Annotated in this window: 51 protein-coding genes, 4 tRNA genes and 1 pseudogene (2 of these 56 only partly in view); 30 read left to right on the top strand and 26 right to left on the bottom strand. The window is 62.8% G+C overall.

The window, feature by feature from the left end; all coding sequences use genetic code 11:
- Window positions 1-110 carry the 5' portion of a UDP-glucose dehydrogenase family protein gene (locus L1F06_RS11020; protein ID WP_129482631.1) on the bottom strand. Its footprint begins 1252 nt before the window's first position, so 110 of the gene's 1362 nt are visible here — the first part of the coding sequence; its start codon is at window positions 108-110; its stop codon lies off the left edge, out of view.
- 290 nt (window positions 111-400) lie between these two features.
- Here L1F06_RS11020 and L1F06_RS11015 point away from each other — a divergent pair, with 290 nt between their 5' ends.
- The gene (locus L1F06_RS11015; protein ID WP_129482630.1) at window positions 401-2197 is read left to right on the top strand and encodes a thiamine pyrophosphate-requiring protein; all 1797 of its coding nucleotides are present in this window, start codon (window positions 401-403) and stop codon (window positions 2195-2197) included.
- A 2-nt stretch (window positions 2198-2199) separates the two neighbouring features.
- Here L1F06_RS11015 and L1F06_RS11010 read toward each other — a convergent pair whose 3' ends face one another.
- Complete coding sequence (locus tag L1F06_RS11010; protein WP_003244934.1) at window positions 2200-3432, bottom strand: cation:proton antiporter domain-containing protein; 1233 nt, start codon at window positions 3430-3432, stop codon at window positions 2200-2202.
- Between the two features lie 266 nt (window positions 3433-3698).
- On the opposite strand from L1F06_RS11010, the gene L1F06_RS11005 reads away from it, so the two are divergent.
- Window positions 3699-4676, top strand: coding sequence for an SDR family oxidoreductase (locus L1F06_RS11005; RefSeq protein WP_012018690.1), 978 nt, complete (start codon window positions 3699-3701; stop codon window positions 4674-4676).
- 93 nt (window positions 4677-4769) lie between these two features.
- Here L1F06_RS11005 and L1F06_RS11000 read toward each other — a convergent pair whose 3' ends face one another.
- Window positions 4770-5099: a four-helix bundle copper-binding protein gene (locus tag L1F06_RS11000; RefSeq protein ID WP_129482629.1), complete on the bottom strand. Its 330-nt coding sequence runs from the start codon at window positions 5097-5099 to the stop codon at window positions 4770-4772.
- 293 nt (window positions 5100-5392) lie between these two features.
- Here L1F06_RS11000 and L1F06_RS10995 point away from each other — a divergent pair, with 293 nt between their 5' ends.
- From L1F06_RS10995 to L1F06_RS10960, 8 genes are all read left to right on the top strand, one after another.
- Entirely contained in the window at window positions 5393-5569 is a 177-nt protein-coding gene (locus L1F06_RS10995) for a con-10 family general stress protein (RefSeq protein ID WP_003244929.1), read from the top strand.
- A gap of 146 nt (window positions 5570-5715) precedes the next feature.
- Window positions 5716-6699, top strand: coding sequence for an SDR family oxidoreductase (locus L1F06_RS10990; protein WP_096826524.1), 984 nt, complete (start codon window positions 5716-5718; stop codon window positions 6697-6699).
- Between the two features lie 242 nt (window positions 6700-6941).
- On the top strand, window positions 6942-8180 hold the full coding sequence (locus L1F06_RS10985) for an SfnB family sulfur acquisition oxidoreductase (protein WP_129482628.1): 1239 nt from the start codon (window positions 6942-6944) through the stop codon (window positions 8178-8180).
- Window positions 8181-8183: 3 nt separating this feature from the next.
- Window positions 8184-9383, top strand: coding sequence for an SfnB family sulfur acquisition oxidoreductase (locus L1F06_RS10980; protein WP_129482627.1), 1200 nt, complete (start codon window positions 8184-8186; stop codon window positions 9381-9383).
- Entirely contained in the window at window positions 9383-10786 is a 1404-nt protein-coding gene (locus L1F06_RS10975) for an LLM class flavin-dependent oxidoreductase (protein WP_129482626.1), read from the top strand. Before L1F06_RS10980 ends, L1F06_RS10975 begins: the two co-directional genes overlap by 1 nt.
- 51 nt (window positions 10787-10837) lie before the next feature.
- A complete protein-coding gene (locus L1F06_RS10970; RefSeq protein ID WP_435301318.1) occupies window positions 10838-11635 on the top strand; it encodes a MetQ/NlpA family ABC transporter substrate-binding protein in 798 nt (265 codons plus the stop codon).
- Between the two features lies 1 nt (window position 11636).
- Entirely contained in the window at window positions 11637-12734 is a 1098-nt protein-coding gene (locus L1F06_RS10965; RefSeq protein ID WP_129482624.1) for a methionine ABC transporter ATP-binding protein, read from the top strand.
- The gene (locus L1F06_RS10960; RefSeq protein WP_003244916.1) at window positions 12718-13371 is read left to right on the top strand and encodes a methionine ABC transporter permease; all 654 of its coding nucleotides are present in this window, start codon (window positions 12718-12720) and stop codon (window positions 13369-13371) included. Before L1F06_RS10965 ends, L1F06_RS10960 begins: the two co-directional genes overlap by 17 nt.
- A 218-nt stretch (window positions 13372-13589) precedes the next feature.
- Here the strand turns inward: L1F06_RS10960 and L1F06_RS10955 are convergent, their stop codons facing one another.
- The 6 genes and pseudogenes from L1F06_RS10955 to L1F06_RS10930 form a co-directional block, all read right to left on the bottom strand.
- Complete coding sequence (locus L1F06_RS10955) at window positions 13590-14558, bottom strand: LLM class oxidoreductase (RefSeq protein ID WP_129482623.1); 969 nt, start codon at window positions 14556-14558, stop codon at window positions 13590-13592.
- Window positions 14559-14776: 218 nt separating this feature from the next.
- Window positions 14777-16558, bottom strand: a complete 1782-nt coding sequence (locus L1F06_RS10950; RefSeq protein ID WP_129482622.1) for a monovalent cation:proton antiporter-2 (CPA2) family protein — start codon at window positions 16556-16558, stop codon at window positions 14777-14779.
- Between the two features lie 323 nt (window positions 16559-16881).
- Entirely contained in the window at window positions 16882-17352 is a 471-nt protein-coding gene (locus L1F06_RS10945; RefSeq protein ID WP_125853478.1) for a phosphate-starvation-inducible PsiE family protein, read from the bottom strand.
- A 236-nt stretch (window positions 17353-17588) separates the two neighbouring features.
- Window positions 17589-20432 (bottom strand): heat shock survival AAA family ATPase ClpK, encoded by a 2844-nt coding sequence (gene clpK / locus L1F06_RS10940; protein ID WP_129482621.1) that lies wholly within the window; start codon window positions 20430-20432, stop codon window positions 17589-17591.
- Window positions 20433-20537: 105 nt separating this feature from the next.
- Window positions 20538-20871: pseudogene (locus tag L1F06_RS10935) on the bottom strand (Hsp20/alpha crystallin family protein); the annotation flags it as partial.
- A gap of 540 nt (window positions 20872-21411) precedes the next feature.
- A complete protein-coding gene (locus L1F06_RS10930; protein WP_129482620.1) occupies window positions 21412-23508 on the bottom strand; it encodes a hypothetical protein in 2097 nt (698 codons plus the stop codon).
- 941 nt (window positions 23509-24449) lie between these two features.
- Here L1F06_RS10930 and L1F06_RS10925 point away from each other — a divergent pair.
- Window positions 24450-25310 carry a hypothetical protein gene (locus L1F06_RS10925; protein WP_129482619.1) on the top strand — a complete coding sequence of 287 codons (861 nt, stop codon included), beginning with the start codon at window positions 24450-24452 and terminating at the stop codon, window positions 25308-25310.
- An 89-nt stretch (window positions 25311-25399) separates the two neighbouring features.
- Here the strand turns inward: L1F06_RS10925 and L1F06_RS10920 are convergent, their stop codons facing one another.
- The gene (locus L1F06_RS10920) at window positions 25400-25915 is read right to left on the bottom strand and encodes a site-specific integrase (protein ID WP_129482618.1); all 516 of its coding nucleotides are present in this window, start codon (window positions 25913-25915) and stop codon (window positions 25400-25402) included.
- A gap of 62 nt (window positions 25916-25977) precedes the next feature.
- On the opposite strand from L1F06_RS10920, the gene L1F06_RS10915 reads away from it, so the two are divergent.
- A complete protein-coding gene (locus L1F06_RS10915; RefSeq protein WP_129482617.1) occupies window positions 25978-26595 on the top strand; it encodes a site-specific integrase in 618 nt (205 codons plus the stop codon).
- A gap of 26 nt (window positions 26596-26621) precedes the next feature.
- Here L1F06_RS10915 and L1F06_RS10910 read toward each other — a convergent pair.
- The 7 genes from L1F06_RS10910 to L1F06_RS10880 all read right to left on the bottom strand — a co-directional run bounded on the left by L1F06_RS10910 (window position 26622) and on the right by L1F06_RS10880 (window position 30399).
- Window positions 26622-26708, bottom strand: a tRNA-Leu gene (locus L1F06_RS10910).
- A 120-nt stretch (window positions 26709-26828) separates the two neighbouring features.
- Window positions 26829-26902: transfer RNA gene (locus tag L1F06_RS10905), tRNA-Cys, on the bottom strand.
- 38 nt (window positions 26903-26940) lie between these two features.
- Window positions 26941-27016 (bottom strand) — tRNA-Gly (locus tag L1F06_RS10900).
- A 67-nt stretch (window positions 27017-27083) separates the two neighbouring features.
- Entirely contained in the window at window positions 27084-27644 is a 561-nt protein-coding gene (gene pgsA, locus L1F06_RS10895; protein WP_003240624.1) for a CDP-diacylglycerol--glycerol-3-phosphate 3-phosphatidyltransferase, read from the bottom strand.
- Between the two features lie 33 nt (window positions 27645-27677).
- Complete coding sequence (gene uvrC / locus L1F06_RS10890) at window positions 27678-29501, bottom strand: excinuclease ABC subunit UvrC (protein ID WP_129482616.1); 1824 nt, start codon at window positions 29499-29501, stop codon at window positions 27678-27680.
- A gap of 2 nt (window positions 29502-29503) precedes the next feature.
- Window positions 29504-30148, bottom strand: a complete 645-nt coding sequence (gene gacA / locus L1F06_RS10885) for a response regulator transcription factor GacA (RefSeq protein ID WP_003240627.1) — start codon at window positions 30146-30148, stop codon at window positions 29504-29506.
- A gap of 163 nt (window positions 30149-30311) precedes the next feature.
- Window positions 30312-30399, bottom strand: a tRNA-Ser gene (locus tag L1F06_RS10880).
- Between the two features lie 166 nt (window positions 30400-30565).
- Here L1F06_RS10880 and L1F06_RS10875 point away from each other — a divergent pair.
- From L1F06_RS10875 to L1F06_RS10845, 7 genes are all read left to right on the top strand, one after another.
- On the top strand, window positions 30566-31234 hold the full coding sequence (locus tag L1F06_RS10875) for a Bax inhibitor-1/YccA family protein (protein ID WP_003240629.1): 669 nt from the start codon (window positions 30566-30568) through the stop codon (window positions 31232-31234).
- 135 nt (window positions 31235-31369) lie between these two features.
- Window positions 31370-31762, top strand: a complete 393-nt coding sequence (gene tusD, locus L1F06_RS10870) for a sulfurtransferase complex subunit TusD (protein ID WP_003240631.1) — start codon at window positions 31370-31372, stop codon at window positions 31760-31762.
- Window positions 31763-32122 carry a sulfurtransferase complex subunit TusC gene (gene tusC / locus L1F06_RS10865; protein WP_129482615.1) on the top strand — a complete coding sequence of 120 codons (360 nt, stop codon included), beginning with the start codon at window positions 31763-31765 and terminating at the stop codon, window positions 32120-32122. It abuts the gene before it with no gap.
- Window positions 32122-32421 (top strand): sulfurtransferase complex subunit TusB, encoded by a 300-nt coding sequence (tusB, locus tag L1F06_RS10860; RefSeq protein ID WP_129482614.1) that lies wholly within the window; start codon window positions 32122-32124, stop codon window positions 32419-32421. Before tusC ends, tusB begins: the two co-directional genes overlap by 1 nt.
- Window positions 32418-32753, top strand: coding sequence for a TusE/DsrC/DsvC family sulfur relay protein (locus L1F06_RS10855; RefSeq protein ID WP_003240638.1), 336 nt, complete (start codon window positions 32418-32420; stop codon window positions 32751-32753). The genes tusB and L1F06_RS10855 overlap by 4 nt, the downstream gene beginning before the upstream one ends.
- Window positions 32750-33745: a glycosyl transferase family protein gene (locus L1F06_RS10850; protein WP_129482613.1), complete on the top strand. Its 996-nt coding sequence runs from the start codon at window positions 32750-32752 to the stop codon at window positions 33743-33745. The genes L1F06_RS10855 and L1F06_RS10850 overlap by 4 nt, the downstream gene beginning before the upstream one ends.
- Window positions 33746-33819: 74 nt before the next feature.
- Window positions 33820-34818 (top strand): glutathione S-transferase family protein, encoded by a 999-nt coding sequence (locus L1F06_RS10845; protein ID WP_129482612.1) that lies wholly within the window; start codon window positions 33820-33822, stop codon window positions 34816-34818.
- Window positions 34819-34861: 43 nt separating this feature from the next.
- Here the strand turns inward: L1F06_RS10845 and cysG are convergent, their stop codons facing one another.
- The 6 genes from cysG to ftsK all read right to left on the bottom strand — a co-directional run bounded on the left by cysG (window position 34862) and on the right by ftsK (window position 42634).
- Complete coding sequence (cysG, locus tag L1F06_RS10840; RefSeq protein WP_129482611.1) at window positions 34862-36250, bottom strand: siroheme synthase CysG; 1389 nt, start codon at window positions 36248-36250, stop codon at window positions 34862-34864.
- A gap of 159 nt (window positions 36251-36409) precedes the next feature.
- Window positions 36410-37690, bottom strand: coding sequence for a serine--tRNA ligase (gene serS, locus L1F06_RS10835; protein ID WP_129482610.1), 1281 nt, complete (start codon window positions 37688-37690; stop codon window positions 36410-36412).
- 78 nt (window positions 37691-37768) lie between these two features.
- Entirely contained in the window at window positions 37769-38149 is a 381-nt protein-coding gene (crcB, locus tag L1F06_RS10830; RefSeq protein ID WP_129482776.1) for a fluoride efflux transporter CrcB, read from the bottom strand.
- On the bottom strand, window positions 38149-39471 hold the full coding sequence (locus tag L1F06_RS10825) for a replication-associated recombination protein A (RefSeq protein ID WP_129482609.1): 1323 nt from the start codon (window positions 39469-39471) through the stop codon (window positions 38149-38151). Before L1F06_RS10825 ends, crcB begins: the two co-directional genes overlap by 1 nt.
- A gap of 3 nt (window positions 39472-39474) precedes the next feature.
- Window positions 39475-40101, bottom strand: coding sequence for an outer membrane lipoprotein periplasmic chaperone LolA (lolA, locus tag L1F06_RS10820; RefSeq protein WP_003240650.1), 627 nt, complete (start codon window positions 40099-40101; stop codon window positions 39475-39477).
- Between the two features lie 124 nt (window positions 40102-40225).
- Complete coding sequence (ftsK, locus tag L1F06_RS10815) at window positions 40226-42634, bottom strand: DNA translocase FtsK (protein ID WP_012018711.1); 2409 nt, start codon at window positions 42632-42634, stop codon at window positions 40226-40228.
- A gap of 193 nt (window positions 42635-42827) precedes the next feature.
- On the opposite strand from ftsK, the gene trxB reads away from it, so the two are divergent.
- The 4 genes from trxB to infA all read left to right on the top strand — a co-directional run bounded on the left by trxB (window position 42828) and on the right by infA (window position 45630).
- Window positions 42828-43778: a thioredoxin-disulfide reductase gene (trxB, locus tag L1F06_RS10810; RefSeq protein WP_003240652.1), complete on the top strand. Its 951-nt coding sequence runs from the start codon at window positions 42828-42830 to the stop codon at window positions 43776-43778.
- A gap of 55 nt (window positions 43779-43833) precedes the next feature.
- Window positions 43834-44514: a leucyl/phenylalanyl-tRNA--protein transferase gene (gene aat, locus L1F06_RS10805; RefSeq protein ID WP_129484223.1), complete on the top strand. Its 681-nt coding sequence runs from the start codon at window positions 43834-43836 to the stop codon at window positions 44512-44514.
- A 54-nt stretch (window positions 44515-44568) separates the two neighbouring features.
- On the top strand, window positions 44569-45276 hold the full coding sequence (locus tag L1F06_RS10800) for an arginyltransferase (RefSeq protein WP_012018713.1): 708 nt from the start codon (window positions 44569-44571) through the stop codon (window positions 45274-45276).
- A gap of 135 nt (window positions 45277-45411) precedes the next feature.
- Window positions 45412-45630, top strand: a complete 219-nt coding sequence (infA, locus tag L1F06_RS10795) for a translation initiation factor IF-1 (RefSeq protein WP_002553999.1) — start codon at window positions 45412-45414, stop codon at window positions 45628-45630.
- A 60-nt stretch (window positions 45631-45690) separates the two neighbouring features.
- Here infA and clpA read toward each other — a convergent pair whose 3' ends face one another.
- Window positions 45691-47961, bottom strand: a complete 2271-nt coding sequence (gene clpA, locus L1F06_RS10790; protein ID WP_012018714.1) for an ATP-dependent Clp protease ATP-binding subunit ClpA — start codon at window positions 47959-47961, stop codon at window positions 45691-45693.
- 29 nt (window positions 47962-47990) lie between these two features.
- The gene (gene clpS / locus L1F06_RS10785) at window positions 47991-48353 is read right to left on the bottom strand and encodes an ATP-dependent Clp protease adapter ClpS (RefSeq protein ID WP_003240656.1); all 363 of its coding nucleotides are present in this window, start codon (window positions 48351-48353) and stop codon (window positions 47991-47993) included.
- Between the two features lie 231 nt (window positions 48354-48584).
- Between clpS and cspD the strand changes: the two genes are divergently transcribed.
- On the top strand, window positions 48585-48854 hold the full coding sequence (gene cspD, locus L1F06_RS10780; protein WP_012018715.1) for a cold shock domain-containing protein CspD: 270 nt from the start codon (window positions 48585-48587) through the stop codon (window positions 48852-48854).
- Window positions 48855-48929: 75 nt separating this feature from the next.
- Here the strand turns inward: cspD and icd are convergent, their stop codons facing one another.
- The gene (icd, locus tag L1F06_RS10775) at window positions 48930-50186 is read right to left on the bottom strand and encodes an NADP-dependent isocitrate dehydrogenase (RefSeq protein WP_003240658.1); all 1257 of its coding nucleotides are present in this window, start codon (window positions 50184-50186) and stop codon (window positions 48930-48932) included.
- A 361-nt stretch (window positions 50187-50547) separates the two neighbouring features.
- Between icd and L1F06_RS10770 the strand changes: the two genes are divergently transcribed.
- The 6 genes from L1F06_RS10770 to purB all read left to right on the top strand — a co-directional run.
- Complete coding sequence (locus L1F06_RS10770) at window positions 50548-52776, top strand: NADP-dependent isocitrate dehydrogenase (protein WP_012018716.1); 2229 nt, start codon at window positions 50548-50550, stop codon at window positions 52774-52776.
- 112 nt (window positions 52777-52888) lie between these two features.
- Window positions 52889-53329, top strand: coding sequence for an NUDIX hydrolase (locus tag L1F06_RS10765; protein WP_129483589.1), 441 nt, complete (start codon window positions 52889-52891; stop codon window positions 53327-53329).
- Window positions 53330-53457: 128 nt separating this feature from the next.
- Window positions 53458-54570, top strand: coding sequence for a tRNA 2-thiouridine(34) synthase MnmA (mnmA, locus tag L1F06_RS10760; RefSeq protein WP_129483590.1), 1113 nt, complete (start codon window positions 53458-53460; stop codon window positions 54568-54570).
- Complete coding sequence (gene hflD, locus L1F06_RS10755; protein ID WP_024308143.1) at window positions 54567-55187, top strand: high frequency lysogenization protein HflD; 621 nt, start codon at window positions 54567-54569, stop codon at window positions 55185-55187. Before mnmA ends, hflD begins: the two co-directional genes overlap by 4 nt.
- A 2-nt stretch (window positions 55188-55189) precedes the next feature.
- A complete protein-coding gene (locus tag L1F06_RS10750) occupies window positions 55190-56053 on the top strand; it encodes a DMT family transporter (RefSeq protein WP_090429016.1) in 864 nt (287 codons plus the stop codon).
- A gap of 148 nt (window positions 56054-56201) precedes the next feature.
- Window positions 56202-56949 carry the 5' portion of an adenylosuccinate lyase gene (gene purB / locus L1F06_RS10745; RefSeq protein ID WP_129483591.1) on the top strand. The gene runs 623 nt beyond the window's last position, so only the first 748 of its 1371 coding nucleotides appear in the window; the start codon lies at window positions 56202-56204; the stop codon falls past the right edge of the window.

Genomic DNA, 56949 nt, shown 5'->3' with positions numbered 1-56949 from the left:
GCGACGCGCTGCGGGTCGCGCTCGACGCAAACCACCTGATTGCCCATTTCGGCAAAGCAGGTCGCCGTCACCAAACCCACGTATCCAGCCCCGATCACGCATATCTGCATCGCTGCATCCTCCTGGCGGTTGCAGCGATTGCAACGAAGCGCGGTGGCAGTCATGTGAAGGAGTTGCGAAGGAATGATGACAGCCGGCGTCGCGACCAGCCTGGCGCCGCATCGCTCGCCGCCTGCGCCTTCGCTGCATGACCACAGGTCAATCAGTAGAAACTTCCCAGCGCCTCCTCACGTCCACCCTATTCCAGCGGTCATGCAGGGCGGGCGGCGTAAATCGTCGCCTCCGACGCTCAGGCGTCCGCCCTGTCTGGCCCCCAGTCTGATCGTAACGGAGGGTTCCCATGGCCATGACAGTCGGAGATTTCATCGTCGAGCGGCTCTATCAGTGGGGCGTACGGCGCATCTACGGCTATCCCGGAGATGGCATCAACGGCGTGTTCGGCGCGCTCAACCGGGCGGACGGCAAGATCAGGTTCATCCAGGCGCGCCACGAGGAAATGGCCGCCTTCATGGCCGCGGCCGATGCCAAGTTCTCCGGCCAGCTGGGAGTCTGCATCGCCACCTCCGGGCCGGGAGCCACCCACCTGCTGACCGGCCTGTACGACGCGCGCATGGACCATATGCCGGTGCTCGCCATCACCGGCCAGCAGGCGCGCACCGCGCTCGGTGGGCATTACCAGCAGGAGCTGGATCTGGTGTCGGTGTTCAAGGACGTCGCCGGCGCCTTCGTCCAGCAGGCCAGCGCGCCGGCGCAGGTACGCCACCTGGTCGACCGGGCGATCCGCACCGCCATCGGCGAGCGACGGGTGACCGCGATCATCCTGCCCAACGACCTGCAGGAAGCCGAATACACGGAGCCGCCGCACAAGCACGGCACCGTGCATAGCGGCATCGGCTACAGCCGGCCAAGGGTGGTGCCCTATGAAGCGGATCTGCAACGCGCCGCCGAGGTGCTCAATAGCGGCAAGAAGGTCGCCATGCTGGTCGGCGCCGGGGCGCTGAATGCCGGCGATGAGGTGTTCGAGGTGGCGCAGAAGCTTGGCGCCGGGGTGGCCAAGGCGCTGCTGGGCAAGGCCGTGCTGCCCGACGACCTGCCCTGGGTCACCGGCTCCATCGGCCTGCTGGGCACGGTGCCGAGCTACAAGATGATGGAGGAATGCGACACCCTGCTGATGATCGGCTCGGGTTTCCCCTACTCCGAGTTTTTACCTCAGGAGGGCAAGGCCCGCGGCGTGCAGATCGACATCCAGCCGGACATGCTCAGCCTGCGCTATCCGATGGAGGTCAACCTGGTCGGCGATGCCGCCGAAACCCTGCGCGCCCTGCTGCCGCTGCTGGAGGACAAGCAGGAGCGCAGCTGGCGCGCCACCATCGAGGACTGGCGCAGCGACTGGGACCGAACCCTGGAAAAGCGCGCCATGGTCTCGGCCAAGCCGATCAATCCGCAGCGGGTGGTCTACGAGCTGTCACCGCGCCTGCCGGAGCGCGCCATCGTCACCTGCGACTCCGGCTCCTGCGCCAACTGGTATGCCCGCGATCTGAAGATCCGTCGCGGCATGAGCTGCTCGCTTTCCGGCGGCCTGGCCTCGATGGGCGCGGCGGTGCCCTATGCCATCGCCGCCAAGTTCGCCCATCCGGATCGCCCGGTGGTCGGCCTGGTGGGTGACGGCGCCATGCAGATGAGCAATCTGGCCGAGCTGATCACCGTGGCCAAGTACTGGCGCGAATGGGCAAACCCGCAGTGGGTGCTGGCGGTGTTCAACAATCAGGACCTCAACCAGGTCACCTGGGAGCAACGGGTAATGGAGGGCGACCCGAAGTTCGAGGCCTCTCAGGACATTCCCGATGTGCCCTACCACGCCTTCGCCAACTCCATCGGCCTGACCGGCGTATTGATCGAGCGCGAGGAGGATGTCGGTCCTGCCTGGGAGCAGGCGCTGGCCGCCGAGCGTCCGGTGCTGCTGGAATTTCGCACCGACCCGGACGTGCCGCCGTTGCCGCCGCACATCAGCCTGGAGCAGGCCAAGCAGTTCGCCTCCACCCTGCTGCAGGGCGACCCCGACCAGCGCGGCATCCTCGCGCAGACCGCCAAGCAGCTGTTCGGCGCGCTGCTGCCAGGCAAGCGCAAGGACAACTGACCCTACTCGCGGCTGGCGCGTCGGCAGTATCCATACAGGCGGGTAAAGGGCGTCGCGGTCAGGCCGTGAGCCACCACCGAGGCGCAGATCAGCAGGCTGCCGAGTTGCCAGACCAGCGGCTCGCCGCTGCGTTCGCTGGCCAGCGAGGCGTACAGCAGCGCGGCGATGCCGATGGGGCCGAACCAGCCGGCGAACAGCAGGTCGCGCCGCCGCTGCAGCGCCGGTAGCAGCGGCCGCAGCACCAACAGGGCCGGCAGCCGGCGCAGCAGCAATACGGCCAGCACCAGCGCCACGGCCGGCCAGCCCAGGGCCAGCCATTCGGCCCAGGGCAGCACGACGCCGAGCAGCATGAAGATCGGCAGGGTGAAGAACTGGTCCATCGCCGCCTGCACCCGCTCCTCCTCCGCGCGCTCCTTGCCGCCGACCATCTGGTCGAAGGCCAGTCCGGCGACGAACACCGCGAGAACCCCGTCGGTATGCAGCAACTCAGCTCCGGCCAGTGCCAGCAGCGACAACGCCACCGTGTAGCTCATGAACGAGGGCTGTTCGATGAAGCGCATGCGTTCGGCCAGGCGCAGCAGCCGGCCGGCGAGCAAACCGAGCAGCAGGCCGAACAGTACGGCACCGCCGATCTCCCACAGCACCACCGTCACCAGCCACTGCCGGCCAGCCTCGAGCGGCGAAAGGCCAAGCAACAGCAGCGGCAGCATCACCAGCGGCAAGGCCAGCCCGTCGTTCAGCCCCGACTCGGCAGAGATCAGATGACGAAGAGGTTCATCCAGATCGCGCTCGGCGATCTCGCCCGTCACCACCGAGGTGGCCACGATGGGGTCGGTGGGACAGACCACGGCGCCGATCAGCAGTGCCAGCAGCGGCGAAAGATCGAACAGCCAGTACAGCGGCAGCGCTGCGCTTAGGCACATCAACGGCAGAGCCAGGCCCACCAGCACCGCCAGCGAGCGCCAGTGCTGCGGTATGTAGCCGGCCGGCAGGCGCAGCGCCACGCTCATCAGACCTATCGCCAAACTCAATTGGGCCGCCTTCTCCAGCAGCAGCTGCGTGCGGCCCCAACCATCCGGTTGCAACAGGCCGAGCATTTGCGGACCAAGCAGTACCCCACCCAGCAGGGCAAGAAAGGGAGCTGCCAGGCCATAGCGCTTCAGCGGGCGCGACAGCAGCCCCAGCAGCAGAACGATGGCCGTCGCGGCCATGAGCCCCAGGTAGAGCTGTTGCATGGATGCCTCCCTTTTCGGCGCACGCGGCACGGCAGCGTGGCGCCGCCCTGCTCCGCGGATGTTTCGCAGCAAAGCCCGGGCGTACCTGGCCGGCTGGCCGAGTGCCCTGTCTCAGCCTTGGAGGCCCGCCTGGAGCGATGAGTTGCATCGTCGTTCGGCTCACGCAGTGGCCGCGCCTGGACATCGGGTCCACTGCCCGGGTACTTGGGGTTGAACCCCGGCTCGCCGAACGCCTCTACTTCTCGAGTATTTGCGAGGCTAAGCGAATGAACAAAGTCGACCATCGCGTCGTGGTGATCTGCGGCGCCAGCGCAGGCGTGGGGCGCGCCACTGCCCATGCTTTCGCCGCCGCCGGTTATGCCATCGGTCTGCTCGCCCGTAGCGACGAGGGCCTGGCGCTGACCGAAGAGGAGCTGCAGGCCTATGGCGTGCCCACCCTGGCGGTCAGTGTGGATGTGGCCGATGCGCAGGCGCTCACCCTGGCCGGGCAACGTTTCGAAGCCGAACTCGGCCCCGTCGATGTCTGGATCAATTCGGCGATGGTGACGGTGTTCGCTGCGGTGGAGCAGCTGATGCCGGACGAAATCAGGCGAGTCACGGAGGTGACCTATCTGGGCACGGTGCATGGCACGCTGGCGGCGCTCGCGCTGATGCGGCCACGCAATCGCGGCGTGATCATCCAGGTCGGCTCGGCGCTCGCCTACCGCGCGATTCCCCTGCAATCAGCCTACTGCGGGGCGAAGTTTGCGATACGGGGCTTTACCGACTCGCTGCGCTGCGAACTGATCCACCAGGGCAGCAGCATCAAGCTCTGCATGGTTCAGCTACCAGCGATCAACACGCCGCAATTCGACTGGGCCCGCAACAAGCTGGGCAAGCGGGTGCAGCCCGTGCCTCCGATACATGACCCTGAGGTCGCCGCACGGGCGATTCTCAGCGTCGCCAGCGCGCCGCCGAGAGAGCTCTGGGTCGGCACGCCCACCTTCAAGGCGATCATCGGCACCCTGCTGTTTCCGGGCCTGCTCGATCGGCTCATGGCACGTGCCGCGTGGTCCGGGCAGATGGTGGACGATACCCAGGCAGAGCCCGAAGCCGGAAACCTGTTCGAACCCGTGAACGGTCTGCACGAGGTACGTGGGCGCTTTACCCGCAACGCGCGAAAGCACGCCTGGACATTGAGCGCCAGCCGGGTGGTCGCGGTGCTGGGCATCTGCGCGGTCCTGCTGGCCTTGCTGCTGATCTGAGCGGCACCCTCGCCTGACGAGTCGCTGACCAGCGATCCCGGCGATTGCCACGGAGCGCGGCGACCGACGGCCGCAGCGCTCATGTGCGAGGCGTCAGGCGGCCATCTGGCTGCACTGTTCGGCGCAGTGCATGCAAGCCTTGGCACACTGCTGGCAATGCTCGGCCTCGTGCTTGCCACACTCCTCCCCACACTGCCTGCAGATGTACGCGCAGACCTTGCAGAGCGCGCCTGCCGAGTCACTGCCGCTGGACATCAGCGACGCGGCGAGCCGGCAGATTTCCGAGCATTCGCGGTCCAGGCGTATGCAGCGCGCCATCATCTGCACCTCTGATTCGCCCAGGCAGGCGCCGAAACAATGGTCGCAGGCCACCGCACAGTCCAGGCAGGCCTTGATGCAGGATTCGAAACGAGCGTTATGCATGATCGTTCTCCAGTGAAGAATTGACCGGTAGCTCTCGCGTAGCACGAGCGCTGACGCGAGGCGATGTCTGCAGTGGACTCGGCGTGATCGGCTCGGGTTCAGGCGCTTTTCCAGGCGTGCGCGAAGCCAGCCGGCGCGGTGAGCCCGGGCTCCGATACGCTTGCCAAGGGTCCGCCCAGCCGTTCGTCAGCCGCAGCAATCGGCGGCAGAGAAATAGTGTGAACGCCCAGCGCGGCTTGTTTCTCCATTGAGTAACAGGGGCAATCTCGCCTCTGCGCATCGGGAGATTCCAGATGACCAATAGCAACAGCAACAACCCAGGCAACTTTGCAAATGATCGTGAGAAGGCCTCCGAGGCCGGCAAGAAAGGCGGCAAGGCCAGCGGCGGCAACTTCGCCAATGACCGGGAAAAAGCCTCCGAGGCGGGACGCAAGGGTGGCCAAAACAGCCACGGTGGCGGCCGTCAATAGGCAGCCTCAGGGAGGCCCGCTCAGGGCCTCCTTTTTATTTTCGTCATACCTGAATATCAGCCGCCGGGCTACGCAACGCGAGCCGTGCCGATAGAGCGCAAGCCATGGCGGCAGGCAGCGCTTTACCAACGATTGCGGAGGGCCCGATGGCTACAGCTCAACTGAACGACTCGCTCGTGGTGATCACCGGTGCATCGAGCGGCATTGGCCGTTGCGCCGCCCATGAATTCGCCCGCCACGGGGCACGCCTGGTGCTCGCCGCTCGCGATGCCCAAGCGCTTGCCGCCGTGGTCAGGGAGTGCGAGCAGCTTGGCGCGCAGGCGCTGGCAGTGCCCACGGACGTCACTCGCAACCAGGCCATGGAGCACCTGGCCAAGCAGGCGGCAGACTTCGGCGCCGGGCGTATCGATGTCTGGGTGAACAACGCCGGCGTCGGCGCCGTTGGCCGCTTCGAGGACACGCCGCTGGCTGCTCACGAACAGGTCGTGCAGACCGACCTGCTCGGTTACCTGCGCGGCGCCTACGTCGTGCTGCCGTATTTCAAAGCGCAGAAATCGGGCGTATTGATCAACACCCTGTCGCTCGGCAGCTGGGTCGCCCAACCCTACGCCGCGGCCTATTCCGCGGCCAAGTACGGCCTGCGCGGATTGACGGAAGCGCTGCGTGGCGAACTCACGCCCTGGCCGAACATTCACGTCTGCGATCTCTACCCAGCCGTGATGGATACCCCCGGCTTTCGCGATGGCGGCAACTTCACCGGCCGGGCACTGACCCCGCCACCGCCGCGCTACGATCCGCGCCTGGTCGCCGAAGCCATGATCGAAGTCGTGCTCAAGCCCAGAGCCAGCAAAACGGTGGGCAGCACGGCCACCCTGCTGCGGCTCGCCCATTTCCTGGTGCCTGGCTTCACCCAGCTTTCCGGCCTGATCGTCGGACGAGCCCTGAAGCGGGGACAGCGCGCCCGACCTTCCAGCGGCAACCTCTTCCATCCGCCGTCTGGGGAAAGACGCATCGACGGCGGCTGGCGCGAACCGGCCGGCGACAGTCAGATGCCCAGGCTGATGACCGCAACGGCGGTGGTCCTGTTGCTCGGCTGGGGCCTGCTGCACTTGCGCAACGAGTCGCGGTAATCGTCGCAACAGGCGCAGGCCGGATTGCAAGCAGCGATAAGACCGGGACGGACCGGCTTGCAGCGTGCCTGGAAAGGGTCGATCCAACTTCCAGGCACATGCATATTCCTAAAGCATATTTAACAGATATTTTTAAATCTTCTAGGGTATAAAAACCGGACCACCGGAGCCTCGATTTTCCCGCCGCTCCGTTGCGCCCTCATCTCGGTGCCGCTGCGGCACATCCACAAGATGAGGTTTGCATGACCAGTCCGATTACCCTTGAGGACAGCGACCAGGACGTCGCCCCTTCGCTGTTCCCCGCCGCCATTCTCAGCACTGACGCCGAAGCCCTGCAGGCTGCACATGCCCTGGCAGAAGCGGCGCAGCTGGAAGTCATCCAGCGCGACCGCGAGCGCCGCCTGCCCTGGGAACTGGTGGAACGCTTCACCGCCAGCGGCCTCGGCAGCATCGCCGTGCCGCGCGCCTTCGGTGGCCCGCAGCTGTCCCATGTGACCATCGCCGAGGTGTTTCGCATCATCTCCGCGGTCGACCCGGCCCTGGGGCAGATACCGCAGAACCAGTTCGGCCTGCTCGGCGTCCTGCAGGCGGCCGCCAGCCAGGAACAACAGCAGCGCCTGTTCGCCAGCGTGCTGGCCGGCTGGCGCATCGGCAACGGCGGCCCCGAACGGGGCAGCAAGCACACCCTGGACATCCAGGCACGCCTGGTGCAGCGCGGCGGCCGCTGGCTGTTCAGCGGCGAGAAGTTCTATTCCACCGGTGCCCTCTTCGCCCACTGGATCGCCAGCAAGGCGCTGGACGATCAGGGCCGACCGTGGCTGGCCTTTATCCAGCGCGGGCGTGCCGGGCTGCGTATCGTCAACGACTGGTCCGGCTTCGGCCAGCGCACCACCGCCAGCGGCACCGTGTTGCTGAATGACGTGGAGGTGGACGAGAACAACCTGATCCCGCTCTGGCCGCTGGCCGACAAGCCGAGCATCCAGGGCGCCTTCTCCCAGTTGATCCAGGCCGCCATCGATCTGGGCATCGCCGACGGCGCACTGCGCGACACCCTGAATTTCGTGCGGCACAAGGCTCGCCCCTGGATCGATGCCAAGGTCGAGCGTGCCGGCGATGATCCCTACGTGATCGCCGATGTCGGCCGCCTGCAGATCGAACTGCACGCTGCCGAAGCGCTGCTACACAAGGCCGCTCGCGTGCTCGATGAGGTCGCAGCAAGCGCCATCGATGCCGATGCTGCCGCCCGCGCCTCCATCGCGGTGGCCGAAGCCAAGGCGCTGACCACCGAAATCTCCCTGACCGCCAGCGAGAAGCTGCTGGAACTGGCCGGCAGCCGCGCCACCCTGGCCGAGTTCGGCCTCGACCGCCACTGGCGCAACGCGCGCACCCACACCCTGCACGACCCGGTGCGCTGGAAGTACCACGCCGTCGGCGCCTGGCACCTCAACCAACGTCACCCCGCCCGCCATTCCTGGATCTGAGCCATGAACGCACCTTTGACTTCCACGGTGGCGCTGATTCGCAGCGACGCCGAAGCCCTCGATGTAGCCCAGTCCCTGGCCGAGGTGCTGGCCCCCGGCAGTGCCGAACGCGACCGCGAACGGCGCGTGCCGCACGCTGAACTGGAACTGTTCAGCCACTCCGGCCTCTGGGCCATCAGCGTGCCCAAGGCCTTTGGCGGCGCGGGCGTTTCCAGCGTCACCCTGGCCAAGGTCATCGCCCGCATTGCCCAGGCCGATGCCTCGCTCGGGCAGATTCCGCAGAACCACTTCTATGCCCTGGAAGTGCTGCGCATCAACGGCAGCGAAGCGCAGCAACGTCGCCTCTACGGCGAAGTTCTGGCCGGTAAGCGCTTCGGCAACGCCCTGGCCGAACTCGGCACCAAAACCGCGCTGGATCGCAACACCCGGCTGAGCCGCGATGGCGAGCACTACCGCGTCAACGGGCGCAAGTTCTACGCCACCGGCGCGCTGTATGCGCAGCGCATTCCCACCCTGGCGGTGGACGAGCACGGCAATGGCCAACTGGCCTTCATCCCGCGCCAGGCGCCCGGCCTGCAGGTGATCGACGACTGGAGCGGCTTCGGCCAGCGCACCACCGGCAGCGGCTCGGTGCTGCTGGACAACGTGCCGGTGGCCGCCGAGGACGTGGTGCCGTTCCAGAGCGCCTTCGACCGCCCGACCACCGTCGGCCCCTTCGCCCAGCTGCTGCATGCGACCATCGACACCGGCATCGCCCGCGCCGCCTACGAAGATCTGTTGCAGTTCGTCCGCCACAAGTCGCGCCCCTGGATCGACGCCGGCATCGACAAGGCCAGCGATGACCCGCTGACCCAGCAGGAAATCGGCCGTCTGGTGATCCGCCTGCATGCAGCCGAAGCCCTGTTGGAGCGCGCTGGCGAGTTCGTCGACCGTGCCCAGGCCGCGCCGGACGAACAGAGCGTGGCCGCCGCCTCGATCGCCGTGGCCGAAGCCCGCGCCATCAGCACCGAGGTCTCGCTGCTGATTGCCAGCAAGCTGCTGGAGCTGTCCGGCAGCCGCGCCACCCTGGCCGAATACGGCCTCGACCGGCACTGGCGCAACGCACGCACCCACACGCTGCACGACCCGGTGCGCTGGAAGTACCACGCCATCGGCGACTACGCGCTCAACGAGCGCCTGCCGCCACGCCGGGGGACCATCTGATGGCCAGGGAAATCCTCCTCAACGCCTTCAACATGAACTGCATCGGACATATCCATCACGGGCTGTGGACGCACCCGCGCGACCGCTCGACGGATTTCAACCAGTTGAGCTACTGGACGGAACTGGCGCAGTTGCTCGAGCGCGGGCTGTTCGACGGGCTGTTCATCGCCGATATCCTCGGCGTCTACGACGTCTACCAGAACGGCATCGACCTGCCGCTGCAGGAGGCCATCCAGTTGCCGGTCAACGACCCGTTGCTGCTGGTTTCGGCCATGGCCGGCGTGACCCGCCATCTGGGTTTCGGCGTGACCGCCAACCTCAGCTACGAGGCGCCCTACACCTTCGCCCGGCGCCTTTCGACCCTTGATCACCTCACTCAAGGGCGCGTGGGCTGGAATATCGTCACCGGCTATCTGGACAGCGCGGCCAAGGCCATGGGCCGCCCGCAGCAGGTCGAGCATGACCGCCGCTATGACCAGGCCGACGAGTACCTGCAGGTGCTCTACAAACTGCTCGAAGGCAGCTGGCAGGACGATGCCGTGCTGGCCGACCGCGAGCAGCGCGTCTACGCCCAGCCGGGCAAGGTGCACAAGGTGCGTCACCAGGGCGAGTTCTATCAGGTCGAGGGCTATCACCTCAGCCAGCCGTCGCCGCAGCGCACGCCGCTGTTGTTCCAGGCCGGCTCGTCGCCACGCGGCCTGCGTTTTGCCGGCGAGCATGCCGAGTGCGTGTTCATCGGTGGCAACGACCACGCGGCGGTGCGCACTCAGGTCGACAAGGTACGCGCCAGCGCCGTGGCGGCCGGCCGCACGGCCGAGGCGATCAAGGTGTTCATGGGCATCGCCGTGATCGTCGCGCCGAGCGAGGCCGAGGCCCGCGACAAGCACGCCGAGTATCTGCGCCATGCCAGCCCGGAAGCCGGTATCGCGCATTTCTCCAGCTCCACCGGCATCGACCTGGACGCCTTCGGCCTGGACGAGCCGATCCAGCCGCGCAAGACCAACGCCATCGAGTCGGTGGTCAAGACTTTCAGCGGCTGGACCAAGCGGCGTCTGCTCGAGCAGCACGCCCTTGGCGGTCGCTACCCGCTGGTGGTCGGCTCACCCGAGCAAGTGGCCGAACAACTGATCGCCTGGATCGACGCCACCGGCCTGGACGGCTTCAACCTGACGCGCATCGTCACCCCGGAAAGCTACACCGATTTCATCGACCTGGTCGTGCCCGAGCTGCAACGCCGCGGCCGCTACAAGACCGCCTACGCAGACGGCGCCCTGCGCCACAAGCTGTTCGGCCAGGGCCCGCGCCTGCCGGCCGATCACCCCGGTGCGGCGTTTCGCCAACACATCGAAACCTTTCACAGCCCCCGTAGGAGCCAGCTTGCTGGCGATCAATCACACCGCTGAAACCTGGGATCGCCGGCAAGCCGGCACCTACACCGACACCACAAGGACGCCATCATGCTCAAGACCCTGAAAACCCTGACCCTCGGCACTCTGCTTGCCGCCAGCAGCCTGGCGCTGGCCGAACCGGCCCTGAAACTCGGCACCACCGCCGCCTTCGCCCCGCCGCTGGAAGTGGCCGTGGCCGAGGCGAAGAAACAGGGCCTGGAGGTGGAGCTGGTCGAGTTCACCGACTGGATCGCGCCCAACGTCAGCCTGGCCAACGGCGATATCGATGTGAATTACTTCCAGCACATCCCCTTCCTTGATAACGCCAGGAAGGAAGGCGGCTATGACCTGGTGCCGGTGGCGCGCGGCGTGCTCAACAACGTCGGCCTGTACTCGAAGCAGTACAAAGACTTCGCCAGCCTGCCCGAGGGCGCCAAGGTGGCCATCGCCAACGACCCGATCAATGGCGGACGCGGCCTGCAACTGCTGCGCAAGGCCGGGCTGATCGAGCTGAAACCGGACGTCGGTTACAAGGCCACCCTCGAGGACATCACCGCCAACCCGAAGAACATCCGCATCATCGAACTGGAGGCCGTGCAACTGGTACGCGCCTATGAGGAAGTCGATGTGGTCCAGGGCTATCCAGCCTACATCCGCCTGGCCAACACCTTCGATCCGGCCTCCGCGCTGTTGTTCGACGGACTGGACAACCCCGAGTACATCATCCAGTTCGTCACTCAGCCGGCCAAGGCCAAGGACGCCCGCCTGCTCAAGTTCATCGACATCTACCAGCACTCGCCGGCCGTGCGCGCCGCCCTGGACAAGGCTCACGGCAAGCTCTACCAGCCGGGTTGGGAGAGCTGAGATGAGCGGCTTCGATCCTCATCTGCAGCAGGCTGCACAGGCCAGCCAGCACCTCGACGCGCACCTGCGCTTCGACACCCTGGGCAAGACCTACGAGGGCGCCCACGGTCCGGTGCAGGCGCTGCGCGACATCGACCTGGCAATCGCCCGTGGCGAAGTGTTCGGCATCATCGGCCGCAGCGGCGCAGGCAAGTCCTCGCTGCTGCGTACCATCAATCGCCTGGAGCAGCCCAGCAGCGGCCGGGTGCTGATCGACGGCATCGACATCGCCCTGTACGACGAGGAGCAGTTGGTCGCCCTGCGCCGGCGCATCGGCATGATCTTCCAGCACTTCAACCTGATGTCGGCCAAGAGCGTGTGGCAGAACGTCGAGTTGCCGCTGAAGGTGGCCGGCGTGCCGCGCGAGGCGCGCCAGCGCAAGGTGCGCGAACTGCTCGAACTGGTGGGTCTGGAAAACAAGCACGCGGCCTATCCGGCGCAGCTTTCCGGCGGGCAGAAACAGCGCGTGGGCATCGCCCGCGCCCTGGTGCACGATCCGCAGATATTGCTGTGCGACGAGGCCACCAGCGCGCTGGACCCGGAGACCACCCAGTCGATCCTCGGCCTGCTGCGCGAGATCAACCAGCGCCTGAACCTTACCGTGGTGCTGATCACCCACGAGATGGCGGTGATCCGCGAGATCTGCGACCGCGTGGTGGTGCTGGAGCATGGCGAAGTGGTCGAGCAGGGGCCGGTGTGGCGGGTATTCGGTTCCCCCCGCCACGAGGTGACGCGCACTCTCCTCGCGCCGCTGCAGCATGCCCTGCCGGCGCGTCTGCAAGAGCGTCTGCACAGCGAGCGCGAAAGTCCTGAGGACGATCTGATCCTGCGCCTGCACTTCATCGGCAGCGGCCTGGAGCCTGACCTGCCGGCCATCGGTGCGGCACTGGGCGGCCGCGTCACGCTGCTCGACGCCAGCCTGGAACAGATCCAGGGCCACGCAGTGGGGCATCTGATCCTCGCCGTCGGCCAGTCGCCGTTCGACCACCCCACCCTGCTCGACAACCTACGGCCACTGGCCGATCACCTGGAGGTACTGGGTTATGTCACTACTGCTTGATCGCCTCTGGCAAGGCCTGCTCGATACCCTGCTGATGGTCGGCGTGTCGTCGCTGCTGGCGCTGCTGGCCGGCATTCCGCTGGCGGTGTTCCTGGTCACCAGCAGCAAGGGCGGCATCTTCGAGGCGCCGCGGCTGAACCAGGTGCTGGGCGCCATCGTCAACCTGTTCCGCTCGATTCCCTTTCTGATCCTGATGGTGGCGCTGATTCCCTTCACCCGTTTGATCGTCGGCACCACCTACGGCGTCTGGGCGGCCGTGGTGCCGCTGACCATCGCCGCCACGCCGTTCTTCGCCCGTATCGCCGAGGTCAGCCTGCGCGAAGTCGATCATGGCCTGATCGAAGCGGCGCAGGCCATGGGCTGCCGGCGCTGGCACATCGTCTGGCACGTGCTGCTGCCCGAGGCCCTGCCGGGCATCGTCGGCGGCTTCACCATCACCCTGGTGACCATGATCAATTCCTCGGCCATGGCCGGCGCCATCGGTGCCGGCGGTCTTGGCGACCTGGCCTACCGCTACGGTTACCAGCGCTTCGACAGCCAGGTGATGCTCACGGTGATCGTCGCCCTGGTGGTTCTGGTCAGCCTGATCCAGTTCAGCGGCGATCGCCTGGCCAAGCGCCTCAATCACCGCACCTGATCTCGACCCACGCAATGCATGCATCGGAGAGACGATGGGCCTGCAAACTTCCTTCTGCGGCACGCGCAGCAGCGCGATGAGAGCCGGGGCTGCCTTGGGTGGTCGTCGAGCTTGCGCTGCTCGGCTCGTTCAAGCCCAGCGCCGGCGTGGCGGCTAGGTGGCCCGTCTCACGTACGAAGCAGTGAGCGTGGGTCGTAGCTGTCCAGCACCCTGCTGCCTCATGTCGACAGGACGAAGTTGGCTAGCACGAACTGACCGAGCTCCTCGATAACCTCGCCCGCGGGGCGCTGGCCGTATTTCAGATTGACGATCACGTGGTTAACCCCGATTTCCTGCAAGCTTTCCAGCAACGAGATCAGGTGATATCGCCCTAGTTGATAGCCCAGGTGGATCGGGCGAGGTGGTGTCTGCGGGCTATCCGTCAGGTCGATGTATAGCGACTGGGTGAAGGGTTTGAACAGCTCACCGCATTCGGCACGAACCGCAGCGCGCCAGTCCTCGACAATCAGCGCCTGCGTCTTCGGGGCGCGCGGATAACTGATCCAGCCATGACTGTAGCGGGCGATCCATTCCAGGGTCTGGCGGCTATGGCCGGTGACAAAGAACGGAATTTCCGCCGTGGTCGGCTTGGGAATCAGATCCGCGCCCTCAAGCGTCCCGCCGGACCAGGTCAAAGGCACGAAACTGCTGCGCTGAACCTCGCGAAATACTGCGAGGTATTCGCGGAACAGGCTGTCGCGTTGCTCCGGGTCGACACCGAATGCGGGAAACTCCACCGGCCGGTCACCGGAAGCCACACCGAGTAACAGGCGGCCACCGCTGAGCTGATCGACACTGGTTGCGGCCTTGGCGGTATGCAGGGGATTGCGGATTGGCAGAATGATCGAGGCGGTACCCAGGGCAATCGAGTGTGTATGTGCCGCCATAAAACCCAGGTAGACCCAAAGATCGAAGACCTGACCCGAATCGCCAAAACTGGGGTCACGTAACGGCACGTCGCGAAACCAGAGAGCAGAGAAACCCAGCTTGTCGGCACGTTGGGCCAGGCTCGCCTGGTCGAGCATGCTCGGCGTATCACCGGCAAAGGCTTCGAGAGGGAAGAAAAGACCCAGGGTCAGGCGGCCTTGGCGGTAAGTGCGCTGAAAGCCAGGTTGTTGCTGATAGGGAATGGAATTCGGAGTGAACATGCGCCCTCCTACCTATTTCAAAAGATGTTGAGGAGCTGAGAAATCCTTGCGAGCGGATATCAAATCAGCGTTATCAAGGCCACCTGGAGCTCCGCGCAGGGCGTTTGTGATAGTCCGGGGGCGATGCGTTGCGAGGTCACCAGTTACCCCTGCTGCAAGGCAGCGATACAGAGCGAGACGGTCGACGGCGACAGTCCCATACGATCCCGAATGAATACTCACTGGGCGTCCCGCGCTTCTTGGTTCGGCGGTTCGATACGCTCGATATTTCCCAGTACCAACGCTCGCCCGGCAAACAGACCACCCGTTGTTTCCAGGGCAAAACGCTCGGCATCGCGCATGCGCACTTCCTCGGTCACCGCGTCGGCTTCGTGCTCAGACGCCCCCAGCGTCAGCACGGCCTGACGGCCGAGCAGCAGGGCCGACTCAAAGGTTTCCCGCACTATGTAGTCCGCGTCGTGCTTGACCAGCTCCAGCGCATGTTCGCGGTCAAAGGCACGCACCAGCAATTTCACTTGCGGGCAGTAATGCCGCGTACTTTCGACTATGCGTGTCGCGGCTTTCTTGTCGTTCACACAAACGATGATGGCGCGGGCGTGATGAGCACCGGCAGCGTGCAATATTTCATGGCGGGCACCATCACCGTAATAGGCCTTGAAACCATAGGGTTCCACGGCGCGGATCACCTCCGGATCTATCTCGATGATGGAAAGTTTCGCTCCCTGAGCGAGCGGTGCCTGGCAGGCAATCTGCCCCACGCGGCCAAAGCCGATGATGAGTACATTGCCTTGCAGATTCTGTGCGGGCTCCACGCCGTCCATGGAAACGCTTTGTGCGCGCGCAAACCGCCTGTACAGCAGTAAGGCCACCGGCGTAACGCCCATGGAGAGCACCACGATAGCCGTCATATTGGCGTTGACCTCGGGACTGATGACCCTGAGCTTGAGCGCCTCGGCAAACAGCACAAAAGCAAATTCGCCCCCCTGCGCCATAAGCACGGCGCGATCCAGCGCGTCGCCATGGGAGCTCTTCGCGAGGCGCGCGACCGCATAAATACACAGCGCCTTGACCAGCATCAGCGCCAGCAGACCAGAGGTGATGAGCATCCAGTTCGTGGCCACCACTTGCAGATCCAACGCCATGCCGACGCCAAGAAAAAACAGCCCCAGCAGCAGACCGCGAAACGGCTCTATGTCGGCCTCCAGCTGGTGGCGAAATGTGGATTCCGACAGCAGCACGCCGGCAACGAACGCCCCCATCGCCATTGAAAACCCGCCGATTTCCATCAGCAGCGCCGCACCCAGCACCACCAGCAACGCAGCGGCGGTCATCACCTCGCGCGCCCGGGCTTGAGCCAATACCCGAAACAGCGGATTGAGCAGCCACAATCCGATGGCCACCAGTGCGCCCAAGGACAAGGCGGCGATACCTATGCGCTGCCAAAGCGGTGAGGTGGGTTCATGCACCACTTCAGTGGGCGCGAGAAAAGCCACCACCGCCAGTAACGGCACGATCAACAGGTCTTCAAACAGCAAAATGGACACGATGCGCTGCCCCCTCGGCTCGGTTATGTCACCGCGCTCCGAGAGGACCTGCATAACCAAGGCCGTGGATGTGAGTACAAAACCGGCCGCGCACACAAACGACACCTGCCAGGGGAAACCAAAGGCCATACCGACGAAGGTGAGCAGAACAGCACAGACCACCACCTGCAGGCTGCCCAGGCCAAAGATCTGCCCGCGCAGCTCCCATAGATGCGAGGGTTTCAGCTCCAGTCCGATCACAAAGAGAAACATCACCACACCCAGCTCGCCCACCCGAATGATGGTGTGGGGGTCATGGATCAGTTGCAGTCCGAAGGGACCAATCATCATCCCCGCCGCCAGGTAACCCAGCACCGAGCCGAACCCGATGCGTTTGAGCAGCGGCACTGCCACCACGGCGGCGGCAAGCAACGTAACGACACCCAATAATTGCCCTGCGTTGCCTTCAGCGGCCATAGCCTTGATCCTCAGTCCGTATCAGGAGCGGTTACAGGTAAACGTTCGTACACCCTCGATTTCGGGTGCTTCACCCGACCGGATGGCACGTGCGCCATACAACTTCAGCGTCGGCGCTGCAGCTGCCGCCGGTTCGAATAACAAGGCAAGTAGGCTTGCTCCCGGGGCGATCCACAGCCCCCTTTCGCCGAGTAAAAGGCCGCCGGCGAGTGATACCGATCAAAGTGCAAACCGGCAGCACTGCCTGTCGGCGGTCGCTCAAGCGATGCCGTAGCCAGACTCGACGTTTGTGGCCTGGGCCACCCGCTGGCAGGCGTGACGTCCTAGACAATGCGGTCATCGCGCTCACGCAACAGCCAATAGGTCAGCCCCAGGGCCAGAGTGGCGCCGGCCAATGCGGCGACTTTGGCCGGGCCGACATCGGGATCGAGAATCACGAACTTGCGGGACAGGGCAATCAACCCGATCAGGATGACGGTCTTGACCTGAATGATGCTGTCACGGCGCAGGGCCACGCGCACGATGGAGTGCTTGAATTCCATCGCGATCAGAAGCGTCATGATCATGCCGAACACAGTCTGGAAGATCTTGTGGTCGAGCGGATTGAATGCATCGATGATCAGCAGGCTGAAGACAATCTGAATCAGCTGCGCCAGGGACACCAGGATAATCACCGCGATCACCGCTGAAAGGATGATGGCGACGGCCTGCTCGAAGCGTTCGTAAAACGTCATCACCGCCCAGTCGCGGCGCAGTCGTTCGAGTGTCGTCCCGGTCTGATTGCTGTTGTTCATGCACCACTCCTTCAGAAACAGGCCACTCCCAAAAAATCGCGGTCGCTGCGCCTCTTGTGCCAGCCCAGGCCTTCGTCCATGCCGAAGCACGTGGTCATTTCGCGGGCGATGTCGGCAGCGCACCAGTTCGTCACGGCAGGATGTCGCGCGTACTCCACCACGCGCGCGCAGGGACGCCGCATCTGGTTGGACGGGCTGCCCGTCTCCCATTTTCAGGATTAGGGCAGCCCCGTGCCTCATGCCTTGCCACTTTCGGACTTCTTCTTGCGCGTCCCCTTGCTCGACTCCCTGGGCGGGCCCGGCGGTTGCGCAGATTCAGAGGGTGCTTCGGCGCTGGTCGGAGCAGGTTGCTCGCGGTCGAACGCGACCCGCTCCGACTTGTCGTCCCAACGTACATGGGCGTGATCGCCCTTGCCGATGCCACCGCCGAGCATCTCGCGCGCCAGTGCCGTTTCCAGCTCGCTGCGAATCAGTCGCTTGAGCTCGCGAGCGCCGAATTCGGGCTTGTAGCCTTCTTCCGCGAAGTGATCGACCAGCGTCCCATCGAAAGTCAGCGTCACCCCCTGGCTCGCGGCATTGCGGGCCACGCGCTCGAGTTGCAGGCCGACGATGTGGCGGATCTCCTCCCTGCCCAGCGCATGGAAGACGATGAGCTCGTCGATGCGGTTGAGGAACTCGGGGCGGAAGTGCCCGCGCAGCACGTCCATCACCTCTGCCTTGGTCTTCTCGTACTCCTCGCCGGCCGCTCCGCGCGCCTTCAGCCGGCGCTGAATGATGTCGGAGCCCAGGTTGGAGGTGGCGATGATGATGGTGTTGGTGAAGTCCACCACGCGCCCCTTGCCGTCGGTGAGCCGCCCGTCGTCGAACACCTGCAGCAGGATGTTGTAGACATCGGGGTGGGCCTTCTCGATCTCGTCGAGCAGCAGCACGCTGTAGGGCTTGCGACGGACCTTCTCCGTGAGCTGGCCGCCTTCGTCATAGCCGACGTAGCCCGGTGGAGCGCCCACCAGCCGCGCCACGGTATGACGCTCGCCGTACTCCGACATGTCGATGCGCAACAGGGCGCCCTCGTTGCCGTAGACGGATTCGGCCAGCGCCTTGGCGAGCTCGGTCTTGCCGACGCCGGTGGGACCCAGGAACAGGAACGTGGCCACGGGCTTGCTGCCTTCGCGCAGTCCCGCGCGCGACAGCCGCACCGCATCCGCCACAGCGCGTACCGCCTCGTCCTGCCCCACCAGGCGCTCATGCAGCCGCTGCTCCAGGTGCAGCAGCTTCTCGCGCTCCTCCACCGTCAGCTCATTGACCGGAATTCCGGTCAGGCGCGAGACGATCTGCGCCACGTGTTCCGCCTTGACTTCGGCGCTGCCCGAGCCGCGCTCGCGTTCCCAGTCCTCGACCTGCGTCTTGAGTTCGGCCTCCTTGGCTTCGATGCGTTTGCCGACCTCCGCCGCGTTGTCGTATTGCTTGCGGGAGGCCAGGTAGTCCTGCTCTCGGCGCAACTGGTGCAGTTCGGCCTCCAACTCCTGCACCGCAACGGGGCGGGCCGTCGCCGACAGCTTCACGCGGGCGGCAGCCTGATCAAGCAGATCGATGGCCTTGTCCGGCAAAAAGCGCGCGGTGACGTAGCGATCGGACAGCTCGGCGGCCGCGATGATCGCGTCCTCGGTGATGCTGACCTTGTGGTGCACTTCGAAGGTATCGCGCAGGCCGCGCAGGATCATGATGGTCTGCGCCACCGTTGGCTCGGGCACCATGACCGGCTGGAAGCGCCGCTCCAGCGCGGCGTCCTTCTCGATGTACTTCTGGTACTCGTTGAGCGTCGTCGCGCCGATCAGGTTCAGCTCACCGCGCGCCATCATCGGCTTGAAGACGTTGGCCACGTCCAACCCGCCTTCGCCACCGCCCTGGCCGGCACCCACGATGGTGTGCACCTCGTCGATGAAGAGGATCATCTCGCCCTGGTGCTCGGCGATCTCCTTCAGCACCTTCTGCACGCGTTCCTCGAACTCGCCACGGTACTTCGCGCCGGCCACCATGGAATTGATGTTCAGCTCCACCAGGCGCTTGTCGCGCAGCGTCTCGGGCACCTCGCCAGCCACCATGCGCTGCGCCAACCCCTCGACGATGGCGGTCTTGCCCACGCCAGGCTCGCCGATCAATACGGGGTTGTTCTTCTTGCGCCGCGCCAGCACCTCGATGGTGGTTTCGATTTCCTGCGCGCGGCCGATGACCGGATCCAGCTTGCCCGCATGGGCCATCTTGGTGAGATCGCGCGAATACTTGTCGAGCTCCGGCGTATTGGTCGGCGTCTCGGCGCGGCCATCCTCCGCCCCTTTGCCGACCACCTTGTTTACCTGCTGGCGCAGGGCCTGCGGCGTGAGGCCATAGCGGCGCAGCAAGTTGGCGGCCAGCCCCTCGCCCTCTTCGGCCAGACCGGTCAGGAAGTGCTCGGGCCCGACGTAGGAGTGTCCTAATTCATTGGAGGCGACGAAGGCGCGGCTGAGCGCATCCTTCACCCGCGGCGACACGCCGATCTCGCCTTCGAACGGCTTGTCGCCGCGCTTGGCCTCGGCTTCGATCTGGCGCTTGAGGTCATCGACCTTGATCTTGAACTGGCTCAGGATGGTCTTGATCACGTCGCTGTCGGCCAGCGCCAGCAACAGGTGTTCCGTATCGACTTCGGAGCGACCGAAGTCCGCGGCATGCTTGGAGGCTTCCTGCAACAGAGCCTCGGAGTGCTCGCTGATGCGGCTGGCCAACCCGCTGCCGCGACGGCGCGGCGCGCCCGACGCTGTGGAGGCTGGTTCGCCAAACGACGCATCGACCACTTCATCGGCATCGGCTGCAGCCGGTGCCGACTCTTCTCCGATGCGGAAGAAATCGCTGCCAAGAAAATCTTCGAACAGACCGCTGCGCGAGCCGAAAAGGGCTTCCAGCGGGGAAATGGCGCGTTTTTGCTGGCGCACCAGTTGGCGATAGTGATCGTCACACAACAGCATGGTGGTGAGGCGACCATTGAGATTGGCTTCCACCCGCGCCGTGGCGGGTTGGCCGCAGATTTGACATTGCTTCCTGGCCATGCGGACGCTCCTTGGTCATTGAGATGACGAGGGCCGCAGGCCGCGGCGCCTCGTTTCCTGGTGGGACTTCGTGGCGACCGCAATGGAAATATCCGACTCAGCTTCAATCGGAATCGAACGGCCGTGCTTCGGTGCACTTGCTTCGCGCTTCGAATCCTGGTTGGCATCGTCGGGCAGGTTCAGTGCACACTGGAAACTGCCGTAGGGAAGTTCGACACGAGAAAAGCCACTTCGCTCTTCTCTGGCTCCTGGCGCTTTCACCTCGCACCATCGGCACGTCGTTGTCGGGCGTGATCTGGATGTCCTTTTCCTCGACACCGGGACCGTCGAGGGAAATCCTGTGCTGCTTACCGGTTTCCTGAATATCCAGCGCCAGCTTCAGCATGCCTAGCCAATCGAACGGCAAGCGCGGCATGACAAGCGTCGGAAAACCAAATCCAGCCAAGCCCAAGGGGTTTGCTGCTGTTACTTGACAAAGTCTGCGCCTCGCAGGCTAGAAGTCAAGGAAAGTATCTGGCTTAAAAGGCGGATGCGAGAATGGGGTTTGCGAGGCTAGCTTGAGCACCACGGTGCAAGCAGCGACCGGGGCCGGCTTGACGGGTGATCATCCGTGGCAGGAACGTTTCATGACATGATTGCTGGCAGTAACGCCGATCAGCTGCTTGCTGATCTGATCGATTGCGGACCACGGCGTAAATTGCGGACCAAGCTATACAGCCGCGAAAAACCGTAAGCGCTTGATTTAAATGGTGCCGAAGCCGGACTCGAACACATAACCAGAGGCCAGGCTGCATCTGGCCTCTGCGGCCACCCCACAGAACACGTATCCCTAAACGTATTCCTAAACAAAAATGTACCCTCACCCAGCACGCAACTGTATCGCGCGAGTAAATTGCACCAGTGCCAACCACGACTTGACCCCGGTTTGCCCATGCGCCCCACAAGGTAGCCGGCAGCGAACGGGCAAGATTGAGAGTGTTCAGACCACAGTAAGCGAAGCAGTCTCTGTATGCGCCTGCCGCTTCAACCTTCTCATGTACGACAAATCGAAATAGAGATCAGAACTTCCAGTCACGATATGCCGACTGCTCCAAAGCGCGCTCTTGAAGCCAGCGCTATCCGTAACGCCATCCAAGAGGACCAGAAACTGAGGCACGCTAATAAACCAGCAGTGAAAGAAAGGCTGATTGATTGTTGCTTCGCCAGGGTGAAGCATTGCCAGCTGATCGCGGATTTCAGCTAACGCCCCATTAATTTCTTGGAATTTCTTGCTAAGTTTTACGTCGTCAACTATGAACTCCGCATTCATCGTTCCTTCAAGAAATTGCTTCAGTAGAACTCTATCTTGGAACCCGCCAAAGTCCAATAAAGATATCGCCACCCGCTCTATTTCCCGGCCAGAAAGCGCTATGCGCTTAGTATCCCCCTCGTAATCAAGTTCAAGGTAGCCATCACGGCGCAGCCGTACCTCATGCCATCCAGCTTGTGCCTGGGCGGCGAGGAGACTTCCTGCAAGATCAAGCAGCAGGGCAGCATCAGAGCCGGCTTTTGCTTTTCGTGTGAGCGGTTTTTTCTTAACCTCGGCAAATATAACTGCCTCTGCTGTTTCGATCACTAGATCGCATTCTCCATGCTCACCAGCAGAATTATAATCCCCGCCCGCAACAGCGACGCCATGTGATGCCATCTCCGCCTTGAGAAATCTCTCGACTGCCAATCCAACTTTGTCGTCAAGGCCTTTCATCTCTAACCTTAATGCTGATAGTAGTGCCTCCAGATAAGCAGGAGCACAAACCGAGCAATCAAGAATGATATAGCCTCGACCTGACGAACGCAGTAGTGGACGCAAGAAGAAATCATGACCCGACTTAGGGGTATCAGGGGTTGGGGCGTCTGTGGGATGAGAAAAATTTCGATTAGCGCCGAAAATGGGATGACTCAGGACTTCATTCAAAATTTTCTCTACAGTCTCACGCGGCACTACTGAGCAAGCACGACGAATGTCAATTTCATCTACAAAAACCGGCCCCCTTACACTGCAAGATACATTGATCAAGTAATCGATGACCACCAATGCCTGCTCAATCGACCACCCTGCACTTGTTGGCTCATCCAGAGCCAACCAACCGAGCATACCCCTCGCCAGCTTAATTACATCCCTTGGTCGTATTTGCGGAATACAAAAAAGAACATCATAGACGGCCATCTCTTGGAGGAACGGCAAAAGTTCGATTGCGTCGAACGAGCTATAAAAAGTTGGTGAATACGGCTGCACATCAATGATCGCAGCAAATGCCTGCACTAAACCGCAGAGCCTGACCCACTGGCTATCGGTATTACTATATGGTTTGCGGCCCTGCGCATGCTTTACTGCCAGTTGGAGTAGATAACCCCAAGGCATTTGGGGGGCGATCTCATCGGTCATTGATACGCGCCGAACTACGTGATAACGCTGCTGGTCCGAATCGTAAAGCGGTGAAATCTCCTTGAAAATTCTCCGAGCAACATTTATTCCACCCATAGTGGATACTATATCCTCAATTGTGGAAACTAATCCTCTCTCAGCCGCCTCATCAAGCGTCAACTTCCCTGATTCCAAAATTACAGGGAATCCAGCATCTCTTAATACACGCGCCGCCCTGGCAACCTTAAACTCACGCGAATAAGTTCTCTCTCGATTTTTGTCACCCCAACTGCGGATATGTGTGTGATCGTAGGCAGCCCGAATTGCATTAGCCCAATCCCCCTCGATTGGCGACCTAAGATCACCATCAACACGTATTGCATCAGCGAGGTGATCGAGAACATCTATATACGGCTCTAAATTCGCACCTTGAAGTACATGTTCCCGAATGAGATCGGTGCGCAATGATCTACAGACTCTCCATACTTCAGCATGACCAGACGCGAATGCCCCTCGGATTTTCTCATAAAGCGCATTGGAAACCTCGCTCATCGTAAGCGAGGAACTAGCATCAAGCCCTACATACTCATAGAGTTGCCGAAGGTCTCCACCACAAGAATTAATTTCAGGCAGAGAAAAATCTACGATTTCTCGTAATTTTTGAAGATCCATCTTTTCCCTCAAGCAATTTAAATTTAGCACGAGAACAAAAATCTCTAGATCAAACTTTTAACTTTAAACCCGTAGAGTCAGCCAAAATCACGAGAGATGCTCGCCTACTGCGGCGCCAATGCCAGAACAGTCATGGTGGCGTGTATTGATCCAATTTTTCAAGCCAGGCGCATCGTCGATCAGTACGAAGGCAGCTGACTGAGTAGATGGACACAATTGAACAGGGGGGGCACGACCACCCGACAGACAGCGCTAAATCTCTTATTTCGCGGCCCAGTGAAAACGTCTAGGCGTTCGGTGTCGGGGCGATGAGATGCTAGGGATCTGGATACCCCCTCCATGGGCTTAGGGAGGCCAGTAGCTACGCGGGTTGTGGTGTAACTAGCCGAGTATTGAGGTGCATGGATATGTCCACCTTGCCACCTTTTCTTTAGGCGGTGGACACCAGGAAAAACAACGCCTTAGGTGCTCGGCTGACCTGTTTTATGGTCAAAAAAGGTGGACAAAGGGCACCGATTTCACCGCGCCGGAAAATCCGCGAACCGGGCGGGCCTGACGACCGTATTTTGCTTATGTTCCTCTTAGCGCTACTCTCGGGGGGCCTGAACCTTTGCCCCGGATAGACAATCATGCTACCGCCCCATCCATCGTTAACAGCGGCCTTCTCAGAACCTGAACCTATTCACCCGCGTGAGCACATGGACCCCTATCAGCCTTGCTGGTGTGGGTCAGGCACTAAGTGGAAGTGGTGTCATAAAGGGCGAGATAAGCGCAAGCGCCCCAACATTGGAAAACTACTTGCAGATTTGAGGCGTCAGTATGTCGAGGGTTATTGCTCCCATCCAGACGCCGAGCCGGATACGTGCAGTCAAGGAATAGTTCGAGCACACACAATTCAACGCCGAGGCGGCCTTGCAGATATAGCGGAGCAAGGCCATGTAATGTCGTCAAAAGCTGGCATCGAAGATATCTTCGAAAATGGCGGAAGTCTTGAGCCTGCTGAGATAGGTGTGCGAAGTGCTTCCACGTTTAACGGCTTCTGTAGCAGGCACGACACAGAGCTTTTTCGCCCTGTTGAGAATGGTGCAGTCACGCTATCTCGCGAAAGCGTATTTCTTTTGACATTTCGCGCCATTGCATTTGAGCTGTTCACCAAGCGGGCGGCGCTTAAAGGCGTGCCCATCCAACGCGAGCTAGATTCTGGAACCCCCTTCTTCATCCAAGCCGCGATCCAGACCCGTCTCCACTACTCTTTTGAAGGTATGAAAAGAGGTCTAGCAGACTTGGAGAGATGGAAAGATCGCTATGACATAGCACTTCGCCAGGGTGATCTCTCTGACTTTTCAGTCTACGCGATTGAATTCGATGACGTTCTGCCTGTAGTTGCCTGCGGTGCATTTCATCCAGAAGTCGATTTTGACGGCTCTCAGCTGCAGATTCTCGGCAGAGGTAGTGCCGATTTCGACCATGTCGCATTCAATCTGACCACCTTGAACGGTGTATCTGTTGCCGCCTTTGGATGGTTGGGAGGGAGCGACAGCCAAGTAGCTTCGTTTGTTGAGTCGTTTAAGCGTATACCGAATGTGGAGAAGGCCACAGCTGTAATCCAGCTGGCATTTGAGCACCTTGAGAATACGTACATGCGGCCCTCTTGGTGGCGCACTATGCCTGATGAGTGGCGCAATTTTGCCTTGGAGAAATTTCGAAGCGGTATAGGTCAACCCGATGCCGAGCGAGGCCAAGATGCGCTTGCAAACAGGCCATATCCGTTCTCGACAGTAGGTGTCCGATCCACTTTATAACCTACTCCCCTGTAATCAATTTCTGACCCTCCTGCCCAGCCCCGCCGCCGCTGGCCTGGGCGGTAGGGGCTGGGGTTGGCCTGTCTCGCTTATGTCCTGGCGTCAGTCACCCCCGCCGCACTGTGCAGGGCGGCAAAGCCGCGCTCATCGAGCCAGGCATGCCAGCGCTCCAGAGCCTGACGTTTCTGTGCCTCGGCCGTGGTGTGGATATAGGTCACGTCCAGGGCCTTCAGCGCATGGTTCAGCAGCAGCTCGCCGATCAGGTAATCGACGCCCAGGTCAGTCCAGGCGGTGCGCGCGGTTTTTCTGAGGTCGTGGCTGGTCCATTGCTCGCCCGACAACGCGGTAAACGCCAACTGCGCCTGCATTTCGCTGAAGGGGCGGCCCTGCACGCCGGGGAACAGGTAGGCGCCGTCATAACCTCGGGCCACCTGGCTAGCACGATAGCGGGCCAGGAAGGCGCACACCTGGGCGGTGAGTGGCAGGGTGTGGGCTTTCTTGGTCTTGGTGTCGACGGCTGGGATATGCCAGGTCTTGCCGATCAGGTCGAAGTGCCGCCACTTGGCTTGGCGGGTTTCACCGATCCGCGTGCCGTGGGCCAGCATCAGCACCGCCAGAGCGACCGCCGTGGTTTCGTGACGGTAACGGGCGGCCCAAAACGATCCCTATGGCTCGCACTGTAACGCCGCTTACAGACCCGAAGGCGGTGCTGTCGGTGCTGCCTAGCGTCATGCAACGCCTTGCAATCGAGCCACAATCGGGCGCGCTGTCTACGTCCGGTTGGTCAACCGTCAGCGAGGTGCTGGAGTGGTATACGCATCGCGTCGCGCACGACGGCAACCTGAGCAAGAACCGAAAAGCCACGGCACGCTCGGCGGTGAAATGCCAGCTACTGCCCTGCCTCGGCGCGCTGCGTTTGGTCGAACTGAACCATGCCACGCTAGACACCAAGCTGATGTGGCCGCTGCAATCGCAATGCAGCGTGGCGCATGTGCGTTTGGTGTTCGGCGTGCTCAAGGTTGCATTCAAGCAGGCCGCGAGCCTCGGCCTGATCGGCAAGAACCCAATGGCCGACATGACCTTTACCGACTTCATCAAGACCAAGATCAAGCCGAAAGATGCGCGCTTGCGTCCGGTCGATTGTGGGCGCCTGCTGGAGCATTTCCGTCGAACCATCCGTATCCCTAAACGTATCCCTAAAAATGAGACTGTACAGGCTCATTTGAAAATATACGGGCACAAAAAAACCGGCCACATGCGCCGGTTTTATTGGGTTTCAGACTGATACGGGATCATCTGAAATCATGTCAATGGTGCCCGAAGCCGGACTCGAACCGGCACGCCCTTGCGAGCGAGAGATTTTAAGTCTCCTGCGTCTACCGATTTCGCCATTCGGGCGGCAGCGCTGTGGAAGGGCTGGACTATATACAGCCCTTCGCTTACCCGCAAGGCACGCAACACCTGCCTTGGAGAATGAAAAAAGCCTCGTAAATCAGTGATCTACGAGGCTTTTCGAATTGGAGGCTGAGGTCGGAATCGAACCGGCGTTCACGGATTTGCAATCCGGTGCATAACCACTCTGCAACTCAGCCTTAAATCAAACGAGCCGCCTTGGCGACTCGTGTAAAACTGGAGCGGGAAACGAGACTCGAACTCGCGACCCCGACCTTGGCAAGGTCGTGCTCTACCAACTGAGCTATTCCCGCTTGTCTTGTCGACGGGCGCCATTCTATAGAATCGAATCGCCGCGTCAACCCTTTGATTCAAAAATAATTATTTCTTCTCGGAGGTGGTGCTGAGGTGCGGCCAGGCGGCCAACAGGTACTGCAGCATCGACCACAAAGTCAGCACGGCAGCGATGATCAGCAAGGCATATCCGAGGATCACCCAGACGGTGAACTGAGGTGGATTGGCCAGCAGAATCACCAAGGCCACCATCTGTGCCGCAGTTTTCCATTTGCCGAGATTGGACACTGCCACGTGTGCACGAGCCCCAAGCTCGGCCATCCATTCACGCAATGCCGACACCACGATCTCGCGACCGATGATGGTCGCCGACGCCAGCGTCAGCCAGAGATTGGAGTGTTCGGCCGTCAACAGCACCAGAGCCACCGCCACCATCAATTTGTCAGCAACCGGATCGAGGAAGGCGCCAAAAGGCGTGCCCTGCTCCCAGCGACGGGCCAGATAACCGTCGAGCCAGTCGGTCACGGCGGCAATGGCGAACACTGCGCTGGCGGCCCAGTAGCTCCAGGAGAACGGCAGGTAGAACAGCAGGATGAAAACCGGAATCAGCAGAACCCGGAGCACGGTAAGCAAGTTGGGGATATTCATCGGCACAACTAGGCTGCGAGGTGAACGGGCATTCTACTCGCTGTGCAGGGTGGCATAAATCAACTCTGCGAGCTTTTTGCTGATTCCCGGCGCTTTGGCGATTTCCTCGGCGCTGGCGCGGGACAGTTCCTGCAGCCCGCCGAAGTGATTGAGCAGCTCGCGCCGCCGCTTGGGACCGATACCGGCCACCTCTTCCAGCGTCGAGGTACGACGGGCCTTGGCGCGTCGCGCACGGTGTCCGGTAATGGCGAAGCGGTGCGACTCGTCGCGAATCTGCTGGATCAGATGGAGCGCGGGAGAATTGCCCGGCAAGGTGAACTCATGCTCGGCATCGTTCAGGTAGAGCACCTCGAGGCCCGGCTTGCGCGTCGTGCCCTTGGCCACGCCGAGCAGAATCAGGTCCGGCACCGCCAGCTCCTGCAGCACCTCCCGCGCCATGGCCAGTTGCCCTTTGCCGCCGTCCACCAGCAGTACATCGGGCAGCTTGCCCTCGCCGTCCTTGATCTTGCTGAAACGCCGTGTCAGCGCCTGGTGCATCGCCGCGTAGTCATCACCGGGCGTGACGCCTTCGATGTTGAAGCGGCGATAGTCGGACTTCAGCGGCCCTTCGGGACCGAATACCACGCAGGAGGCGACCGTCGCTTCGCCGCTGGAATGGCTGATATCGAAGCATTCCATGCGCTGCGGCGGCTCATCCATTTCCAGTACGGTGGCCAACGCCTCGAAGCGCTCGGCCAAATGCTGCCGGTTGGCCAGGCGCGCCGCCAGCGCCTGTTCGGCGTTGGTAACGGCCAGCTGTTGCCAGCGAGCCCGGGTGCCGCGCACGCGCAGGCTGATACTGAGGCTGCGCCCACGCAGCGACTCGACCGCTTCGATCAAGGTGGCGAAGTCTTCATGCTGAACGTTGACGATCAGCTCGCTCGGCAGGTCGCGCTCGGCATTGCCGAGGTAGTACTGGGCGAGGAAGGCCATCAGAACCTCGCCCCCCTCTTCCTCTATCGCCACCTGCGGGAAGAAGTTCTTGCTGCCCAGCACGCGGCCGCCGCGCACGCTGATCAGGTGTACGCAGGCGCCACCGGGGTTGAGCAAGACCGCAACCACGTCGACGTCGCCGCTGCCGCCTTCCATGCTCTGCTGGTCCTGCACGCGGCGCAGCATGGAAATCTGATCACGCAGTTCAGCGGCGCGCTCGAACTCCAGGGCCATGGAGGCCTTTTCCATGCTGGCCGACAACTCTTCGCTGAGCGCATTGCTGCGCCCTTCGAGAAACATCACCGAATGGCGCACGTCCTCTGCGTACTCTTCCGGGCTGACCAGGCCGACGCAGGGCCCCTTGCAGCGCTTGATCTGGTACTGCAGGCAGGGCCGCGTGCGGTTCCGGTAATAGCTGTCTTCGCACTGGCGAACGAGAAAGGTCTTCTGCAGCAGGCTCAGGCTTTCGCGAATCGCCAGCGCGCTGGGATAGGGGCCGAAATAGCGCCCCTTGGCCTTCTTGGCGCCACGGTGAATGCCCAGTCGGGGGAATTCACCGTCAGACAGGAACACGTAGGGATAGGACTTATCGTCGCGCAGCAGGATGTTGTATGGCGGCCGCCATTTCTTGATCAGCGTCTGCTCGAGCAGCAGCGCCTCGGTCTCGTTGGCGGTGATGGTGGTTTCGACTTGCGCGATACGCGCGACCAGCGCGGCCGTCTTGGGTGCCTGACCGGTCTTGCGAAAGTAACTGGAAAGACGCTTCTTGAGATTCTTCGCCTTGCCCACGTAGAGCAAACGGGCCTCGGCGTCGAACATGCGATAGACGCCCGGGCGACCGCTGCAGGTCGCCAGGAAGGCGCTCGAATCGAAGGAAACGGACATCTTCAGCTGACGGCGTCGACCATGCCGTGGCGTACCGCAAGCAGGGCCAGCTCGACGTCGCTGGTAATGGAGAGTTTCTCGAAGATGCGGTAGCGATAGGTATTGACCGTCTTCGGCGACAGGCACAGCTTGTCGGAGATGTTCTGTACCTTGTGGCAGTTGGCGATCATCAACGCGATCTGGATTTCGCGCTCGGACAGAAGATCGAACGGCGAGCCTTTGCTCTGCGGCTGGAAGGACTTCAGTGCCAATTGCTGGGCAATCTGCGGATCGATATAACGCTGACCGGCGAAGACCAGGCGAATGGCCTGGACCATCTCATCCAGCGCCGCGCCCTTGGTCAGATAGCCGGCAGCACCTGCCTGCAGCAGACGCGTCGGGAAAGGATCTTCCTCGCACACGGTCACGGCGACGACCTTGATGTCGGGGTGGCTGCGCATCAGCTTGCGGGTGGCTTCCAGGCCGCCGATGCCGGGCATCTTGACGTCCATCAGAACGACATCGGGCTTGAGCTCGCGCACCTTGAGCAGGGCTTCTTCCCCGCTGCAGGCTTCGCCTACCACTTGCAGACCATCGATATCAGCCAGCATGCGGGTGATGCCCGTGCGAACCAGATCGTGATCGTCGACCACCAGGACCCTAATCAATCGCCACCTCGTTGCACCTAGTCAGCCACCGTGCAGCGACGGTGAGATTGAACTTGCCGGTCACCTTAGCAAAAAGCCAGGGCCTGACCTAGCTTGGCGCACGGCAGTCAAAAAGCAAGCGCCAGATTAAGGTCAGAAATCGCGTCAAGGCAATATGGAGAATTGGCGGAAGCGGTGAGATTCGAACTCACGGATAGTTGCCCATCGACGGTTTTCAAGACCGTTGCCTTAAACCACTCGGCCACGCTTCCAAACGCTGAGTGCAGAGGATGAGATTTGAACCTCCGCTGCAGTGCGGGCGGCAATCTTACCGGAACGCAACACACTGTCAAACTCTATGCCTTGGCACGAAGTGCTGCTCTGTTATGATCCGCCTCAAGTCGAATAACGGAACCCTTGTGCCACAGGAGCGTTGCCATGCAAGAGCGAGACTACGTACTAAATCATTCGCAGGCTGACCAGCTGGAAGTCAGCAAGGTGCTGCGCAACACCTACGGCCTGCTGGCCATCACCCTGGCCTTCAGCGGCCTGGTCGCTTTCCTCAGCCAACGCGCCAACGTGCCGTACCCGAACTTCTTCGTGGTGCTGATCGGCTTCTACGGCCTGTTCTTCCTCACCTACAAGCTGCGTAACTCGGCCTGGGGTCTGGTTTCCACCTTCGCCCTGACCGGTTTCATGGGCTTCACCCTCGGCCCGATCCTCAACCGTTACCTGGGCATGGCCAACGGTGCGGAGGTGATCAGCTCGGCGTTCTCCATGACCGCGCTGGTGTTCTTCGGTCTGTCCGCCTACGTGCTGACCACCCGCAAGGACATGAGCTTCCTCAGCGGCTTCATCACTGCCGGCTTCTTCGTCCTGCTCGCCGCCGTCCTGGCCAGCTTCTTCTTCCAGATCAGCGGTCTGCATCTGGCGATCAGCGCCGGCTTCGTGCTGTTCTCCTCGGTCTGCATCCTGTTCCAGACCAGCGCCATCATCCACGGCGGTGAGCGCAACTACATCATGGCCACCATCAGCCTGTACGTGTCGATCTACAACCTGTTCGTCAGCCTGCTGCAGATCTTCGGCATCATGGGCGGCGACGACTGATAGCGTTTCGTCCCCCTTCGAGCCCGCTTCGGCGGGCTTTTTCTTGCCCGCCTGCTTTGCCTCGCTGCAGTGATTCTTTGTTTGCCGGACACCCTGGCCTTATCATTGCCCCAGTTTTGCCTCGCCGGACGCCCCATGAAATTTGCCATCGCCCTGTTCGCTGCTCCTCATCTGCCTGCCTCGCGACGCGCGCTGCGTTTTGCCCAGGCGGCGCTGGACGGCGGCCACGAGATCGTTCGGCTGTTCTTCTACCAGGACGGCGTGCACAGCGCTGCCAGCAATGTCGTGAGCCCGCAGGACGAGCTGGACCTGCCCCGAGAGTGGCGCGAATTCGTCACGACCAATGGGCTCGATGCCGTGGTGTGCATCGCTGCCGCCCTGCGGCGTGGCGTACTCAACGCCGAAGAGGCGCAGCGCTATACCCGCCCGGCGGCCAATCTGCAGGCCCCTTGGGAGCTTTCCGGCCTCGGCCAATTGCATGAAGCGGCGCAACAGGCCGACCGCCTGATCTGCTTCGGAGGCCACTGAATGAGCAAGTCGCTGTTGATCATCAGCCGCCAGGCGCCCTGGAGCGGCCCCGGCGCCCGCGAGGCACTGGACATCGCCTTGGCCGGCGGCGCCTTCGACCTGCCCATCGGCATGCTGTTTCTCGACGATGGCGTGTTCCAGCTGAGCACGCGCCAGCAGCCCGGCAATCTGCAGCAGAAGGACCTCGGCGCCAATCTGCAGGCCCTGCCGATGTTCGGCGTGGAGGATCTTTACGCCAGCCAGCGCAGCCTGGCCGAGCGCGGACTTGATACCGCCGAACTGAACATCTCGGTACAGCGCCTCGACGACAGCGCGCTGACCGCCCTCCTCGATCGTTACGACCAGGTGATCACCCTCTGATGGCCACCCTGCATATCCTTTCCCACTCGCCGTTCGCCGACAGCCGCCTGGCCAGTTGCCTGCGCCTGCTCGGTGCCAACGACGCGCTGCTGCTCAGCGGCGATGCGGTCTACGCCCTGCAGCCCGACACCGCCAACCTGCAGGCGCTGCAGCTGATACCCGCCAGCGTCGCGCTCTACGCCCTGGACGAGGACCTCGCCGCACGCGGCCTGCAGGCGCCCGAGCGCGTGAGCGCCGTGGATTACCCGGCGCTCGTCGAGCTGTGCACCCGCTACGCCAAGGTCAACAGTTGGCTATGAGCACGCTCAACGTCGCCGGACGCGAAATCGCTCTGGACAAGGATGGCTACCTGGCCGATCTGCAGGACTGGTCACACCCGGTTGCCGAAGCGCTGGCCGCCGCCGAAGAGCTGCAGCTGAGCGACGAGCACTGGGAAATTCTCGACCTGCTGCGCGCCTTCTACGATGAGTTCCAGTTGTCGCCGGCCAATCGCCCCCTGATCAAGTACGTGGCGCTCAAGCTCGGCCCGGACAAGGGCAACAGCCTGCACCTCAACCGCCTATTCAAGGGCACGCCCGCCAAACTCGCCGCCAAGCTCGCCGGCCTGCCGAAACCGACCAACTGCCTATGAACCTGATCACGCCCGCCGAACATCCCTTCGCCCAGTTCGTGCGCATTCTCGGCAAGGGCAAACGCGGCGCCCGCGGCCTGACCCGCGAGGAAGCCCGCGAAGCCATGGGCCTGCTGCTCGACGGCAAGGTCGAGGACACCCAGCTCGGCGCTTTCCTGATGCTGCTGCGGCACAAGGAGGAAAGCGCGGAGGAGCTCGCCGGCTTTACCGAAGCCATCCGCTCACGACTGGCCGCACCCGGCATCAGGGTCGATCTGGACTGGCCCAGCTATGCCGGCAAGAAGCGTCACCTGCCCTGGTACCTGCTGGCGGCCAAGGCGCTGGCCGCCAGCGGCGTGCGCATCTTCATGCACGGCGGTGGCGCGCATACCACCGGGCGCCTGTATAGCGAGCAGCTGCTGACCGCCCTGGATATCCCCTGTTGCCGCGACTGGCGGAGCGTGGCAACGGCAATCGATCGACATGGTCTGGCCTACAGCTACCTGGGCGACTGGATGCCGGCACTGCAACGCATGATCGATCTGCGCAACACGCTGGGCCTGCGCTCGCCGATTCACTCCCTGGCGCGCGTCATCAACCCGCTGGGGGCCAGTTGCGGGCTGCAGAGCATCTTCCATCCTGGCTACCAGGCCGTGCACCGCGAAGCCAGCCGCCTGCTCGGCGACCCTGCCATCGTCATCAAGGGCGAAGGCGGCGAGATCGAGGTCAACCCGGACGTGGCCTGCCACCTGTACGGCACCCGCGATGGCGAGGACTGGGACGAGGAATGGCCGGCGCTTTCGGCGCAGCGCCACGTCAAACCGGAGCAGCTCGACCCGACCGTCCTGAGCGCGTTCTGGCGCGGCGAACGCGAGGATGCCTACGGCCAGCTGGCCGTCGTTGCCACCATGGCCGTCGCGTTGCGAGGGCTGGGCATACCGCGCGAGCAGGCTTTCGAACAGGCCCGGCAGCGCTGGGACGCACGCTTTCAATCTAGCCAGTCGATGGGTTAAGCCAGCTTTTTCCACCTTTTAATCGAGCTCACAGCGCTAGACTCCAGGTTCACTCAAGAACGGAGGCAAGCGTTATGGGTTTGCTGATCGATGGACGCTGGCACGACCAGTGGTATGACACCGGCGACAGTGGCCGCTTCCAGCGCGAAAGCGCACAACGCCGCAACTGGGTAACCGCCGACGGCAGCGCCGGCCCAAGTGGCGACGGCGGTTTCAAGGCCGAAGCCGGGCGCTATCACCTGTACGTCTCGCTGGCCTGCCCCTGGGCTCACCGTACCCTGATTCTGCGCAAGCTCAAGGGTCTGGAATCCTTGATCGACGTATCCGTGGTCAGTTGGCTGATGCGCGAGCACGGCTGGACCTTCGACCGCAATTTCGGCTCCAGTGGCGACCGTCTCGACAACCTCAGCTACATGCACCAGCGCTACACGGCCGACGATCCCCACTACAGCGGCCGCGTCACCGTGCCGACACTCTGGGACACACAGAGCGGCGGTATCGTCAGCAACGAGTCGGCGGAAATCATCCGCATGTTCAACAGCGCCTTCGACGGCCTGACCGGCAATGACCTGGACTTCTACCCAGAGCCGCTACGCGAACGTATCGACCAGCTCAACGAGCGTATCTACCCAGCGGTGAACAATGGCGTCTACCGCGCCGGCTTCGCCACCACCCAGGAAGCCTACGAAGAAGCCTTCGACGAGCTGTTCGCCATGCTCGATGAGCTGGAAGCACTTTTGGACAGCAATCGCTATCTGGCCGGTGAATACCTGACCGAGGCCGACATCCGCCTGTTCACCACGCTGATCCGCTTCGACGCCGTCTACCACGGCCACTTCAAGTGCAACCTGCGGCGCATCGAGGACTATCCGAACCTGTCCAACTGGCTGCGCGAGCTGTATCAGTGGCCGGGGATCGCCGAGACGGTGGACTTCACCCATATCAAATCGCACTACTACGCCAGCCACGCCACCATCAACCCGACCGGGGTGATCCCCAAGGGGCCGCAGCAGGATTTCACCCGCGCGCATGACCGCCAGCGCCTGCCGGGCAAGGGTGTATTCAAGCGTTGATAGCGATGACGGAAGCCTCGCAAGAGGCTTCCGTCGTGATGCGTCAGAGGCTGCCCTGAGCGCCTTCGAACCAGGCCAGCTTGTCCCGCAGGGTGACTACTTCTCCGACTATCACCAGGGTGGGCGCATGCACTTCGTGCTGCGCTAGCAGCTGCGGCAGGGTTTCCAGGGTGCCGGTGAAGACCCGCTGATTCTGCGTGGTGCCCTGCTGCACCAGCGCCGCGGGCGTTGCACGCGAGCGGCCGTGCGCGATCAATTGCTCGCAGATGCCGGATAACCCGACCAGGCCCATGTAGAACACCAGCGTCTGCCCAGGCGCCACCAGATCCTTCCAGGGCAGGTTGCTGCTGCCGTCCTTGAGGTGACCGGTGACGAAACGCACCGACTGCGCATGATCGCGATGGGTCAGCGGAATCCCGGCATAGGCCGCGCAACCGGAGGCCGCGGTAATACCCGGCACCACTTGGAACGGAATATCCTCGGCGGCCAGCTGCTCGATCTCTTCGCCACCGCGGCCGAAGATGAACGGATCGCCCCCTTTCAGGCGCAGCACGCGCTTGCCCTGACGCGCCAGGTCGATCAGCAGCTGGTTGATCTGCTCCTGCGGTACGGCATGATCGGCGCGGCGCTTGCCGACGTAGATGCGCTCGGCATCGCGCCGGCACAGCTCGATGATGGCCGGCGCCACCAGGCGGTCGTAGAGCACCACATCGGCTTGCTGCATCAGGCGCAGGGCGCGAAAGGTCAGCAGATCGGGATCGCCCGGGCCGGCGCCGACCAGATAGACCTCGCCCAGCGCACGTGGCGCCGCACCGGCCAGACGTTCCTCCAGCAGGCGCTCGCCCTCTTCCGGCTTGCCGGCAAACACGCTCTCGGCGATCTGCCCCTGAAAGACGTCCTCCCAGAACACCCGACGTTGCTGTACGTCGGGAAACAGCTGCTTGACCCGATCACGGAAGCGCTTGCCCAGGTTGGCCAGCTGGCCATAGGTGGCCGGAATCCAGGTTTCGATCTTGGCGCGGATCAGCCTGGCCAGCACCGGCGCATCGCCGCCGCTGCTGACCGCGACGATCAGCGGCGAGCGATCGACGATGGCCGGGAAGATCACGCTGCACAGTGCCGGCGCGTCCACCACGTTGACCGGAATGCCCTGCGCCTGAGCCTCGGCAGAAATACGTGCGTTGAGCGGCTCGTCATCGGTGGCGGCGATGACCAGGGCAACGCCCTGCAGATCGCTGCTGGCATAGCCGCGCAGGCAAATGCCGTCGGCCCCGGCCAGTTCTTGCAACTCGCTGCGAATCTCCGGCGCAACGACGCGCAGACGCGCGCCGGCATCGCTCAGCAGGCGCGCCTTGCGCAGCGCGACCTCGCCACCGCCGATAACCAGTACCGGGCGACCCTGCAGCTTGTGGAACAGCGGAAGGAATTGCATCAATCAGCCTCGCAGGAGGACGTCCGTAGGGTGCGCCGCGCGCACCAACCTACGATGGAGGGCCTTGGTACGCACGGCGCACCCTACGCGCGGCGATCATCGCCAGGCCAAAAACGGGGCGGCCATTGCCACCCCGTATTCTGCACCGCGATCACCGGCTTAGCCGATCACCTCGATACCGCCCATATAGGGCTTGAGCACCTCGGGCACGCGGATGCTGCCGTCGGCCTGCTGGTAGTTCTCCAGCACGGCCACCAGGGTACGACCCACCGCCAGGCCGGAGCCGTTGAGGGTGTGCACCAGCTCCGGCTTGCCGGTTTCCGGGTTGCGGTAACGCGCCTGCATGCGGCGCGCCTGGAAGTCGCCACAGTTGGAGCAGGAGGAAATCTCGCGGTACTTGTCCTGGCTCGGCACCCAGACTTCCAGGTCGTAGGTCTTCACCGCGGAGAAGCCCATGTCGCCGGTGCACAGCGCCAGCTTGCGGTACGGCAGCTCGAGCAGTTGCAGCACACGCTCGGCGTTGGCAGTCATACCCTCCAGCGCCTCGAAGGACTCGGACGGCTCGACGATCTGCACCATCTCCACCTTGTCGAACTGGTGCTGGCGGATCATGCCGCGGGTGTCGCGACCGGAGGCGCCCGCCTCGCTGCGGAAGCACGGGGTATGGGCGACGAACTTCAGCGGCAGCTGCTTGGCATCGAGAATTTCACCGGCGACGATATTGGTCAGCGAGACTTCGGCAGTCGGGATCAGGTACAGATCGGCCTGGTCTTCACGACGGATCTTGAACAGGTCTTCCTCGAACTTCGGCAGCTGGCCGGTGCCCTGCAGTGCCGGGGCCTGCACCAGATACGGTGTGTAGGCCTCTTCGTAGCCGTGTTCGCCGGTGTGCAGGTTGATCATGAACTGCGCCAGGGCGCGATGCAGGCGGGCGATGGGGCCGCGCAGCAGAGCGAAACGCGCGCCGGACAGTTTGGCGGCGGTCTCGAAGTCCAGCCAGCCGTGCTGCTCGCCGAGGGCGACGTGATCCTTGATTTCGAAATCGAAGCTGCGCGGGGTGCCCCAGCGCGCCACCTCGACGTTGCCGTCCTCATCCGCGCCGACCGGCACGGACTCGTGCGGCAGGTTGGGGATGTTCAGCAGCAGGTTGTCCAGCTCGTTCTGGATGGCGTCCAGCTCGCGCTTGCCGGCTTCCAGATCGCTGCCCATCTGATCGACTTCCGCCAGCAGCGGTGCGATGTCCTCACCGCGCGCCTTGGCCTGGCCGATCGACTTGGAACGGCTGTTACGCTCGGCCTGCAGTTGCTCGGTGCGCACCTGCACCGACTTGCGCTGACTCTCCAGGGCCTCGAAGCGGGCGACGTCGAGGGCGAAGCCACGGGTAGCGAGGCGCTCGGCGATTTCGGTGAGTTGCGTGCGGACAAGTTTGGAATCGAGCATGTTCGGGTCTCAGGACAACGACGAAATGGTGATGGCCAGCAGTGTGGCGCGGGTTGTGGAGTGTAAAGCCTTAGCGGGTCAGGATGCCAATCGAGCCAGGGTCAGTCCTGCCCAGGCCGCCAGCAGACCGCCAAGGATGCTGAATGCCAGATAGCAGAAGGCTTCCACGGCGCGCCCGCCTTCCATCAGCTTGATGATTTCCAGACTGAAGGACGAAAAGGTGGTGAAACCGCCCAGCACACCGGTAATCAGGCCGGTACGCAGCTCCAGAGGCAGATCGCTGCGGGCCAGGAACAGGCCGGATAACAGGCCAATCAACAGGCAGCCAATGATGTTCGCGGCGAAGGTTCCCAGGTAGAAGTGCCGTGGCCAGTTGGCAGCGACCCAGCTCGCCAGCAGAAAGCGCATGACGGAGCCTGCCGCGCCCCCTGCGGCCACGGCGAGTGCAACGCGGATCATCATTTTCTTCTCTGCCTCGGGCTGCTGGCGTCCAGATTGCGCAGGTGCTGCAGTTTGTCGCGAATCTTCAGCTCCAGGCCGCGCGGCACCGGAACGTAGTACTGGCGCGGCTCCAGGGCTTCGGGAAAGTAGTCCTCGCCAGCGGCGTAGGCATCCGGCTCGTCATGGGCGTAGCGGTACTCCTCACCATAGCCAAGCTGCTTCATCAGCTTGGTCGGCGCATTGCGCAGGTGCAGCGGCACCTCCTGCGAGCCCTGCTCGGCGGCATCGCGCATGGCCGCCTTGAAGGCCATGTACAACGCGTTGCTCTTCGGCGCGCAGGCCAGATAGACAATGGCCTGAGCCACCGCCAGCTCGCCCTCGGGGCTGCCCAGACGCTCCTGCACATCCCAGGCGTTGAGGCACAGGGTCAGGGCGCGCGGGTCGGCGTTGCCGATGTCCTCGCTGGCCATGCGCACCACGCGCCGGGCGATATAGAGCGGGTCGCAGCCGCCATCGAGCATGCGTGCGTACCAGTACAGCGCGCCGTCCGGATTGGAACCGCGTACCGACTTGTGCAGGGCGGAAATCTGGTCATAGAACGCCTCACCGCCCTTGTCGAAGCGGCGGCGGCTGTCGCCCAGCAGGTTCTGCAGCAGCTCGACGCCGATTTCGCCACCGTCCTCGGCCAGGTCGGCGGCATTCTCGAGGAAGTTGAGCAAACGACGGCCGTCGCCATCCGCGGCAGCCAGAAGGATCTGAAAGGCCTCGTCCGGCAGGCTGAGATGGCGCTCGCCCAGGCCTTTCGGATCGGTCAAGGCGCGATTGACCAGCTTGCGCATCGCCGCCTCGTCCAGGCTTTTCAGCACATAGACGCGGGCGCGCGACAGCAGCGCGTTGTTCAGTTCGAACGAGGGGTTTTCCGTGGTGGCGCCGATGAAGATCAGCGTGCCGTCTTCCACATAGGGCAGAAAGGCGTCCTGCTGACTCTTGTTGAAGCGGTGCACCTCGTCGACGAAGAGGATGGTGCGCCGACCGTACTGGGCGGCGTGCTGCTGGGCGACCTCGACGGCCTGGCGAATCTCCTTGACCCCCGAAAGCACGGCCGAGATGGTCTCGAAATGCGCATCGGTGACCTTGGCCAGCAGGCGCGCCAGGGTGGTCTTGCCCACGCCGGGCGGCCCCCAGAAGATCATCGAATGCAGCGCGCCCTGCTCCAGCGCCTCACGCAGCGGCTTGCCCGGCGCCAGCACGTGCTCCTGCCCGACGTACTCGTCCAGGCTGGTGGCACGCAAACGCGCAGCCAGAGGCTGCGCGACGGGTTGGCGGCCGAACAGATCCACGGCTTACTCCTGGATGACGTCTGCGCCTTCCGGAATGTCGAAGGTGAACAGATGGTCTTCCACCGGCTCGTTCATCTTCACATTGAGGAACAGGATGTTGGTGCGCTGGCCGATGCTGTCGATCAGTTGCATGTCGTTGAGCATGCGATTGCGGAACGACAGGCGCAGGCTGTCGAACAGGCTGTCCTTGGCCTTGGGCTTGAGGATGAAGTCGACCACGCTGCCGCCTTCCTTGTAGTCGATCTCGAAGTTCTCGCGAATCTGCGACACGTCGCCGGACAGCAGCAGCGCCGGCGTATGAGTCAGGCGCTGATCGAGGCTCTGGATGGTCACCTGCTCCAGGTCCGGGTCGTACAGCCAGACCTTCTGGCCGTTGGAGACCAGCAGCTGCTCCATGGGCTCATCGGTGTGCCAGCGGAACAGGCCCGGACGCTTGAGCACCAGTTGCCCGGCGGTCTCCTGCAGCTGCGTGCCGCTGGCGTCGAGGGTCAGTTGGGAGAAACGCGCGCTGATGGTCTGCGCCTGGCTGAGCAGCTCGGTCAGGCGCTTGGTGGCCGCCTCTTCGTCGGCCTGGGCGGTCAGCAGGGTAAAACTCAGAGCAGCCAGCATCAGCAGGCGAATAACACGCATATAAACCCCTTGAGTCGTATGAGAATGGCGAGGCGACTCCGTACCTCGCACTGCTCGGCAGCACCTGAGCCGCCGTGAATCCTGTAGACCGCGAATTCAGCCGTTCATCCGCGACGCGCAACACTCAGTCACGTGATGAACCGGGCGCGAGTACCTCGCGCGAGCCGTTGGTATTCATCGAACTGACCACACCAGCCATCTCCATCGCCTCGATCATTCGCGCGGCGCGGTTGTAGCCGATCTTCAGCTTGCGCTGTACCGCGGAAATGGAGGCACGGCGGCTTTCCAGAACGAAGTTGACGGCCTCGTCGTACAGCGGGTCTTCCTCGCTGCCCTCGCCGCCTTCGCCACCGCCGCCACCTTCGAAGCCGCTGCCGCTTTCCTCGACACCGGCGAGAATGTCCTCGATGTAATCCGGCGCACCGCGCTGCTTCCAGGCCTCGACCACGCGATGCACTTCGTCATCGGAGACGAAGGCGCCATGCACACGAATCGGCAGACCGGTACCCGGCGGCAGGTAGAGCATATCGCCGTGGCCGAGCAGCTGTTCGGCACCGCCCTGGTCGAGAATGGTGCGCGAGTCGATCTTGCTCGACACCTGGAACGCCATGCGGGTGGGGATGTTGGCCTTGATCAGGCCGGTGATCACGTCCACCGACGGACGCTGGGTGGCGAGAATCAGGTGGATGCCGGCGGCACGCGCCTTCTGCGCGATACGCGCGATCAGTTCTTCGACCTTCTTGCCGACGATCATCATCATGTCGGCGAATTCGTCGACGACCACGACGATGGTCGGCAGCGTTTTCAGGTGCGGCGGCTCATCGTCCATCGACTCGCGCTTGTAGAGCGGATCATGCAACGGCGTACCGGCCTCGATGGCATCCTTCACCTTGCGGTTGAAGCCCGCCAGGTTACGCACCCCCATGGCCGCCATCAGCTTGTAACGGCGCTCCATCTCGGCGACCGACCAGCGCAGCGCGTTGGCCGCCTCCTTCATGTCGGTGACCACCGGGCACAGCAGGTGCGGAATGCCTTCATAGATCGACAGTTCCAGCATCTTCGGGTCGATCATGATCATCCGCGCCTCTTCCGGCGTGGACTTGAACAGCACCGACAGGATCATCGCATTGACGCCCACCGACTTACCGGAACCGGTGGTACCGGCCACCAGCAGGTGCGGCATCTTGGCCAGATCGGCAATCACCGGGCGCCCGCCAATATCGTGACCCAGGGCCAAGGTGACCGGCGATTTGGCGTCGTCGTATTCGCTCGAGGACAGCACCTCGGAGAAGCGCACGATCTGCCGGTCCTCGTTGGGCACCTCGATGCCCACGGTGGTCTTGCCGGGAATCACTTCGACCACGCGCACGCTGACCATGGCCATCGAGCGCGCAAGGTCCTTGGCCAGGTTGGAAATGCGGCTGACCTTGACGCCGGCGGCGGGCTGAATCTCGAAACGGGTAATCACCGGGCCGGGATGGACCGACTCGACCACCACGTCGACACCGAACTCCTTGAGCTTGATCTCCAGCAGGCGCGACATGGCCTCCAGCGACTCGGGGGAGAACTGCTTCTGCTTCTTCTCGGCGGCATCGAGGATGGAAATCGGCGGCAGGCTGCCTTCGATGGCGGTGTCGACGAACAGTGGCGCCTGTTTTTCCTTCAGCACGCGCTTGCTCGGCTCGGCCGCCTTCGGCGGTGCCGGCGGGGTGATCACCGGCGCGGGACGCTTCTCGCGCTCGCTCATGTGCTTGCTCAGGGACTCTTCGCGCTCGATCAGGCGCTCCTTGACCTTGGCCTGCTCACGACGATCCGACACCACCGGTGCGGCGACCTCGATGACGCGGTCATCCAGCTCGCGAAGCTGCGCAACCATCTGCTTGCGCTCGCTGCGGGCGTTCCACCAGCCGGTGATGGCGCCATGAATCAGCTCGATCAGGTCGAGGGTGATCTTGCCCGTCAGGTCCATCACGCGGAACCAGGACAGATCGGTGAAAACGGTCAGGCCGAACAGAAACAGAGCCAGGAACAGCAACGTGCTGCCCTGCACGTTCAGCGCATGCACGGCCAGGTCACCGAGACTGGCGCCGAGCATGCCGCCGCCGGAGCCCTGCATGCCGGCGGCTGCGCCGAAATGAATGTCGCCCAGAGCGGCGCCCGAGAGAATCAGGAATACCAGGCCAATGCTGTGCCAGGAAAACAACCAGCCGTTCCAGTGCCAGGGCTGATTACGCGTGCGGAACACCTGCCAGGTCTTGATGCCCAGCAGCAGCGGGAAAATGTAGGCGAAATACCCCAGGGCACCGAACAACGCGCTGGACAGCCAGGCGCCGATGCTGCCACCGGCATTGATGATGCGCTCGACCTGGACGCTATTGTCCCAGGCCGGATCGGCAGCGTTGTAGGTCAACAGCGCCATCAGCAGATACAGGCACATCGCGCCCAGGGCGATCAATGCGCCTTCCTTCAGTCGATACTGAAGCTTCTGACGCCAGTCGGTAATCTGGGTGGTGGAATTCTTCAAAACAGCCATTTCCTGCGCCCTGGGCGCGTCCATCTGATGGTTAACCGCAAAGGCGGATATTGTAGGGCCAGCCTGACGACTAGGCCAATTGCCAAGCTCCCGCACCCACCCTGCTTCGGTGTAGCATAGCCGCCAGCAGCTTCCATGCGGCTCAATTGGAGCACGCATTCTCTTTTGTGACAAAGGCTTATGGGGTTTTTTTATGAGCGAAGTCAAGCATTCCCGCCTGATCATCCTGGGCTCCGGCCCAGCGGGCTACAGCGCCGCCGTTTATGCCGCGCGCGCCAACCTCAAGCCTGTGGTCATCACCGGCATCCAGCCCGGCGGGCAGCTCACCACCACCACCGAAGTGGACAACTGGCCGGGTGACGTCGAAGGCCTCACCGGCCCGGCATTGATGGAGCGCATGCAGAAGCACGCCGAGCGCTTCGACACCGAGATCATCTACGACCATATCCACACCGCCGAGTTGCAGAGCCGCCCTTTCGTGCTCAAGGGCGATAGCGGCACCTACAGCTGCGACGCACTGATCATCGCCACCGGCGCCAGCGCCCAGTACCTCGGCCTGCCGTCGGAAGAAGCCTTCTCCGGCAAGGGCGTTTCCGCCTGCGCCACCTGCGATGGCTTCTTCTATCGCAACCAGGTGGTCGCCGTGATCGGTGGCGGCAACACCGCCGTTGAAGAAGCGCTTTATCTGTCGAACATCGCCAAGGAAGTGCACTTGGTGCACCGCCGCGACAAGCTGCGCTCGGAAAAGATTCTGCAGGACAAGCTGTTCGACAAGGTCGAGAACGGCAACATGCGCCTGCACTGGAACCACACCCTGGACGAAGTGCTGGGCGACCAGAGCGGCGTGACCGGTGTGCGCCTGAAAAGCACCCTCGACGGCAGCACCAAGGAACTGGCGCTGGCCGGCGTGTTCATCGCCATCGGCCACAAGCCCAATACCGAGCTGTTCGTCGGTCAGCTGGACATGCATGACGGCTACCTGAAGATCAAGGGCGGCAGCGAAGGCAATGCCACCGCCACCAGCATCGAGGGCGTATTCGCCGCCGGCGACGTGGCCGACCACGTCTACCGCCAGGCCATCACCTCGGCCGGCGCCGGCTGCATGGCCGCGCTGGATGTCGAGAAGTTCCTCGACAACAACTGAAGCACCAGGGCGAGCCACTGCGCTCGCCCTCCCCCGCCCCGCTGGACAACCGCGCATGCTGACCTGGCTGCAACGTGATTCTTTTCAGTTCCCGCCACTGGCCAAGGCCATGCGCGAACCCAATGGCCTGCTGGCGGCCGGCGGCGACCTGAGCGCCGAACGCCTGATCAGCGCCTATCGCCATGGCTGCTTTCCCTGGTTTCAGGACGGCCAGCCAATTCTCTGGTGGTCACCCGACCCGCGCACCGTACTGTTCCCGCAGGAACTCCACATATCTCGCAGCCTGGCCAAACTGCTGCGCCAACAGCGCTATCGCGTCACCTTCGATCAGGACTTCGCCGCCGTCATCGCTGCCTGCGCTGCACCGCGCGCTTATGCCGACGGCACTTGGATCACCCGCGGCATGCAGGAAGCCTATAGGCAGCTGCACCAGCGCGGCATCGCTCACTCGGTCGAGGTCTGGCAGGACGAGCAACTGGTGGGCGGCCTCTATGGCCTGGCCATCGGCCAGCTGTTCTTCGGCGAATCCATGTTCAGCCGCGCCGACAATGCTTCCAAGGTGGGTTTTGCCACGCTGGTCGGCAAGCTGCAGGAATGGGGCTTCGTGCTCATCGATTGCCAGATGCCCACCCAGCACCTGCACAGCTTCGGCGCCAGGGCCATACCCCGCGCGACGTTCGCCGACTATCTGCAGCGCCATCTCGACCTGCCCAGCCGAGCCGACTGGCTCGCCTAGTCGATCGAGCAAGCCTGGCTTACACTCTTTATCAGGCTTTCCCGAGACACCGCCATGACCGAGCTGGCCCGCCTGAAGTTCTATGCCACTCAGCCACATCCATGCAGCTATCTGCCCGCGGAGCAGGCCACCACCCTGTTTCTCGACCCCAGTCAGCCCATGGACGTGCTGGTCTATGCCGAGCTTTCGGAAATGGGCTTTCGCCGCAGCGGCGACCACCTCTACCGCCCACACTGCCAGCAGTGCACGGCTTGCATTCCGGCACGCATCCCGGCCGCCCTGTTCACACCCAATCGCCAGCAGCGACGCATTCTCAAGCGCAACGAAGACGTCAGCGTGCATCCCGTGCGCCCCGCCTTCACCGAGGAGTATTACGACCTCTACGTGCGCTACATAGAACAGCGCCACGCCGATGGCGACATGTACCCACCGAGCCGCGACCAGTTCTCCACCTTCCTCGTCCGCGACCTGCCGTTCTCGCGCTTCTATGAATTCCGCCTGGCGGGACGCCTGGTGGCCATCGCGGTGACCGACGTTCTGCCGAACGGTCTTTCGGCGGTCTACACCTTCTACGATCCGGCCGAAGAGCGCCGCAGCCTGGGGCGCTTCGCCATCCTCTGGCAGATCGGCGAGACCGCGCGCCTGGGGCTGGGGGCCGTCTACCTTGGTTACTGGATCAAGAACTGCCGCAAGATGAACTACAAGACCCAGTACCGGCCCATCGAACTGTTCGTCAATCAGCGCTGGACGCTTCTGACCTAATCACGCGCGCCCTCAAGGCAAGCCGAACAATCCAAGCCCCTTGGCGCAGCCTCCTGTTTTCGGGCACAATGCACGCCGCTTTTGCCTGGCGCCAGTTGCACCGGGCCATTTCCTGGATACCGAGGGCTTTACTGCATGTCGAAAGAAGACAGCTTCGAAATGGAAGGCACTGTCGTCGACACCCTGCCCAACACCATGTTCCGCGTGGAGTTGGAAAACGGGCACGTCGTTACCGCGCACATCTCCGGCAAGATGCGCAAGAACTACATCCGCATTCTCACTGGTGACAAGGTGCGCGTCGAGCTGACACCTTATGACTTGAGCAAGGGCCGCATCACCTACCGCGCCCGTTAAGCCAAGCACCAAACGAAAACGCCCGGCACTGCCGGGCGTTTTCGTTGGTGTTGCCTTCGATCAGGCGACTTCCGCCGTCGTCTCGTACTCGAAGCTCGGCTCGCCATCCTTGATGTCGATGTGCACCACGCCGCCATGCTCGGCCAGCTCGCCGAAGAGGATTTCCTCTGCCAGAGGGCGCTTGATCTTGTCCTGGATCAAACGCGCCATCGGCCTGGCGCCCATCATCACGTCGTAACCACGCTCGGCCAGCCAGCTGCGCGCCGCATCGCTGACCTCCAGGGTGACACGCTTGTCTTCCAGCTGCGCCTGCAGTTCGGTGAGGAACTTGTCGACGATGCTCTTGATCGTCTCGTGACTGAGGCGACCAAACTGGATGATGGTGTCCAGACGGTTGCGGAACTCCGGCGTGAAGCTCTTCTTGATCACTTCCATGGCATCGGTGGAATGATCCTGCTGGGTGAAGCCGATCGACGCACGCGAGGCGGTTTCCGCACCGGCGTTGGTGGTCATGATAAGGATCACGTTGCGGAAGTCCGCCTTGCGCCCGTTGTTGTCAGTCAGCGTGCCGTGGTCCATCACCTGCAGCAGCAGGTTGAAGACTTCCGGATGCGCCTTCTCGATCTCGTCGAGCAGCAGCACGCAGTGCGGCTGCTTGGTGATGGCCTCGGTGAGCAGACCGCCCTGATCGAAACCGACGTAGCCAGGCGGCGCGCCGATCAGACGGGAAACGGTATGCCGCTCCATGTACTCGGACATGTCGAAGCGCACCAGCTCGATGCCCATCGCCTTGGCCAACTGACGAGCCGCCTCGGTCTTGCCCACGCCGGTGGGACCGGCGAAGAGGAAGGAGCCGACCGGCTTGTCCGGCGCCTTGAGCCCGGCGCGCGACAGCTTGATCGCGGTGGCCAGCGAATCGATGGCGGCATCCTGACCGAACACGGTGAGCTTGAGATCACGCTCGAGGTTGCGCAGCAGCTCCTTGTCGGAGCTGGACACATGCTTCGGCGGAATCCGCGCGATCTTGGCGACGATGTCCTCGACCTGCGCCACGTCGATGCGCGGCACACGCTTGTCTTCCGGCTGCAGGCGCTGATAGGCGCCGGCTTCGTCGATCACGTCGATGGCCTTGTCCGGCATATGCCGGTCGTTGATGTAGCGCGCAGCCAGCTCGGCCGCGGCGCGCAGGGCCTCATCGCTGTACTCGATATGGTGATGCTGCTCGAAACGCGCCTTGAGCCCCTTGAGGATGCCGACGGTGTCCTCCACAGACGGTTCGACCACGTCGACCTTCTGGAAGCGCCGCGCCAAAGCGCGATCCTTCTCGAAGATGCCGCGAAATTCCTGGAAGGTGGTGGAACCGATGCAGCGAATCTCGCCAGAGGACAGCATCGGCTTGAGCAGGTTGGAGGCATCCATTACCCCACCCGATGCAGCACCGGCACCGATGATGGTGTGGATCTCGTCGATGAACAGAATGGCATGCGGACGCTTGCGCAGCTCATTGAGCAGCGCCTTGAAGCGCTTCTCGAAGTCGCCGCGGTACTTGGTCCCGGCCAGCAGCGCACCAAGGTCCAGGGAATAGACCACGCTGTCGGCCAGCAGATCGGGCACCTGCTCGTCGACGATACGCTTGGCCAGGCCCTCGGCGATGGCGGTCTTGCCGACACCGGCCTCACCCACCAGCAGCGGGTTGTTCTTGCGCCGACGGGCGAGAATCTGCGCTACGCGCTCGACCTCATGCTCGCGACCGACCAGCGGATCGATACGCCCCTGGCGCGCCAGCTCGTTGAGGTTGCTGGCGTAGGCATCCAGCGGGTTGCCGGAGGTGGACGACTCGCCACCCTCCTCGTCCTGCATGTCCTGGTCGTGCTCATGCTGATCGCCATGGCCAGGGACCTTGGAAATACCGTGAGCGATGTAGTTGACCACGTCGATACGGGCCACGCTCTGCTGCTTGAGCAGGAACACGGCCTGACTTTCCTGCTCGCTGAAGATCGCCACCAGCACGTTGGCGCCGGTCACTTCACGCTTGCCGGAACTCTGCACGTGGAACACTGCACGCTGCAGCACGCGCTGGAAGCCCAGGGTCGGCTGGGTTTCGCGCTCCTCGTCGTGCTGCGGAATCAGTGGCGTGGTGGAGTCGATGAACTCCTGCAGATCATGGCGCAGCTTGTCGAGATTGGCCCCGCAGGCCCGCAGTACACTGGCCGCAGCTTCGTTATCCAGCAAGGCGAGCAGCAGATGCTCGACCGTCATGAATTCATGACGTTTGGCACGGGCCTCCTTGAAAGCCAGATTGAGGGTGACTTCGAGCTCTCGATTCAACATAGCTTCACCTCATACCCAAGTGGCCGGCGTTAACCGTCCTTCTCTATTTCACAGAGTAGCGGATGCTGACTCTCCCGCGCGTACTGGTTGACCTGCATTGCCTTGGTCTCCGCAATATCGCGGGTATACACGCCACATACCGCACGTCCTTCTGTATGGACGGTCAGCATGATCTTGGTCGCCAGCTCCCGGTTCATGCCGAAAAAGGTTTCAAGCACTTCGACGACAAAATCCATCGGGGTGTAGTCGTCATTGAATAAGACCACCTTGTACATCGGTGGTGCCTGCAATGCTGGCTTGGATTCCTGGACAGCGATACCGGACGAGTCGTCCTCATGCTCTGCCGGGTGATCCTGATTGAATGTTAGTCGAATCTGGCTACTTGCATGCATGCTGGAATCAGAGGTTCGGGGCCGGACGAACAGGGATGCTAGAGGGAGTTTGACTGAGTTCTCAGCCGTCCGCCGTATAGCCTTGACTATCGGCAAAAGGGTGTTACAAACAATGAATACCCATTGGTGGGTATCCGGGGTTCCACGCCTTCGCCCAGCCTGGTCGGTTATCGCGCGGAATCGAAGTGGATGATACTCCAGAGATGGAGTCCTTTGCAGAGGGATATCAGCATGCTCAGTGGTAAGGTCAAGTGGTTCAACAACGCCAAGGGCTATGGATTCATCCTGGCCGATGGCCGAGATGAGGACCTGTTCGCCCACTACTCGGCCATCCAGATGGACGGTTATAAAACACTCAAGGCCGGCCAGCCGGTCCGCTTCGAGATCGTGCAAGGCCCCAAAGGACTGCATGCGGTCAATATCAGCGCGGTTACCGCCACCCAGGACGCCCCAGCGGCCGTACCCCAGGCGCAAAATATCGCGAGCACTGTCGAAGTCTGAGTACCCTGGCAAGTCGCCATGAAAAGGCCGGTCATGTGACCGGCCTTTTTTTCACGCTCTGAACCGATCTGCCGATCACATGTGGCTGATCATCGCATCGCCGAATTCGGAGCAGGACATCAGTTTCGCTCCCTCCATCAGACGCTCGAAGTCATAGGTCACGGTCTTGGCGGCGATGGCGCCGTTGGTGCCCTTGATGATCAGATCGGCCGCCTCGCTCCAGCCCATGTGGCGCAGCATCATCTCCGCAGAGAGAATGACCGAGCCCGGGTTGACCTTGTCCTGACCGGCATACTTCGGCGCGGTACCGTGAGTAGCCTCGAACATGGCCACCGAATCGGACAGGTTGGCGCCGGGCGCGATACCGATGCCACCGACTTCGGCCGCCAGTGCGTCGGAGAGGTAGTCACCGTTGAGGTTGAGGGTGGCGATCACGTCGTACTCGGCCGGACGCAGCAGGATCTGCTGCAGCATGGCATCGGCGATCACGTCCTTGACCACGATGTTCTTGCCGGTACGCGGGTTCTTGAACTGCATCCAGGGGCCGCCATCGAGCAGCTCGGCGCCGAACTCCTCGCGAGCGATCTCGTAACCCCATTCCTTGAAGGCACCCTCGGTGAACTTCATGATGTTGCCCTTGTGCACCAGGGTCACCGAGCTGCGGTCGTTGTCCACTGCGTACTGCAGGGCCTTGCGCACCAGGCGCTTGGTGCCTGCCTCGGAAACCGGCTTGATGCCGATACCGCACATGTCGGTGAAGCGGATCTTCTTGACGCCCATTTCCTCGGTGAGGAACTTGATGACCTTCTCGGCCTCGGGGCTGCCGGCCTTCCACTCCACGCCGGCATAGATGTCTTCGGAGTTCTCGCGGAAGATCACCATGTCCACATCACCCGGCTTTTTCACCGGGCTGGGTACGCCCTCGAACCAGCGCACCGGACGCAGGCAGACATAGAGGTCGAGCTCCTGACGCAAGGCCACGTTCAGCGAACGAATGCCGCCGCCAACAGGCGTGGTCAACGGGCCTTTGATCGAGACCACGTAATCACGTACGGCCTCGAGGGTTTCTTTCGGCAGCCAGGTGTCCTGATCGTAAACCTGAGTGGCCTTCTCACCGGCGTAAACTTCCATCCAGGAGATCTTGCGGGCGCCGCCATAGGCTTTTTCGACGGCAGCGTCGACGACCTTGATCATCACCGGGGAAATATCGACGCCGATACCGTCACCCTCGATGAACGGGATGATCGGATTGTTCGGAACGTTCAGCGACATATCGGCATTGACGGTAATTTTGTCACCGCTGGCTGGCACCTGGATCTTTTGGTATCCCATGCTGGACTCCATCTTGTGGTTAGGCAGTGTGCATCCCCGAGAGTAGCGCAATCCCGTCGGGCGAGACACATGTGCAAAGGTCTTATTCAACTGGGCATTCTGCGGCGAGGTGCCGCAGTGGTATACTGCTTAGGTGACTAACGAGTCATAAGGGGCCACTTGCCTGGAACCAGGCAGCAACCTCTTGAAACCGGTAAACGGCCACCACTGTCTGCCGGATCGAAATGCTCGACACTCTACGGGTGCATCCAACATCACCGCGGCGAGTCCTCGACCCGGCCCCGCCACCATGGGGTCCAGGCGCCTACCCGCGCAGGTCGAGTTTCTATGCGCGCTCAGCAAAGAAGAGAGTTAACGCTAAATGTCCACCCCTTCGAAGATCATCTACACCTTCACCGACGAAGCTCCGGCCCTTGCTACCTATTCGCTTCTGCCCATTGTAGAAGCCTTTGCCGCATCGGCTGACATCTCCGTTGAAACCCGCGACATCTCTCTTGCTGGACGGATCCTGGCAAGCTTTGCTGACCGCCTGGACGCCGACAAGCGCATCGATGACGACCTGGCCAAACTGGCCGAGCTGACCCTGCAGCCGGACGCCAACATCATCAAACTGCCGAACATCAGCGCCTCCGTACCCCAGCTCAAGGCTGCCATCGCCGAGCTGCAGGCCCAGGGCTACAACATTCCCGATTTCCCGGAAGATCCGCAGAGCGAAGAAGACAAGGAAGTGCGCGCGCGCTACGCCAAGGTGCTGGGCAGCGCGGTGAACCCGGTGCTGCGCGAAGGCAACTCCGACCGCCGCGCGCCGGCCGCGGTCAAGGCCTATGCGCGCAAGCACCCGCACAGCATGGGCAAGTGGAGCATGGCTTCGCAGTCCCACGCCGACTACATGCGCGGCGGCGACTTCTTCTCCAGCGAGCAGTCGATCACCATGGCCAAGGCCGGTGACGTGCGCATCGAGTTCGTCGGCAAGGACGGCAAGGTTGAGGTCAAGAAGCAACTGGCCCTGCAGGAAGGCGAAGTGTTCGACAGCATGTTCATGAGCTGCCGCAAGCTGCGTGACTTCTTCGAGAAGACCCTGCAGGACTGCAAGGAAACCGGCGTGATGTGGTCCCTGCACGTCAAGGCGACCATGATGAAGGTCTCCCACCCGATCGTCTTCGGCCACGCGGTCAGCGTTTACTACAAGGACGTGTTCGACAAGTACGGCGAGCTGTTCAAAGAGCTGGGCGTCAACCCGAACAACGGCATCAGCAGCGTCTACGACAAGATCAAGGCCCTGCCCGCCTCGCAGCAGGAAGAGATCCTGCACGACATCCACGAGGTCTACAGCCATCGCCCGGAAATGGCCATGGTCGACTCGGTCAAGGGCATCACCAACCTGCACATCCCGAGCGACGTGATCGTCGACGCCTCGATGCCGGCGATGATCCGCAACTCCGGGCAGATGTGGGGCAAGGACGGCAAGCAGAAAGACACCAAGGCCGTCATGCCTGAGAGCACCTATGCGCGCATCTACCAGGAAATGATCAACTTCTGCAAAACCAACGGTGCGTTCGACCCGACCACCATGGGCAGCGTGCCGAACGTCGGCCTGATGGCGCAGAAGGCCGAGGAATACGGCTCCCACGACAAGACCTTCGAAATGACCGCTGACGGCACCATGCGCGTCGTCGCTGCCGACGGCACCGTGCTGATGCAGCACCAGGTCGAAGCCGGCGACATCTGGCGCGCCTGCCAGACCAAGGACGCGCCGATCCGCGACTGGGTCAAGCTGGCCGTTACCCGCGCCCGTCAGTCCAACACCCCGGCGATCTTCTGGCTGGACCCGGAGCGCGCTCACGATCGCGAGCTGCAGAAGAAGGTCGAGCTGTACCTCAAGGACCACGATCTGACCGGCCTGGACATCCGCATGATGGGCTACAACGAAGCCATCCGCGTATCCATGGAGCGCATGATTCGTGGCCTGGACACCATCTCGGTGACCGGCAACGTATTGCGTGACTACCTGACCGACCTGTTCCCGATCATGGAGCTGGGCACCTCGGCCAAGATGCTGTCCATCGTTCCGCTGATGGCGGGCGGCGGCATGTACGAGACCGGTGCCGGCGGCTCGGCGCCCAAGCACGTGCAGCAGCTGGTCGAAGAGAACTACCTGCGCTGGGACTCCCTGGGCGAGTTCCTGGCCCTGGCCGTGTCGCTGGAAGAAACCGGCATCAAGACCAACAACGCCAAGGCCAAGGTACTGGGCAAGACCCTGGACCAGGCCACCGGCAAGCTGCTGGACAACAACAAGTCCCCGGCGCGCAAGGTGGGTGAGATCGACAACCGCGGCAGCCACTTCTACCTGGCGCTGTACTGGGCCCAGGCCCTGGCCGAGCAGAACGACGATGCCGAGCTGAAGGCTCACTTCGCCCCGCTGGCCAAGCAGCTGACCGAGCAGGAAGCGACCATCGTTGGCGAACTGGCTGCCGTACAGGGCAAGCCGGTCGACATCGGAGGCTACTACCGCTCCAACCCCGAGCTGACCAGCCAGGTGATGCGCCCCAGCGCCACCTTCAACGCGGCCCTGGCTGCGCTGAATGCCTGATCAGGCTTGAGTGTCAGAAGAACCCCGGCCTGGTGCCGGGGTTCTTTATTTATGGATACGGACAATCGCTCCTGCGGGGCTCGTCCAGCAAACAGTACCGGAGAACGCGAAGATGGAATGGCAACCCCATATCACCGTGGCCACGGTAATCGAAGACGATGGCCGTTTTCTGTTAGTCGAAGAATTCAAGGCTGGCCGCATGGTGCTCAACCAGCCGGCCGGCCATCTGGAAGCCAACGAATCGCTGCGCGAGGCGGCGCTGCGCGAAACCCTTGAGGAAACCGGCTGGGAGGTCGAACTCACCGGCCTGCTCGGCATCTACCTCTATACCGCCCCGAGCAACGGCGTGACCTACCAGCGCGTGTGCTTCAGCGCCCGCCCCGTGCACCATGACCCCGCGCGCGAGCTGGACAGCGACATCAGCGGCATCACCTGGCTGACCCGCGACGAGCTGGCGGTGCAACCCGAGCGCTGGCGCAGCGAGCTGGTGTTGCGTTGCGTGGATGATTACCTGGCCGGCATAAACGGACCGCTGGAGCTGGTGCGCGATTGAACGCGAGCATATGCCGTTGCGCAGGGTTGCGCCGTGCGCACCACGGACACCGTGGCAAGTGCTCGGTGCGCATAGCGCACCCTACCTGTTAAACTCGACAACTTTTCAGGCTTCACTCGCAGATTCCCATGCAAGCACCTAGCACCCAACGCGTGATCGTCGGCATGTCCGGCGGCGTCGACTCGTCCGTTTCCGCCCTGCTGTTGATGGAGCAGGGTTACCAGGTCGAAGGCCTGTTCATGAAGAACTGGGACGAAGACGACGGCACCGAATACTGCACTGCCATGGACGACCTGGCCGACGCCCAAGCCGTATGCGACCGCATCGGCATCAAGCTGCACACCGCCAACTTCGCCGCCGAGTACTGGGACAACGTGTTCGAGCATTTCCTGGCCGAATACAAGGCCGGACGTACGCCGAACCCGGACATCCTGTGCAACCGCGAGATCAAGTTCAAAGCCTTCCTCGACTACGCCCTGTCGCTCGGTGCCGACCTGATCGCCACCGGCCACTACGTGCGCCGTCGCGATATCGAGGGCCGTACCGAGCTGCTCAAGGGCCTGGACCCGAACAAGGACCAGAGCTACTTCCTGCACGCCGTCGGTGGCGAGCAGATCGCCAAGACCCTGTTCCCGGTCGGCGAGCTGGAGAAGCCGCAGGTACGCGCCATTGCCGAAAAATACGAGCTGGCCACGGCGAAGAAGAAGGACTCCACCGGCATCTGCTTCATTGGCGAACGCCGCTTCAGCGACTTCCTCAAGCAGTACCTGCCGGCACAGCCGGGTGACATCGAAACCACCGAAGGTCAGGTCATCGGCCGTCATCACGGCCTGATGTACCACACCATTGGCCAGCGCCAGGGCTTGGGCATCGGTGGCCTCAAGGATGCCGGCGACGATCCCTGGTACGTGCTGCGCAAGGACCTGACGCGCAACGTGCTGATCGTCGGCCAGGGTAACGAACACCCCTGGCTGTTCTCCCGCGCCCTGCTCGCCTCGGACATCTACTGGGTCAACCCCGTGGACCTGAGCACGCCGCGCCGCCTCACGGCCAAGGTGCGTTACCGCCAGAGCGATCAAAGCTGCACTCTGGAGAAGACCGAGAACGGCTATCGCGCCGTGTTCGACGAGCCGCAGCGCGCCGTTACCCCGGGTCAGTCCGTGGTGTTCTACGACGGTGAGGTGTGCCTCGGCGGCGGCGTGATCGAAACCGCGCAAGCCTGGTACGAGGACGCCCGATGACTCCGATGCAGGAACAGCTGGTCGCGCTCGGCGCGGTATTCGAAGCCGCCGTGCTGGCCGACAAGATCGCCCGCACCGGCCAGGTCAGCGAAGCCTCGATGAGCTGCATGCTCGGCAGCCTGCTGGTGCGCGATCCGCAAACCACGCTGGACGTCTACGGCGGCGACGATCTCAACCTGCGTGATGGCTATCGCGCGCTGATCAGTTCGCTGGAACGCAACCCGTCCGCCCTGCAGCGCGAGCCGCTGCGCTACTCCCTGGCAATGATCGGCCTGGAGCGCCAACTGGACAAGCGCAGCGACATGCTGCAGATCATGGGCAGCCGCCTGGACCAGATCCAGCAACAGGTCGAGCATTTCGGCCTGGTCCACGACAATGTCATCGCCGCCTGCGGCGGCCTGTACCAGGACACCATCAGCACCTTCCGCCAGCGCATCCAGGTGCACGGCGACATGCGCTTCCTGCAGCAGCCGAACAACGCAGCGAAGATCCGCGCCCTGCTGCTCGCAGGCATTCGCTCGGCGCGCCTGTGGCGTCAGCTCGGCGGCCACCGCTGGCAGCTGGTGTTCAGCCGCGGCAAGCTGCTCAAGGCGCTCTACGACATGACGCGAAACTGACCATGGAGCCCGCCAGCCGCAGCGTCAAACCCCTTCAGGGTGCCCTGCTGCTGGCACTCTCGGCGCTGCTGTTCGCCTTCACCGGAGTCGGCATTCGCGAGGTCTCCGCCAGCGTCAACAACGAGTCGGTGGTGTTCTTCCGCAACCTGGTCGGCGTGCTGTTCTTTTTGCCGCTGCTGCTGGTGCGCGGCGTCCGTCCGCTGCGCACGACCCGCCTGAAGTCCCACCTGTGGCGCACCACCTACGGCCTCGCGGCGATGTACTGCTTCTTCTACGCCATCGCCCACCTCCCCCTGGCCGACGCCATGCTGTTCACCTACTCGGCGCCGGTGTTCACCCCGCTGATCGCGCATATCTGGCTCAAGGAACCGCTGACCCGGCGCATGCTGATCAGCAGCCTGATCGGCCTGTGCGGGGTGCTGCTGGTGGCCAAACCCAGCGCCGCACTGTTCGAAGGTGCAGCCCTGGTCGGTCTGGCGGCCAGCCTGCTGGCCGCATTCGCCTTCGTTTCCATCCGCGAGATGAGCGACAGCGAGCCAGCGACGCGCATCGTCTTCTATTTCTCGCTGTTCAGCGCGCTGTTTTCCGCCATCCCGCTGACCTGGAGCTGGCAACCGCTCGATGCCACGCAACTGAGCTGGCTGCTGGGCATCGGCCTGCTGGCCACCGCCAGCCAGGTGATCATGTCGCGCGCCTATGGCCTGGCGCCGCCCGGGCTGATCGGCCCGGTCGCCTACCTGGCCATCGTCTTCGCCGGCATCATCGCCTGGCTGCTCTGGGGCGAGACGCCGGACAGCCTCTCGCTGCTCGGCGCGGCGCTGATCTTTGCCGCCAGTCTGTTATCGGTCGCCAGGCGCAGGGCATAGGCGGCCAAGCGTCGGTTTTCATGTATGATATGCGCCCTTTTCGTCAGAGGTCGTCCCGGCGCCTGAGCTAGAGCCCGCTTCATCGAAGCCGGCGCGATGCGCAGCGATCCAGGATGGCTTTTCAGCCCGACAGCCCGAGAACGCCTACATGCAGCTTTCCTCGCTCACCGCGGTTTCCCCCGTCGACGGCCGCTACGCCGGCAAAACCAGCGCCCTGCGCCCCATCTTCAGCGAATACGGCCTGATCCGTAGCCGCGTACTGGTCGAAGTGCGCTGGCTGCAGCGCCTGGCCGCCCAGGAAGGCATCCCGGAAGTCGCGCCCTTCTCCGCCGAAGCCAACGCCCTGCTCAACGAGCTGGCCGAGAACTTCGCCGTCGAGCACGCCGAGCGCGTCAAGGAAATCGAGCGCACCACCAACCACGACGTCAAGGCCGTGGAATACCTGCTCAAGGAGCAGGCCGCCAAGCTGCCGGAGCTGGACAAGGTCAGCGAGTTCATCCATTTCGCCTGCACCAGCGAGGACATCAACAACCTGTCCCACGCCCTGATGCTGCGCGAAGGCCGCGACAACGTACTGCTGCCGCTGATGAAGCAACTGGCAGGCGCCATCCGCGAGCTGGCGGTGAAGTTCGCCGACGTGCCGATGCTGTCGCGCACCCACGGCCAGCCGGCCTCGCCGACCACGCTGGGCAAGGAACTGGCCAACGTCGTCTACCGCCTGGAGCGGCAGATCGCTCAGGTCGCTGCCGTGCCGCTGCTGGGCAAGATCAACGGCGCCGTGGGCAACTACAACGCGCACCTGTCGGCCTACCCGAGCATCGACTGGGAAGCCAACGCCCGTCAGTTCATCGAAGGTGACCTGGGCCTGACCTGGAACCCCTACACCACCCAGATCG

The organism is Pseudomonas hydrolytica (assembly GCF_021495345.1).
Classification (GTDB): domain Bacteria; phylum Pseudomonadota; class Gammaproteobacteria; order Pseudomonadales; family Pseudomonadaceae; genus Aquipseudomonas; species Aquipseudomonas hydrolytica.
The sequence above is the reverse complement of the archived record's forward strand: the minus strand, read 5'-3'. Positions and strand labels throughout refer to the sequence as shown.

Bases quoted from the DNA above. Each gene is read 5' to 3' on its own strand.
- L1F06_RS11015 (WP_129482630.1), top strand. From the start codon at position 401: ATGGCCATGACAGTCGGAGATTTCATCGTCGAGCGGCTCTATCAGTGG.
- L1F06_RS11010 (WP_003244934.1), bottom strand. From the start codon at position 3,432: ATGCAACAGCTCTACCTGGGGCTCATGGCCGCGACGGCCATCGTTCTG.
- L1F06_RS11005 (WP_012018690.1), top strand. From the start codon at position 3,699: ATGAACAAAGTCGACCATCGCGTCGTGGTGATCTGCGGCGCCAGCGCA.
- L1F06_RS11000 (WP_129482629.1), bottom strand. From the start codon at position 5,099: ATGCATAACGCTCGTTTCGAATCCTGCATCAAGGCCTGCCTGGACTGT.
- L1F06_RS10995 (WP_003244929.1), top strand. From the start codon at position 5,393: ATGACCAATAGCAACAGCAACAACCCAGGCAACTTTGCAAATGATCGT.
- L1F06_RS10990 (WP_096826524.1), top strand. From the start codon at position 5,716: ATGGCTACAGCTCAACTGAACGACTCGCTCGTGGTGATCACCGGTGCA.
- L1F06_RS10985 (WP_129482628.1), top strand. From the start codon at position 6,942: ATGACCAGTCCGATTACCCTTGAGGACAGCGACCAGGACGTCGCCCCT.
- L1F06_RS10980 (WP_129482627.1), top strand. From the start codon at position 8,184: ATGAACGCACCTTTGACTTCCACGGTGGCGCTGATTCGCAGCGACGCC.
- L1F06_RS10975 (WP_129482626.1), top strand. From the start codon at position 9,383: ATGGCCAGGGAAATCCTCCTCAACGCCTTCAACATGAACTGCATCGGA.
- L1F06_RS10965 (WP_129482624.1), top strand. From the start codon at position 11,637: ATGAGCGGCTTCGATCCTCATCTGCAGCAGGCTGCACAGGCCAGCCAG.
- L1F06_RS10960 (WP_003244916.1), top strand. From the start codon at position 12,718: ATGTCACTACTGCTTGATCGCCTCTGGCAAGGCCTGCTCGATACCCTG.
- L1F06_RS10955 (WP_129482623.1), bottom strand. From the start codon at position 14,558: ATGTTCACTCCGAATTCCATTCCCTATCAGCAACAACCTGGCTTTCAG.
- L1F06_RS10950 (WP_129482622.1), bottom strand. From the start codon at position 16,558: ATGGCCGCTGAAGGCAACGCAGGGCAATTATTGGGTGTCGTTACGTTG.
- L1F06_RS10945 (WP_125853478.1), bottom strand. From the start codon at position 17,352: ATGAACAACAGCAATCAGACCGGGACGACACTCGAACGACTGCGCCGC.
- clpK (WP_129482621.1), bottom strand. From the start codon at position 20,432: ATGGCCAGGAAGCAATGTCAAATCTGCGGCCAACCCGCCACGGCGCGG.
- L1F06_RS10930 (WP_129482620.1), bottom strand. From the start codon at position 23,508: ATGGATCTTCAAAAATTACGAGAAATCGTAGATTTTTCTCTGCCTGAA.
- L1F06_RS10925 (WP_129482619.1), top strand. From the start codon at position 24,450: ATGTCGTCAAAAGCTGGCATCGAAGATATCTTCGAAAATGGCGGAAGT.
- L1F06_RS10920 (WP_129482618.1), bottom strand. From the start codon at position 25,915: ATGCTGGCCCACGGCACGCGGATCGGTGAAACCCGCCAAGCCAAGTGG.
- L1F06_RS10915 (WP_129482617.1), top strand. From the start codon at position 25,978: ATGGCTCGCACTGTAACGCCGCTTACAGACCCGAAGGCGGTGCTGTCG.
- pgsA (WP_003240624.1), bottom strand. From the start codon at position 27,644: ATGAATATCCCCAACTTGCTTACCGTGCTCCGGGTTCTGCTGATTCCG.
- uvrC (WP_129482616.1), bottom strand. From the start codon at position 29,501: ATGTCCGTTTCCTTCGATTCGAGCGCCTTCCTGGCGACCTGCAGCGGT.
- L1F06_RS10875 (WP_003240629.1), top strand. From the start codon at position 30,566: ATGCAAGAGCGAGACTACGTACTAAATCATTCGCAGGCTGACCAGCTG.
- tusD (WP_003240631.1), top strand. From the start codon at position 31,370: ATGAAATTTGCCATCGCCCTGTTCGCTGCTCCTCATCTGCCTGCCTCG.
- tusC (WP_129482615.1), top strand. From the start codon at position 31,763: ATGAGCAAGTCGCTGTTGATCATCAGCCGCCAGGCGCCCTGGAGCGGC.
- tusB (WP_129482614.1), top strand. From the start codon at position 32,122: ATGGCCACCCTGCATATCCTTTCCCACTCGCCGTTCGCCGACAGCCGC.
- L1F06_RS10855 (WP_003240638.1), top strand. From the start codon at position 32,418: ATGAGCACGCTCAACGTCGCCGGACGCGAAATCGCTCTGGACAAGGAT.
- L1F06_RS10850 (WP_129482613.1), top strand. From the start codon at position 32,750: ATGAACCTGATCACGCCCGCCGAACATCCCTTCGCCCAGTTCGTGCGC.
- L1F06_RS10845 (WP_129482612.1), top strand. From the start codon at position 33,820: ATGGGTTTGCTGATCGATGGACGCTGGCACGACCAGTGGTATGACACC.
- cysG (WP_129482611.1), bottom strand. From the start codon at position 36,250: ATGCAATTCCTTCCGCTGTTCCACAAGCTGCAGGGTCGCCCGGTACTG.
- serS (WP_129482610.1), bottom strand. From the start codon at position 37,690: ATGCTCGATTCCAAACTTGTCCGCACGCAACTCACCGAAATCGCCGAG.
- crcB (WP_129482776.1), bottom strand. From the start codon at position 38,149: ATGATCCGCGTTGCACTCGCCGTGGCCGCAGGGGGCGCGGCAGGCTCC.
- lolA (WP_003240650.1), bottom strand. From the start codon at position 40,101: ATGCGTGTTATTCGCCTGCTGATGCTGGCTGCTCTGAGTTTTACCCTG.
- ftsK (WP_012018711.1), bottom strand. From the start codon at position 42,634: ATGGCTGTTTTGAAGAATTCCACCACCCAGATTACCGACTGGCGTCAG.
- trxB (WP_003240652.1), top strand. From the start codon at position 42,828: ATGAGCGAAGTCAAGCATTCCCGCCTGATCATCCTGGGCTCCGGCCCA.
- aat (WP_129484223.1), top strand. From the start codon at position 43,834: ATGCTGACCTGGCTGCAACGTGATTCTTTTCAGTTCCCGCCACTGGCC.
- L1F06_RS10800 (WP_012018713.1), top strand. From the start codon at position 44,569: ATGACCGAGCTGGCCCGCCTGAAGTTCTATGCCACTCAGCCACATCCA.
- infA (WP_002553999.1), top strand. From the start codon at position 45,412: ATGTCGAAAGAAGACAGCTTCGAAATGGAAGGCACTGTCGTCGACACC.
- clpA (WP_012018714.1), bottom strand. From the start codon at position 47,961: ATGTTGAATCGAGAGCTCGAAGTCACCCTCAATCTGGCTTTCAAGGAG.
- clpS (WP_003240656.1), bottom strand. From the start codon at position 48,353: ATGCATGCAAGTAGCCAGATTCGACTAACATTCAATCAGGATCACCCG.
- cspD (WP_012018715.1), top strand. From the start codon at position 48,585: ATGCTCAGTGGTAAGGTCAAGTGGTTCAACAACGCCAAGGGCTATGGA.
- icd (WP_003240658.1), bottom strand. From the start codon at position 50,186: ATGGGATACCAAAAGATCCAGGTGCCAGCCAGCGGTGACAAAATTACC.
- L1F06_RS10770 (WP_012018716.1), top strand. From the start codon at position 50,548: ATGTCCACCCCTTCGAAGATCATCTACACCTTCACCGACGAAGCTCCG.
- L1F06_RS10765 (WP_129483589.1), top strand. From the start codon at position 52,889: ATGGAATGGCAACCCCATATCACCGTGGCCACGGTAATCGAAGACGAT.
- mnmA (WP_129483590.1), top strand. From the start codon at position 53,458: ATGCAAGCACCTAGCACCCAACGCGTGATCGTCGGCATGTCCGGCGGC.
- hflD (WP_024308143.1), top strand. From the start codon at position 54,567: ATGACTCCGATGCAGGAACAGCTGGTCGCGCTCGGCGCGGTATTCGAA.
- L1F06_RS10750 (WP_090429016.1), top strand. From the start codon at position 55,190: ATGGAGCCCGCCAGCCGCAGCGTCAAACCCCTTCAGGGTGCCCTGCTG.